This window comes from Arthrobacter sp. ISL-48 (assembly GCF_018613805.1).
In the GTDB taxonomy this organism is placed as follows: Bacteria; Actinomycetota; Actinomycetes; order Actinomycetales; family Micrococcaceae; genus Arthrobacter.
Map to the genome: position 1 here is coordinate 57672 of NZ_JAGGPL010000009.1, position 46281 is coordinate 103952.

At 65.1% G+C, this 46281-nt stretch carries 47 protein-coding genes and 1 riboswitch (1 of these 48 cut by a window edge); of the genes, 21 read left to right on the forward strand and 26 right to left on the reverse strand.

Features of this window, described 5'->3' with window-relative positions:
- The 3 genes in view from J7E83_RS10865 to J7E83_RS10875 are tightly spaced (each overlapping or abutting the next) and all read left to right on the forward strand, a layout consistent with a single transcriptional unit that may run on beyond the window.
- Positions 1-27, forward strand: the end of a protein-coding gene (locus J7E83_RS10865) for an ECF transporter S component (protein ID WP_214961924.1). It extends 624 nt beyond the left edge of the window; 27 of the gene's 651 nt are visible here — the last part of the coding sequence; its start codon lies off the left edge, out of view; the stop codon is at positions 25-27.
- The gene (locus tag J7E83_RS10870) at positions 27-1598 is read left to right on the forward strand and encodes an ABC transporter ATP-binding protein (RefSeq protein ID WP_214961926.1); all 1572 of its coding nucleotides are present in this window, start codon (positions 27-29) and stop codon (positions 1596-1598) included. The genes J7E83_RS10865 and J7E83_RS10870 overlap by 1 nt, the downstream gene beginning before the upstream one ends.
- The gene (locus J7E83_RS10875; protein ID WP_214961928.1) at positions 1595-2389 is read left to right on the forward strand and encodes an energy-coupling factor transporter transmembrane protein EcfT; all 795 of its coding nucleotides are present in this window, start codon (positions 1595-1597) and stop codon (positions 2387-2389) included. The genes J7E83_RS10870 and J7E83_RS10875 overlap by 4 nt, the downstream gene beginning before the upstream one ends.
- A 42-nt stretch (positions 2390-2431) precedes the next feature.
- Here the strand turns inward: J7E83_RS10875 and J7E83_RS10880 are convergent, their stop codons facing one another.
- Positions 2432-3262 (reverse strand): hypothetical protein, encoded by an 831-nt coding sequence (locus tag J7E83_RS10880; protein ID WP_214961929.1) that lies wholly within the window; start codon positions 3260-3262, stop codon positions 2432-2434.
- Positions 3263-3441: 179 nt separating this feature from the next.
- Between J7E83_RS10880 and J7E83_RS10885 the strand changes: the two genes are divergently transcribed.
- Positions 3442-4965, forward strand: a complete 1524-nt coding sequence (locus tag J7E83_RS10885) for a UDP-N-acetylglucosamine 1-carboxyvinyltransferase (protein ID WP_214961932.1) — start codon at positions 3442-3444, stop codon at positions 4963-4965.
- A gap of 140 nt (positions 4966-5105) precedes the next feature.
- Positions 5106-6332, forward strand: coding sequence for a glutamate--cysteine ligase (locus J7E83_RS10890; RefSeq protein ID WP_214961934.1), 1227 nt, complete (start codon positions 5106-5108; stop codon positions 6330-6332).
- Here the strand turns inward: J7E83_RS10890 and J7E83_RS10895 are convergent.
- From J7E83_RS10895 to J7E83_RS10910, 4 genes are all read right to left on the reverse strand, one after another.
- Positions 6329-6958, reverse strand: coding sequence for a hypothetical protein (locus J7E83_RS10895; protein ID WP_214961936.1), 630 nt, complete (start codon positions 6956-6958; stop codon positions 6329-6331). The two genes, J7E83_RS10890 and J7E83_RS10895, sit on opposite strands and share 4 nt — an antisense overlap.
- 184 nt (positions 6959-7142) lie before the next feature.
- Positions 7143-8351 carry an O-succinylhomoserine sulfhydrylase gene (locus J7E83_RS10900; RefSeq protein ID WP_214961938.1) on the reverse strand — a complete coding sequence of 403 codons (1209 nt, stop codon included), beginning with the start codon at positions 8349-8351 and terminating at the stop codon, positions 7143-7145.
- Positions 8352-8762, reverse strand: coding sequence for a rhodanese-like domain-containing protein (locus J7E83_RS10905; protein ID WP_214961940.1), 411 nt, complete (start codon positions 8760-8762; stop codon positions 8352-8354).
- Positions 8759-9016 (reverse strand): DUF1737 domain-containing protein, encoded by a 258-nt coding sequence (locus J7E83_RS10910; protein WP_214961942.1) that lies wholly within the window; start codon positions 9014-9016, stop codon positions 8759-8761. The genes J7E83_RS10905 and J7E83_RS10910 overlap by 4 nt, the downstream gene beginning before the upstream one ends.
- 13 nt (positions 9017-9029) lie before the next feature.
- A riboswitch (SAM riboswitch) is annotated at positions 9030-9145 on the reverse strand.
- A gap of 175 nt (positions 9146-9320) precedes the next feature.
- Here J7E83_RS10910 and opgC point away from each other — a divergent pair.
- Positions 9321-11825 (forward strand): OpgC domain-containing protein, encoded by a 2505-nt coding sequence (gene opgC / locus J7E83_RS10915; RefSeq protein ID WP_251043750.1) that lies wholly within the window; start codon positions 9321-9323, stop codon positions 11823-11825.
- Between the two features lie 32 nt (positions 11826-11857).
- On the opposite strand, the gene J7E83_RS10920 is transcribed toward opgC, so the two are convergent.
- The 3 genes from J7E83_RS10920 to J7E83_RS10930 form a co-directional block, all read right to left on the reverse strand.
- On the reverse strand, positions 11858-13054 hold the full coding sequence (locus J7E83_RS10920; RefSeq protein ID WP_214961944.1) for an acetyl-CoA C-acyltransferase: 1197 nt from the start codon (positions 13052-13054) through the stop codon (positions 11858-11860).
- A gap of 25 nt (positions 13055-13079) precedes the next feature.
- Positions 13080-13700, reverse strand: a complete 621-nt coding sequence (locus tag J7E83_RS10925; protein ID WP_251043751.1) for a GNAT family N-acetyltransferase — start codon at positions 13698-13700, stop codon at positions 13080-13082.
- 138 nt (positions 13701-13838) lie between these two features.
- On the reverse strand, positions 13839-14093 hold the full coding sequence (locus J7E83_RS10930; RefSeq protein ID WP_214961946.1) for a hypothetical protein: 255 nt from the start codon (positions 14091-14093) through the stop codon (positions 13839-13841).
- A 305-nt stretch (positions 14094-14398) separates the two neighbouring features.
- On the opposite strand from J7E83_RS10930, the gene J7E83_RS10935 reads away from it, so the two are divergent.
- A complete protein-coding gene (locus tag J7E83_RS10935) occupies positions 14399-15121 on the forward strand; it encodes a TetR/AcrR family transcriptional regulator C-terminal domain-containing protein (protein WP_214961948.1) in 723 nt (240 codons plus the stop codon).
- 75 nt (positions 15122-15196) lie between these two features.
- Here the strand turns inward: J7E83_RS10935 and J7E83_RS10940 are convergent, their stop codons facing one another.
- Positions 15197-16240, reverse strand: coding sequence for an NAD(P)-dependent alcohol dehydrogenase (locus J7E83_RS10940; protein ID WP_214961950.1), 1044 nt, complete (start codon positions 16238-16240; stop codon positions 15197-15199).
- 161 nt (positions 16241-16401) lie between these two features.
- Positions 16402-17343, reverse strand: a complete 942-nt coding sequence (locus tag J7E83_RS10945) for an aminodeoxychorismate lyase (RefSeq protein WP_214961951.1) — start codon at positions 17341-17343, stop codon at positions 16402-16404.
- Between the two features lie 95 nt (positions 17344-17438).
- On the opposite strand from J7E83_RS10945, the gene cls reads away from it, so the two are divergent.
- Positions 17439-18911: a cardiolipin synthase gene (gene cls, locus J7E83_RS10950; RefSeq protein WP_214962246.1), complete on the forward strand. Its 1473-nt coding sequence runs from the start codon at positions 17439-17441 to the stop codon at positions 18909-18911.
- A gap of 3 nt (positions 18912-18914) precedes the next feature.
- Here cls and J7E83_RS10955 read toward each other — a convergent pair whose 3' ends face one another.
- The 5 genes from J7E83_RS10955 to J7E83_RS10975 all read right to left on the reverse strand — a co-directional run bounded on the left by J7E83_RS10955 (position 18915) and on the right by J7E83_RS10975 (position 24330).
- Positions 18915-21014 carry a chorismate-binding protein gene (locus J7E83_RS10955; RefSeq protein ID WP_214961953.1) on the reverse strand — a complete coding sequence of 700 codons (2100 nt, stop codon included), beginning with the start codon at positions 21012-21014 and terminating at the stop codon, positions 18915-18917.
- Positions 21015-21055: 41 nt separating this feature from the next.
- Positions 21056-21595, reverse strand: coding sequence for a low molecular weight protein-tyrosine-phosphatase (locus J7E83_RS10960; protein ID WP_214961955.1), 540 nt, complete (start codon positions 21593-21595; stop codon positions 21056-21058).
- A 116-nt stretch (positions 21596-21711) separates the two neighbouring features.
- On the reverse strand, positions 21712-22335 hold the full coding sequence (locus J7E83_RS10965; RefSeq protein ID WP_214961957.1) for a LysE family transporter: 624 nt from the start codon (positions 22333-22335) through the stop codon (positions 21712-21714).
- Positions 22336-22377: 42 nt separating this feature from the next.
- Positions 22378-23196, reverse strand: coding sequence for a methyltransferase domain-containing protein (locus tag J7E83_RS10970; protein ID WP_214961959.1), 819 nt, complete (start codon positions 23194-23196; stop codon positions 22378-22380).
- 204 nt (positions 23197-23400) lie between these two features.
- Positions 23401-24330, reverse strand: a complete 930-nt coding sequence (locus J7E83_RS10975; protein WP_214961961.1) for an NAD-dependent epimerase/dehydratase family protein — start codon at positions 24328-24330, stop codon at positions 23401-23403.
- Between the two features lie 149 nt (positions 24331-24479).
- On the opposite strand from J7E83_RS10975, the gene J7E83_RS10980 reads away from it, so the two are divergent.
- The 10 genes from J7E83_RS10980 (at position 24480) to J7E83_RS11025 (ending at position 34104) form a co-directional block, all read left to right on the forward strand.
- Positions 24480-25184, forward strand: coding sequence for a TetR/AcrR family transcriptional regulator (locus J7E83_RS10980; RefSeq protein WP_214961963.1), 705 nt, complete (start codon positions 24480-24482; stop codon positions 25182-25184).
- Positions 25185-25365: 181 nt separating this feature from the next.
- Positions 25366-26697: an extracellular solute-binding protein gene (locus J7E83_RS10985; RefSeq protein WP_214961965.1), complete on the forward strand. Its 1332-nt coding sequence runs from the start codon at positions 25366-25368 to the stop codon at positions 26695-26697.
- Between the two features lie 32 nt (positions 26698-26729).
- Entirely contained in the window at positions 26730-27701 is a 972-nt protein-coding gene (locus tag J7E83_RS10990) for a carbohydrate ABC transporter permease (protein ID WP_214961967.1), read from the forward strand.
- A gap of 2 nt (positions 27702-27703) precedes the next feature.
- Positions 27704-28603, forward strand: coding sequence for a carbohydrate ABC transporter permease (locus tag J7E83_RS10995; RefSeq protein ID WP_214961969.1), 900 nt, complete (start codon positions 27704-27706; stop codon positions 28601-28603).
- A gap of 137 nt (positions 28604-28740) precedes the next feature.
- Positions 28741-28983, forward strand: a complete 243-nt coding sequence (locus tag J7E83_RS11000) for a hypothetical protein (protein WP_214961970.1) — start codon at positions 28741-28743, stop codon at positions 28981-28983.
- 222 nt (positions 28984-29205) lie between these two features.
- On the forward strand, positions 29206-31086 hold the full coding sequence (dnaK, locus tag J7E83_RS11005) for a molecular chaperone DnaK (protein ID WP_214961971.1): 1881 nt from the start codon (positions 29206-29208) through the stop codon (positions 31084-31086).
- A gap of 2 nt (positions 31087-31088) precedes the next feature.
- On the forward strand, positions 31089-31826 hold the full coding sequence (locus J7E83_RS11010) for a nucleotide exchange factor GrpE (RefSeq protein WP_214961972.1): 738 nt from the start codon (positions 31089-31091) through the stop codon (positions 31824-31826).
- Between the two features lie 274 nt (positions 31827-32100).
- Positions 32101-33072, forward strand: coding sequence for a DnaJ C-terminal domain-containing protein (locus J7E83_RS11015; RefSeq protein WP_214961973.1), 972 nt, complete (start codon positions 32101-32103; stop codon positions 33070-33072).
- A gap of 14 nt (positions 33073-33086) precedes the next feature.
- Positions 33087-33512 carry a heat shock protein transcriptional repressor HspR gene (locus J7E83_RS11020; protein ID WP_214961974.1) on the forward strand — a complete coding sequence of 142 codons (426 nt, stop codon included), beginning with the start codon at positions 33087-33089 and terminating at the stop codon, positions 33510-33512.
- Positions 33513-33705: 193 nt separating this feature from the next.
- Complete coding sequence (locus J7E83_RS11025; protein WP_214961976.1) at positions 33706-34104, forward strand: hypothetical protein; 399 nt, start codon at positions 33706-33708, stop codon at positions 34102-34104.
- Here the strand turns inward: J7E83_RS11025 and J7E83_RS11030 are convergent.
- From J7E83_RS11030 to J7E83_RS11055, 6 genes are read right to left on the reverse strand one after another with little or no spacing between them, the layout of a single operon-like run.
- Complete coding sequence (locus J7E83_RS11030) at positions 34101-34922, reverse strand: HpcH/HpaI aldolase/citrate lyase family protein (protein WP_214961978.1); 822 nt, start codon at positions 34920-34922, stop codon at positions 34101-34103. The two genes, J7E83_RS11025 and J7E83_RS11030, sit on opposite strands and share 4 nt — an antisense overlap.
- Positions 34907-35692, reverse strand: a complete 786-nt coding sequence (gene hpaH / locus J7E83_RS11035) for a 2-oxo-hept-4-ene-1,7-dioate hydratase (RefSeq protein ID WP_214961980.1) — start codon at positions 35690-35692, stop codon at positions 34907-34909. Before hpaH ends, J7E83_RS11030 begins: the two co-directional genes overlap by 16 nt.
- A 2-nt stretch (positions 35693-35694) precedes the next feature.
- Positions 35695-36789 carry a 3,4-dihydroxyphenylacetate 2,3-dioxygenase gene (hpaD, locus tag J7E83_RS11040; RefSeq protein ID WP_214961981.1) on the reverse strand — a complete coding sequence of 365 codons (1095 nt, stop codon included), beginning with the start codon at positions 36787-36789 and terminating at the stop codon, positions 35695-35697.
- Between the two features lie 40 nt (positions 36790-36829).
- Positions 36830-38356 carry a 5-carboxymethyl-2-hydroxymuconate semialdehyde dehydrogenase gene (hpaE, locus tag J7E83_RS11045; protein ID WP_214961983.1) on the reverse strand — a complete coding sequence of 509 codons (1527 nt, stop codon included), beginning with the start codon at positions 38354-38356 and terminating at the stop codon, positions 36830-36832.
- Between the two features lie 10 nt (positions 38357-38366).
- A complete protein-coding gene (locus J7E83_RS11050) occupies positions 38367-39056 on the reverse strand; it encodes a GntR family transcriptional regulator (RefSeq protein WP_214961985.1) in 690 nt (229 codons plus the stop codon).
- A complete protein-coding gene (locus J7E83_RS11055; protein WP_214961987.1) occupies positions 39049-40515 on the reverse strand; it encodes a fumarylacetoacetate hydrolase family protein in 1467 nt (488 codons plus the stop codon). The genes J7E83_RS11050 and J7E83_RS11055 overlap by 8 nt, the downstream gene beginning before the upstream one ends.
- A 184-nt stretch (positions 40516-40699) precedes the next feature.
- Here J7E83_RS11055 and J7E83_RS11060 point away from each other — a divergent pair, with 184 nt between their 5' ends.
- Together J7E83_RS11060 and J7E83_RS11065 are read left to right on the forward strand one after the other, a co-directional pair.
- The gene (locus J7E83_RS11060; protein WP_214961989.1) at positions 40700-41125 is read left to right on the forward strand and encodes a VOC family protein; all 426 of its coding nucleotides are present in this window, start codon (positions 40700-40702) and stop codon (positions 41123-41125) included.
- Positions 41126-41677, forward strand: coding sequence for a YdeI family protein (locus tag J7E83_RS11065; protein ID WP_214961991.1), 552 nt, complete (start codon positions 41126-41128; stop codon positions 41675-41677).
- A gap of 25 nt (positions 41678-41702) precedes the next feature.
- On the opposite strand, the gene J7E83_RS11070 is transcribed toward J7E83_RS11065, so the two are convergent.
- From J7E83_RS11070 to J7E83_RS11085, 4 genes are all read right to left on the reverse strand, one after another.
- Positions 41703-42167: a MarR family winged helix-turn-helix transcriptional regulator gene (locus tag J7E83_RS11070; RefSeq protein ID WP_214961993.1), complete on the reverse strand. Its 465-nt coding sequence runs from the start codon at positions 42165-42167 to the stop codon at positions 41703-41705.
- 11 nt (positions 42168-42178) lie between these two features.
- Positions 42179-42583, reverse strand: a complete 405-nt coding sequence (locus J7E83_RS11075; protein WP_214962001.1) for an EVE domain-containing protein — start codon at positions 42581-42583, stop codon at positions 42179-42181.
- The gene (locus J7E83_RS11080) at positions 42580-42999 is read right to left on the reverse strand and encodes an SRPBCC family protein (protein ID WP_214962002.1); all 420 of its coding nucleotides are present in this window, start codon (positions 42997-42999) and stop codon (positions 42580-42582) included. Before J7E83_RS11080 ends, J7E83_RS11075 begins: the two co-directional genes overlap by 4 nt.
- Before the next feature lie 219 nt (positions 43000-43218).
- The gene (locus J7E83_RS11085; protein ID WP_214962005.1) at positions 43219-43689 is read right to left on the reverse strand and encodes a sensor histidine kinase; all 471 of its coding nucleotides are present in this window, start codon (positions 43687-43689) and stop codon (positions 43219-43221) included.
- A 379-nt stretch (positions 43690-44068) separates the two neighbouring features.
- Between J7E83_RS11085 and J7E83_RS11090 the strand changes: the two genes are divergently transcribed.
- Positions 44069-45358, forward strand: a complete 1290-nt coding sequence (locus J7E83_RS11090) for an ammonium transporter (protein ID WP_214962007.1) — start codon at positions 44069-44071, stop codon at positions 45356-45358.
- A gap of 259 nt (positions 45359-45617) precedes the next feature.
- On the opposite strand, the gene J7E83_RS11095 is transcribed toward J7E83_RS11090, so the two are convergent.
- Positions 45618-46281, reverse strand: a 664-nt coding sequence (locus tag J7E83_RS11095; protein ID WP_214962009.1) for an HNH endonuclease signature motif containing protein, incomplete at its 5' end; no start/stop codon positions are given.

Sequence of the window (46281 nt, forward strand, 5' to 3'; positions counted from 1 at the left end):
GCCGCCTCGGAGCCCGTCTTCAACTGATGGCTGCTGCCCACGCCGGCGCCGCCGTTGCGGTGCGTCCCGCCGCGGTTTCCGCCCGCGGCTGGGGCTGGCGGCACTCCGGACGGTCCGCGCCCGCCATCCGGGGACTGGACCTGGAGATCTGCCCCGGTGAGAGGGTGCTGCTCCTGGGCGCCTCCGGCGCGGGCAAGTCCACGCTGCTGCATGCCCTCGCGGGCGTGCTGGGGGACGAAGGGGACGACGCCGATGAATCGGGGTCGCTGCTGATCGACGGCGTTGCCCCGCGCGAACAGCGCGGACGGTCCGGACTCATGCAGCAGGACCCGGAAACGCAGGTGGTGCTCTCGCGGCTCGGTGACGACGTCGCCTTTGGTGCCGAGAACCTGGCGGTGCCCCGGGAGGAGATCTGGAGCCGCGTCCACGAGGCGCTCGACGACGTCGGACTGCGGCCCGCCGGCGGAGGCGGGGCCGGCCAGCTGGCGCTGGACCACCCGACGTCGGCCCTCTCCGGCGGGCAGAAGCAGCGCCTCGCGCTGGCGGGCATCCTGGCGATGCGGCCCGGGCTGATCCTGCTGGATGAACCCACAGCAAACCTTGATCCGGCCGGCGTCCTGGAGGTGCGTGACGCCGTGGGCAGGTGCCTGGACAAGACGGGCGCCACGCTGGTGGTGGTGGAGCACCGGGTGTCCGTGTGGAAAGACCTGGTGGACCGGATCGTGGTGCTGCAGCCGGGTTCGGCTGCGGCGCCCGCGGTGCTCCTGGACGGCCCGCCTGACCAGGTTCTCGCGGACGCACGGAGCGTGCTGATCGCGGCGGGGGTCTGGGTGCCCGGATACGTCCCGGCCACGCGGGCCCGCAGCACCGCTGGTTCCGGGGCGCTCCTGCTCGCCGCTGAGGAACTCGCCGTATCCCGCGAACGGCCGCGCCGCCGCGGCTTCAAATCCGTCCCCCCGTTGCCGGTCCAGGAGGGTATTTCGGCGCAGGTCCGCGAGGGCCAGGCCTTGACAGTGGCCGGCCCCAACGGCGCCGGGAAATCCACTTTCGCGCTGACACTGGCCGGGTTGCTGGCTCCCGTTGGCGGCAAGATCTCGGCAACGGTGGAACTGAGCCGTGGGGCCGGCATCGATCCGTTCAGATGGAAAGCTGACCAACTGATTTCCCGGATCGGAACGGTGTTTCAGGAACCGGAGCACCAGTTCGTCACCGGGCGCGTGCTGGATGAGCTGATGTTCGGTCCGCGTCATCTGGGCCACGGTGAGGAACGGGTTGACGAGCTCCTGCAACGGCTGCGCCTGACGCACCTGGTGGACGCTAATCCTTTCACCCTGTCCGGCGGCGAAAAGCGCCGGCTATCGGTGGCCACAGTACTCGCGGCCCACCCCAATGTCCTGGTGCTGGATGAACCCACGTTCGGCCAGGACGCCAACACCTGGGCAGAGCTGGCCTCCTTCCTCTCCGAACTGCTGGACGCCGGGACTGCCGTGGTGTCCGTAACCCACGACCAGGAGTTCAGCGCCGTCCTGGGCGGCACGGAACTGCGCCTTGACCCTGCCTTTGGGAGCGGCGCGCCGCTGGAAGCGGGTGCGGCATGAGGGTGGCACTGAACCTGCGTGGCAACCATGCGCTCCTGACCCGGGCAAACCCCCTGGCGAAGTTCGCGGCCGTTTTCCTCATCACCCTGGTGCTGGCCCTCTCCATCGATTGGGTGTCCGCCACCACTGCCCTGGTCATGGAGCTGGCAATCTTCCCGTTGGCCGGACTCACGCTTCCCCTCCTGTGGCAGCGCGCGTGGCCCCTGATTCTCGCCGCAGCCCTGGGCGGCTGGAGCACCGCGATTGTCGCGGCGGACAGCGGCGCTGTAATGCTCGACGTCGGGATCTGGTCCATCAGTGAGGGTTCGCTTCAGCTGGGGCTGGGTTTCATGCTGCGCGGAATGGCGATTGCCCTGCCGGCGATCCTCCTTATGACCTGCACGGACCCCACTGACCTCGCGGATGCGTTGGCCCAGAAGGCCAGGCTGCCGCACCGCTTTGTCCTTGGCACTCTTGCGGCGATGCGGCTGGTGGGGCTCATGGCGGAAGAATGGCAGACCATTGGCATGGCCCGGCGGGCCCGCGGTGTCGGCTCCCAGGGGAGCCCGCTTCAGCGGTTGCGCGCCATGCTTGGCCAGAGCTTCGGGCTTCTGGTCCAGGCGATCCGCCGTGCGTCGCGCCTGGCCGTCACCATGGAGGCCCGCGGCTTTGGCGGTTCGCAGAGGACCTGGGCCCGTGAATCCACGTACTCGCTGCTGGACATCTGGGTGCTGCTGGGCGGCCTGCTGATTGCAGTGGCGGCGGTCTTCGCGGCCGTAGGCCTTGGCACGTGGAGCTTCGTCTGGCGCTAGGCAGGTGACGCGAAGTGGGCCGCTGCCCGTCCAGGCACGGACTCAGGCGCAGGAGTGGTCGTAATCGAATCCCCTGGACACAAACTGAGCCAGAGTGACCTTTCCTCCGCCGGTGAGTGGGGCGTTGGAGCAGTTGGTTTTGGCTCCCGAAGCCGTGCGGGCACCGGCGAGCCAGCTGGGCAGCGAGTACAGGCTGCTGGAACTGCCGACCGTGCCCACTATCTGGCCCCACTGGTAGCTGGTGGAGTAGATTCCCACGTCCGCCTGGATGCTGTGGAAGAAGTCAGTCATGCCTTCCAGGACAGCCCGGTTGGCGTTCCGGTTAGTGGACCAGCTGTTGCCGGTCTCCACGTCGAGCCACCACAGGTACTCCGAGGGGGTGCTGATGCCGCGGATGTACGCGTCGTCATATGCCTTCGCATAGCCGTACATGTAGGAGCAGGCCTCGCCGACGTCGGGGGACTTGCAGGTGCCGTAGGGGTTGTGGACGCTTGTGCCTGCAGGATACTCGTTGCTGGTGGGCCACCAGGTGCCCGCCGTTCCCGGATTGGCGGTGTTGACGTAAAGGGCCACTTTTGGCTGGCTTGCCACCGCCCCTGACGAAGTGCCCGCCCACTCTAGCTGCCGCGCCAGGCAGGGGTTGGTGGTGTTGGCCAGGCCGTTGTTCACGCCCACGATGGCGAAGGCCTGGCCGCTGGGGAGGGTCTTATTGCACTGCGGCCAGGACACGTCGTTGCCCAGCAGCGACTGCGTACCCTCTCCCGGCGACGGGGCGGCGCTGGCCGGCGTGGCCAGGACCAAGCCGAGTACGGTGATGAGCAGGCCCAGCAGACGGGTCGAAGCGTGCCCTGTTCCGATCAGTCTTCTGGGCATGGTGGCCTCCCTTGTCCGGCCCGGCGGGACCGGTATTTCAGTGTCCCGCGAGGTGGGCGGCGCGGTCAAGGACCCCGATGGCGCATGCAACTATCGCACCAGGCGGGTAGGGTGTGAGCTTGAACGCCATAACTATGAAAATTGCTGCCGGAATAGCTCATTTGTGATATTTTTTTGTCATGACTCAGGAAACTGCCGAATACATCGCCGCCACGCTCCGCGATGCCCGGAACGAGAAAGGCTGGACCCAGGGCCAGCTGGCTGCTGAGCTTGGAACAAGCCAAAGCGCCATCGCCCGGATGGAGCAGGGCAAGCAGAACCTGAGCCTCAAGATGATCCAGCGCCTCGAAACCATCTTTGGCCGCAGCATCGTCAACGTGGGCAAACCCCTGATGACTCACCTGCGGGTTGAAGGGGGCCGGACCCTCTCAGGAGCCGTGGACGTCAACAGCAGCAAGAACGCCGGTGTGGCCCTGCTGTGCGCCAGCCTGATCAATCGGGGCACCACCGTACTGCGCCGGCTCGCCAGGATTGAGGAAGTCAACAGGATCGTCGAGGTGCTCAGCAGCATCGGCGTCGAATGCACGTGGCTCAATGACACAGACCTCCAGCTCCGCCGCCCGGCGGTCCTCAACCTTGAAGCAATGGATGTGGAGGCTGCCCGCCGCACCCGGAGCGTCATCATGCTCCTCGGTCCACTCCTGGACCAGTCCGCCGAATACCGCCTTCCCTATGCCGGTGGATGCGATCTGGGGACCAGGACGGTGGAACCCCATATGCAGGCGCTGCGGCAGTTCGGGCTCGCGGTGGAGGCAACGGCCGGCTTCTACACTGTGCAGGCACCCGCCGAAGATGACCAGAACCGGTCCTTCGTGCTTACCGAGCGCGGGGATACCGTCACAGAAAACGCCATCATGGCTGCGGCGCACCGGCGCGGAACCACCGTCATCCGCAACGCAAGCCCCAACTACATGGTCCAGGACCTGTGCTTCTACCTTCAGATGCTGGGTGTCGGCATCGACGGCGTGGGCACCACCACGCTGAAGATCAGCGGGAAGCCGCTCATCGACGTCGACATTGAATATTTCCCTTCCGAGGACCCCATCGAGGCGATGAGCCTCATCACCGCCGGTATCGTCACCGACTCCGAAGTGACCATCCGCCGGGTCCCCATCGAGTTCATGGAGATCGAACTGGCAACGCTGGAGCAGATGGGCCAGCAGCTCGAGATTTCCGGCGAGTACATGGCGCGAAACGGCCGCACCCGGCTGGTGGACGTGACCACCAAGCCCTCAGAGCTGCGCGCCCCGGAGGACAAGATCCATCCCATGCCGTTCCCCGGCCTGAACATCGACAACTTGCCGTTCTTCGCCGTGATCGCCGCCAATGCGGAGGGCCAGACCATGATCCACGACTGGGTCTACGAGAACCGGGCCATCTACCTGACTGAACTGAACAGGCTCGGTGCCCAGGTGCAGCTGCTGGATCCACACCGGATCTACGTCAACGGTCCCACCAAGTGGCGCGCCGCCGAGGTGGGATGCCCCCCGGCCCTCCGCCCGGCCGCCTGCCTGCTGCTGGCCATGCTCGCTGCTCGCGGTGTGTCCGAGCTGCGCAACATCTACGTGATCGAGCGGGGCTACGAGGACCTGGCCGAACGGCTCAACACCATCGGCGCCAAAATCGAGTACTTCCAGGACTGATTCTTCGAAGGCTGACCCGGCGCGAACTGGCAGGTAATTACCCTTCCGAGCGGATTTGAGGGCGTTATCTGCCCGTTCGCGCTTCGTCATGATCAGCCGTGCCCCGGCATATCCCTGCCCGCTTGAAGCACAATATAAGCATGCGAACATTCGGCGTGGAGGAAGAACTCCTGATCGTTGATCCGGAGTCGGGGGAACCGCTTGCGCTTGCGGACGCCCTGCTCTCCGGACGGCGCCTTGCGGCCGATGATTCCCCCGAAGATCCGCACACGCTGGAGACCCAGGATAAATCCGCGTTCGACGACGAGATGGGCTTGAGTGCCGAGCTGAAGCTTGAGCAGATTGAGACCCAGACCCGCCCTTGCCTGGATTACGGCGAGCTGCTGCGGCAGATCCGGGCTGGCCGCCTGCTCGCCGACCAGGCCGCCCGCAGGAATGGCGCCAGGGTGGCCGCACTCGCCACCTCACCGCTCGCCTCCACGACCCACACCACACCTGACCCGCGGTATGCCCGCATGCTGGAGCGCTTCGGCCTGACCGCGCAGGAGCAGCTGACCTGCGGATTCCATGTACACACCAACGTCGAGTCGGCTGACGAGGGCGTGGCCGTGCTGGACAGGATCCGCGACAAGCTCGCAGTCCTCACCGCGCTCAGCGCCAACTCACCCTTCTGGAACGGGATGGAGACAGGCTTCGAAAGTTACCGGACGCAGGCCTGGAACAGGTGGCCGACGTCGGGCCCGTCCGGTGTCTTCGGGACGTATTCGGCGTACAGGCGTGTGGTGACGCGGCTGCTGGACAGCGGTGTGATGCTGGACGAAGGCATGATCTACTTCGACGCCCGCCTGTCCAGGAACCACCCGACAGTCGAGGTCAGGGTGGCCGACGTCTGTCTCCGGGCGGAGGACGCGGCCCTGATTGCTGTGCTGGTACGGGCAATGGTGGAATCTGCAAGCCGGGAATGGCACGACGGCGTGGAGCCAGCCCCGGTGCCAACGGTGCTCCTGCGGATGGCCGCGTGGCAGGCCAGCAGCAGCGGAATGGGCGGTGAGCTGCTGGACTTCGGAACTTTCCGGCCCGCGCCCGCTGCCGACGTGGTGCGTTCGCTCGTTGACTACCTGGAGCCGGTACTCGAGGAGCAGGGTGAACTGGGCCTGGCCCGGGACGGCGTTGAGGAGATCATTGCCCGCGGCACCGGCTCTGCGGAACAGCGCCGCGTCCGCGAGACAGTTGCGGAGAAAACCGCGCCCGACGACGCCGGGCTGGGTTCCGTCGTCGGCCATGCAATCGAGGCGACCATGAGGGGGGCGTCGGGGCTTCCCAAAGTGGACGCCGTGCCGGAACTGCTACGGGTGCGCCAGTCCTAAACTGAAAGCGCCCCCTGCCCATCGTCGGATTCCACAGCTGCCGCCGCCGGTTCCTCGTAGCGCATCAGCTGGAGGCCCACAGCAGTTTCCACCAGATAAAAGACGAACGGCGGGAGGTCCTTGGTGGCAACAAGGATCCCGCCGAGTATGGGAGCACTTATGGCAGCTGTTATGCCCGTCCACGGTTTCAGAGGGGAGAGCAGCAGCCCTCCACCCAGCGCGGCCAGGCCGCCGATCTGAAGGCCTGTATAGCTGAGGAACCGCCAGCCCGACCCCCTGCGGTAGGCGAACTTCTCCAGATCTGCAGCACGGTCTGCCACCATGGCCACGAAGAGGGGCGCCCCCGCGAGCATGGCTCCGGCGGCGCAGGCAGCCAAGGTCTTCGCGGGCCCTGACCGGACCGCGAGGGCGAATCGGACGAAACCGACGGGCGCTCCCACGGTGCCTGCCGCCGCCAGGAACTGCCCGGCGATCCAGAGCCTGCGCCAGCGTTGGAGCATTGCCAGCCTGGCCGCCGCGTCCTGGGTGGCATGCACCTGCCCGACAAACGAAATCCCGAGTCCCCAGCAGCAGCTCGCCGCGACGATCACTGTTCCTGCCCTGCGGTATGGCCTGGTTCCGTTCATTGCCTGTTTCCTTGCATGGCTGGCTCCTGGTCCGGAGGATGCGTTGGCCCAGCAGCATCGCGTTGGTGACCATGAAGCTACGCCGCAGCGGAGCTGCGGTCAACAGCCTGCGCGGTAAACGCCGTTGCCGGAGCAGCAGTGCCTGGGCAGCTCGACATCCAGCGGGGGGACGAAGCGCAGCTGGTCAGACCTGCTTGAGCGCCTGTTCCAGGTCCCTGATCAGATCGTCAGCGTCCTCAAGGCCCACGGACAGCCGCACCACGCCGTCCGTCAGCCCGATGGCCGCGCGGCCTTCCGGTCCCATGGCGCGGTGGGTGGTGGTGGCAGGATGGGTGATGAGGGACTTCGCGTCGCCGAGGTTGTTCGAGATGTCGATGATGCGCAGGGCATCCAGCAACGCGAAGGCGGCGTCCTTGCCGGAGCGGCTGCCCGTCGTCGCAAGTTCCAAGGTGAGCACTGTGCCACCGGCCTTCATCTGCTTCGCCGCGAGGTCATACTGTGGGTGCGATTTCAGCAGTGGGTACCTGACCCAGCTCACGGCGGGCTGTTGTTCCAGCCATTCTGCAAGCCGCAGCGCAGTGGCGGAGGAGTGGTTGACGCGCAGGGCCATGGTTTCCAGGCCCTTGGTCAGCACCCAGGCGTTGAATGCGGACAGGGACGGTCCGGTGTGCCGCATGAGCTGCTTGACCGGACCGTCAATGAATTCCTTGGTGCCCAAAATGGCACCGCCCATAACCCGGCCCTGGCCGTCGATGTGCTTCGTACCGGAGTAGACAATGACGTCGGCGCCTAACTGGCCGCAGCGCTGCAGCAGGGGGGTGGCAAAAACGTTGTCGACGACGACGGTCGCACCGGCGGCGTGCGCCAGCTCACTGACAGCGGCGATGTCCACGATTTCCTGCATCGGGTTGGACGGAGATTCGAAGAAGACCGCCGTGGTGGGCTCCGCCAGGGCGGAACGCCACTGCTCCAGGTCCGGTCCGTCAACAAACACGGTCTCCACGCCCCAGCGTGGAAGGATCTCGTTCAGGATCACAAAGCAGGAGCCGAAGAGCGAGCGTGCGGCCACCACCCGGTCCCCGGCTGCCAGCAGGGCTCCCAGGGCGGTGAAGACGGCGGACATTCCGGACGCCGTCGCAAAGCACGCTTCGGTTCCCTCGAGCAGCCGGAGCCGCTCCTGGAAGGTGGCCACCGAGGGGTTGCCGTAGCGGGAGTAGACAAACCGCTCGTCCTCGCCGGTGAAGGCCCGCTCAGCTGCGGCAGCGGATTCGTAGACGAATCCGGAGTTCAGGAAGACGGGCTCGGTTGTCTCCTGGAAGTTGGTTCGGTCCAGGCCGCCACGGACTGCCTGCGTGTCGGGGCTCCAGCCGGCGGCATCTTCGTTGAAGGTCACTTAGTTCTTCCCCAGGTTGGTAGGCAGGCCGCGGTTCTTCCAGCCGTTGACGGTGCGCTCGCCATATCGGTCCGGCTCGCCCTCGAAGCCCTCCAGGACGTTGTAGGACGTGAACCCGGCCTGCGTGGCTGCAATGGCGGCGGCCACGGATCGGGCTCCGGAACGGCAGAGGAACACCAGTTCGGTGCTGGAGTCTTCCGGCGCCTGCTGCGTCAAGTCGGAAATGAATTGGGGGTTGGGGATGCCGCCCGGAAACGTCCACTGGATGAAGAGGGGATCGTTGTCCGTGGCCTTGGTGTCCGGGATGCCGATGTGCGCCCACTCACCTTCCGTGCGGACGTCCACCAGGATGGCACCCTCCTGGAGCTTGGTCCAGGCTTCGTGCGGGGTGAGGTCTCCGGCGTAGCTCATGCGTGGCCCTCGCCGTCGAACTCAAGGTCTTCCACAGCGGTGGCGACGGCGGCATCCGCACTGGCGACGGCCGCCGGGAGGATCAGGGCCTGCGCCACGATGACGCTGCTGCCGTTGAAGGTTGCGGCCGGGCTGCCGTGCAGCACATAGCCTTCGCCAAGGGCGCTCGAGATCCTCTCACAGAAGGCGCGGTCATCGGGCCCTGTGATCAGTCGGTACGACAGCTTTTCTTCGGGGGCAGGTGCCTCAGACACGGGGGATCTCCTTCTTTCACGCTTGCAGCTCGAATGGTTCGATATGCCGAGTATTCACCTGAGGCACCCCGCCGCGAAAGGGAGGGTTGCCGACCGGCCAGTCAGGGCTTGGCGCCGGTTCTCATTACTGCTCAAAAACGTAACACTTGGCACGCCGCCCCGCACCGCCGTCGTCGTCATGTTCCGTAACCAACCGTCATGGCTGCAACCAGGGTGATGTGCGGGGCTACAGGGACCCAGGGAGATATGGTCGTGGCAGGGGCACCGTCCCGTCGCCAGCGCATTGCCATCTTTGGGGGTCCTCATGAGCATGCCATCACCGGCGCCGCCGCCGAACCGTGCGCAGTCCACTTTTCAGGCACGCCCGGTCCAGACGGACCCGGCCGGCTTACGCCGACTCGCTTGCTCGCTTGTGCTCACCTTGTTCCTTGCCGTTCTGGCGGTACTGCTGCCTGCGGGTTCCGCCCGCGCCGCCGAGAACCTCACGGAGGATGGAGAGCCTCTTCTGGGCGCCGTCCTGGATTGGGGCGAGGATTCGGCGGCAGGGTTCGCCGAGCGGCTCGGAGCCCCGCCGGCTGTGTTCGGCCATGAGATCTCCATCCCCTTCCGTGCCTCCGAAGAGCCGAACGTCCGGCAGTTCCTGGGGCAGGCAGCAGCCCAGGGATCCCACGCCCTGCTGACGGTGACGCCTACCGACCCGCTCGAGCAAATCGACGCCGCGGCGGCCAGTGAATTTACTGCCGCGGTCACCAGGATTTCCGCAGGATTCCGCGGCAAGCTATTGATCCGTTTCGCCCCTGACATGAACGCGAGCTGGGTTGACTGGGGGCAGCAGCCTGCCGCCTACCGCTCGGCCTTCCGAGCCGTGGCAGCTGAATTCAGGCAGTCTGACGACGATGGGACGGTGATGGTCTGGGAGCCATACCTTGGGCGGGACTACCCTTTTGAACGAAGCCGCAGGGCGCCCGCCCCCGGAAGCGACGGTTTTGCGCTGCTGGACACCAACGGCGACGGTAACTGGGACCGGTCCGACGGCGCGTACGCCCCGTACTACCCGGGGGACGACGCCGTCGAATGGGTGGGCCTGACGGCAGTTCACGATGACACAGCCGGCAAAGCCGCGGTCAACACTGTGCCGGCGGCCGGGGAACTGCCCGGAATGTTGACGGCTTCGGGCAATGAGGACTTTTACGCGGACTACGTGCAACAACGGGACAAGCCACTCTTGTTGCAGACGGCGGCCTTCTATAGCCCGTCCGCAGGCGGCGTAGCGGAGACAGAGATCAAGGGCGCATGGTGGGAGCAGGTTCTCGAAACGGCAACGTCCGCGCGCTTTGAAAAGACCGCCGCGGTGGTGTGGGACGAGCGGACCAGCACCATGGACGCGGGCGTGGCCAGTATCGACTGGACCATCACCGGGACGCCGGACGTGGCGGCTATCCGTGCCCGGCTGGAAGCGTCCGCGCTGGTGACGGCGCCGGTGACGCCTGTGGACGCCGCACGCCCTTACAACCAGCCCAACACGCTGACCGGCGCCGCGGTCTGGAGCGTCGGGGCAGCCCTGCTGATAGTCCTTGCTCTGCTGTGGCAGGTTCCCCGCAAGGTGCCGGCCGTTGCCTCATGGGGATACCGGGACGAGTCAGCCAGGGACTCAAGGGTGGATTTCCTCCGCGGCCTCGCCATCGTATTTGTCGTGGTGAACCATCTGGGTATGACATCCCTCTTTCAGCTCCTGACCCAGGAAACGATCGGATTTGTCTCCGGCGCGGAACTGTTTGTCCTCTTTTCCGGCCTGGTGGTGGGCATGGTCTACGGTCCAAGAGTGGCCGATGACTTCGGCACGGTGGTGGACCTGACGTCACGGCGGGCCGCGAAGCTTTACATGGTCGCGCTGGTGGTGCTGCTGGGGGTTTTCCTGGTCTCCCTCCTGCCGATCGTCCATGTTGACGCACTCACCACCTATTTGGACCAGGGCACCGGCGAAGCGGGACACGGCAGCGCCGGGCGAACCTACAATTTGTACGCCGGCATGGAATCGCTGTTCCAGTTCCCGGTGCCGGCCCAGGTCGTTCCCGGCATCTTCCTGCTGCAGTTCGGACCCTGGCAGTTCAACGTCATGGGCCTCTACGTGATCCTGCTGCTGCTCAGTCCCCTTGTCCTTGCGGCGCTGAACCGAGGCAAGACCTTGTGGGTCCTCGCGGCAACACTGATGCTCTACGCCGTGGGCACTGTGACAAGGGCGCGGCTCCTGCCGTCACAGTTCGAGGATTCGTTTCCGCTGCTGGTGTGGCAAGTGCTCTTCGTGATCGGGCTTGTGGCAGGCTTCCATCAGCGAAGCGTTGTGGCATGGTTCTCGCAGCACACCCGGGTGGTGGCCGCATGCACGCTGGCCACTGTGGCTTTCGCGTTTCTTTCCTGGGGAAACCCCTATCTGACCAACGGGTTCGATGCCCGGCTCGCCATCATCCCCGATACCCTTTACCGGACCTTGTACGACGGCTACTTTGCCCGCACCTACCTGGCACCGGGGCGCCTGGTGAACGTGTTGGTGCTGGTGGTCGGCTACTATGCGTTCCTGACGGCGTACTGGAGGCCGGTGAAAAGTGCGCTGGGCTGGTTCTTCATCCCGCTGGGCAGGGCGACGCTGTACGTCTTCATCCTCCATGTGGTCCTGATCGCCGTCGTGGCGAACGTCCCTGCGCTGCGCCAGGGCAACGTGCTCCTCAATAGCGCCGCGTGCGTGGTTGTCCTGTGCCTGTTGTGGGTGATGGTGAGGATGCGTTTCCTTTTCCGCATCATCCCAAGGTGACCGCCGAAGGGGGGCCGGTGCCCACGGAAGGATCAGGCCTTGAGGATGAGGGCTTCGCCTTGCCCGCCGCCGCCACAGAGGGCTACAACGCCGGTGCCGCCGCCGCGCCGCTTGAGCGCCAGCGCCTGATGCAGCACCAGCCGTGCCCCGGAAGCGCCCACCGGGTGGCCCAGGGCAATGGCGCCGCCCTCCGCGTTGATCCTGTCGGCGGAGATTCCGAGGTCTTTGGCTGACTGGATGATCACGGAGGCGAAGGCTTCGTTGATCTCGATCAGGTCCAGGTCCGCCACCGCAATTCCCTCCGCCGCCAGGGCCCGTTCGATGGCCCGTGACGGCTGGGAGTGCAGCGAACCGTCCGGCCCCGCCGTCTGGGCGTGGCTGCGGACCTCGGCAATCCAGCTGAGTCCGGCCAGCTGGGCTGCCGCCTTGCTGGCAACGACGACGGCGGCCGCGCCGTCGGAGAGCGGTGAGGCCGAACCTGCGGTGATGGTGGCTGACTCCGCCGCGGAGAAGGCAGGCTTGAGCGCTGCCAGTGCTTCCGCCGTCGTGCCCGTCCTGATGCCCTCATCCGAATTCACCAGCAGCGCCTGGCCACGCCGCTGCGGTATCTCAACGGGCGCTATCTCGTCCGCCAACAACCCGGCGGACCGCGCCGCTTCGGCGCGCTGGTGGGACCGTGCGGCAACCTCGTCCTGGGCTGCACGGCTGATCCCGCGCTCGGCGTTGCCCGCATCGGTTGCGGCGCCCTGCAGAACGCCTGAAACGGGGTCCCGGAGGGCATCCCAATTCAGGGAATCCAGCAGAGGGGCATCGCCGATGGTCACACCGCTGCGCAGCCGCTGGAGCAGATGCGGCGCGTTGCTCATGGATTCCTGGCCCGCGGCGACGATGAAATCCGCTTCACCCGCGAGGATCATCCGGGCAGCGTCGATCACGGCCGTGAGCCCGGAGAGACAGAGCTTGTTGATAGTGACGGCAGGAACGTCCCAGCCGATGCCCGCGGCGAGGCTTGCCTGGCGTGCCGGGCCCTGACCGGCACCTGCCTGGATGACCTGGCCTACGATTACCGCCTGGACCTGTTCTGCGGCCACACCCGTGCGTTCCAGCGCGCTGCGGATGGCATGGGCGCCCAGTTCGGTGGAGGACAACTGGGCGAGGCTGCCGCGGAAGCGCCCGAAAGGAGTGCGGGCGCCGCCGAGGATGACGGCGGTGCGGGCGTCGTTGCCCATGGTGTGTGCCTTTCCGTGGATGGGTTCAGGTGGCAGGGGCAGGTGCCCCGTGGAGGATGAGCTGGTGGAGTAGGTGATCCTGCCAGCTGCCCGCGATTTTCAGGTAGTACGGGGCAATACCGATTTCCTGGAACCCGGCTCGCTGGAGGATTTTTCTCGACGCCCTGTTGCGGATCAGGGTGGCCGCCTGGATCCGGTGAAGGCCCAGTTCCGCGCGGGCATGGTCAACGGCGAATTTCACCGCTGCCGAACCGATTCCCTGGCCGGTGAAGTCCCGGTCCACCCAGTACCCCAGATTGGCGCTGAGGAAGGGGCCGCGGACAATGCCGGTCAGCGTGATGGCGCCGATGATGCGGTCCGCGGCCAGCAGGATCCAGGGCATCTCCTGCCCGACCGCATGCTGGGCGAGCTTGCTGTGGATGATGTTCAGCTGGTGCCAGGGCGTGAAGAATTTCTCGTCCCTGGACGGCTCCCACGGAGCCAGATGTTCCCGGTTCCGGACATACGCCTCGCTCAAGCGGGCGGCATCGTCCCGGTGGAGCAGCCGCACGTGCGTGCCGTTGGCCAGGAGCGAGGGCTGTTTGTCGAGCATCGACTTAGGGGTACTCGCGCCGGTACTCCAGGGCTGACCGGTGGATTGAGTCATGGTTCACAGCCTATCGAGGCTGATTGCTCCATGGGACAAATCTGCTGCACTGGGTGCGGCGAAGGGCGGGCACAAGCCCGCCCTTCGTCGGACGCCCAGCCTGCAGTCACTGCTTTTCAGCGATGCAGGACCTGCACGCTAGACCAGGCCGGGGTAGCTGGCAAGGATGTAGTCGGCAGCGGCAGGGCCTCTCATGCGAAGCCCGTTCTGGCCGGGATCGATGCGCTTCTGCATGGCAGCCCAGAAAGTGGTTTCCGTGCGGGGTGCCCGCTGGTTCAGCAGACACCAGCTGGTGTAGAGGCCGTACAGGGGGTCGCGGTCCAGCGTGAAATCAGACTCGCGGTCACAGTGGGTTGCTTCTTTAAGGAACGTGTCGAACTGCGAATGTGCCATGGGAGGCTCACTTTCGCCGGGTGCGTTTTGGGCCGCCGTTCGGCTACAGCAGCTGATCCTGAACGCCATGCACGGGGCGTCCAAGGGGGTTGTCCGGGACCGTTCAAGCACATTCGATCCCGTTGGGATGGTGGTACGGCTGGTGGATCCCCGGCCGGCAACTCGGTCCCTCTTCTGAAACCCGTGTCAACACCTTCTCTACACTGTAGACTTTACGCGTAGACTACGTGATAGGCAAGCTCTCCCTATCGTCCTGGGGATCTTCCCCAAACGCAGAGGCGCCCTACAACACAGGATGGATTCATATGCCCTCCCCGAAGAATTCGGATGCCGAAGCCGCCGCTGAAAAGACACGTCTCAGCAGGCAGGTTGTGCTGGCCGCCGCACTGGAGCTAGTGGACGCCGAAGGCCTTGACGCCCTTACTATGAGGCGCCTCGGGCAGCAACTGAACCGGGACCCCATGAGCCTGTACCGCTATGCCGCCAACCGGGCCGCGCTGCTGGACGGAGTATCGGAACTGGTTTTCGACGAACTCTCCATCCATCCCAAAGATCCGGACTGGCAGGCCCAGCTTCGCTACATTGCACACGACCTGCGCCTGCTGGCGCTGCGGCACCCCAACGTGGTGCCTCTGCTCGTCACCAGGCCTCTGTCCACGCCGCTGGGCTTGCGCCCCCTGGGTACGCTGCGGCCCCTTGAGCAGATCCTGTCGCTCCTGATTGACGCCGGGTTTGCACCAGCGGACGCGCTCCACATGTACCGGGCCTACTACGGATTCCTGTATGGGCACATCCTGAACGAACTCCAGGAGTTCATCGTGGATCCGGACGAAAACGAAGCGCTTCTCCGTCTCGGCCTTCACCGTCTCCCGCCAAAAGACTTTCCGCAGTTACGCGCGCTGGGTCCCGTCCTTGCAGACTACGACGGTGCAGCCGAACTGGACCAGGGAATTGACATCCTGCTCTCAGGCTTGGCGGCCCACCTCTCGCGGGTGCCGGAATCAACCCGCGAGCCAGCACAAGGCTGAGCCAACGCCCCCACTCCTTTTGCTGCCCTGCAGCTGAAGGTCCCTGAGACCTCCGCGTGCAGGGCAGCTAAGTGCTCAGTTCAGCGTGGACGCGTCAATCACGAACCGGTAGCGGACATCCGATGCCAGGACCCGCTCGTAGGCATCGTTGATCTTGCTGGCCGGGATGACCTCGATCTCGGAGCCGATGTTGTGCTCGGCGCAGAAGTCCAGCATCTCCTGGGTTTCACGAATGCCGCCGATGGCGGAGCCTGCGAAGGACCGGCGTCCGCCGATGAGCGCGAACGCGTTGACGGGGAGCGGCTCGGCCGGGGCGCCCACGTTCACCAGGGAGCCGTCGAGGCTCAGCAGCTGCAGGTACGAGCTGATGTCGATGGAGGCGCTGACGGTGTTGATGATCAGGTCGAAGCTGCCGGCCAGGGTCTCGAAAGTGCCGGCGTCGCTCGTGGCGTAGTAGTGGTCGGCGCCGAGGCGCAGGCCATCTTCCTGCTTCTTGAGTGACTGGGACAGGACAGTGACCTCGGCACCCATGGCGTGCGCGAGCTTGACGGCCATGTGGCCCAGTCCGCCGAGGCCGACGACGGCGACCTTCTTGCCGGGGCCCGCTCCCCAATGACGCAGCGGGGAGTAAGTGGTGATGCCGGCGCACAGGAGGGGAGCGGCGACGTCGAGGTCCACGCCGTCCGGGATCCGCACGACGAAGTCTTCGGTTACGACGACATGGGTGGAATAGCCGCCCTGGGTGATGGTGCCGTCGCGGTCCACGGCGCCGTACGTGCCGGTCATTCCGTTGAGGCAGTACTGTTCTTCGCCTTTGAGGCAGTTGGCGCATTCCCGGCATGAGTTGACCATGCAGCCGACTCCGACCCGGTCACCCACGGCGTGCCGGGTGACTTCGGAACCGACCTCGGCGACGATACCGGCGATTTCGTGTCCGGGTGCGAGCGGGTACTGTTGCGGGCCCCAGTCGCCACGGACGGTGTGGATGTCCGAGTGGCAGATGCCGGCGAACCTGATCTCGATCAGTACGTCATGCGGGCCGACGTCGCGGCGCTCGATGGTTGTGGGGACGAGGTCCCCGGTGGCGGACGGTGCAGCGTAAGCGTTGGCGGTGAACATACTTCTCCCGTGGTTGATGACTGCGGTACCTCTCAAGACAACCGCGTTCTGTAATCGCGTGGAAGGCCCTCCTGGTACAGGTACTGGCAGGGCCTCCCAAAGGAGCCTAGTGCGTTTTAGGATGCCGCGCCGGACCAGTTCATGCGGTAAGAAGCAGTGGGCTACTGAATCCCGGCGAACAGTTCGCTCAGTTCGGCGGTGAGCTGTTTCTGGATGGCGGGTGTGCCGATTTCCTTGCCGTCGATGTGGTTGACCGGCGCCAGCAGCCGGATGCTCGAAATCAGCCACACGGCGTCGGCTTCCAGCAGGTCCTGCGGTTCCAGCGGACCGTAGCCGAGTTCCCAGCCCGCCGTCTTTGCGGCAGCGAAGAGCGCACCCTGGGATGTTCCGGGGAGGATTCCGCTGTCCAGCCGGGGCGTGACAAGCCGCCGGGTCGTGCGGACGCCGCCAGCGCCGTCGTCGGACTTTTCCACGTGGGCAAGCAGCACCGTCGAGGTGGGGCCCTCGAGGACGCGGCCGTCGGATGAAGTGAAAATGACATCGTCAGCGCCCTGCTTGTGTGCGTAGCGCAGGGCGGCCATGTTCACTGCATAGGACAGCGTCTTGGCGCCCATCAGCAGCCAGGGGGCCCGCTCAGCCACACCGCTGTCATGGCCGCGGTCCAGGAGGATGACGTCGATGCCTGTCTCGCGCTGCCGCCGTCCGACAGCACCTACCGGGGACACCTGAACCCAGCACGTGGGGGAGCCTGCGCCCTCCACACCGCGGGTGACCACCAGCTTCACCACCAGTTCGTCATCGGCGGGGGAAGGAGCGGGGTGCTGCGACCGGTGTTCCGCGACACCCGTTTCGATGGACCGGCGCCACAGGTCCTCTCCCGGGATGTCCAGATCGAGGGCCTGCGCGGAGCTGACCAGTCGGTCCAGGTGCGCCTGGAGCTTCCGGACCGCCCCGCCCACCGCGAGCATGGATTCGAAGACTCCGTCGCCCCTTGTCGCGCCCTGGTCCGTGGCCATCAGCTGGGGCTTGGAGGCATCGGCCACCCGGCCGTTCTGGAACGCTGGGTCAAGGAAAACGAGCACCACGGGGGCAGCAGAAGTCATGGCTCCAGCTTAGTGCGGCTGCCCGCCGATAAGCTGTGGTCATTGCCCTGGCTGGAAACCGTCTGCAGGGCGCTCAATCCGGGGGTTGTCGAGTGTTGTGGCCATTTTCCCTTGCGGGGACGTCGCCGGCGTGGCTTGTGGTGCTGCTGAGCATCGCAGACTTCGTCATCAGGGTCCTGGCCGTGGGCATCATTCCCGGCAACAGGCGCCCCACAACTGCCATGGCGTGGTTGCTGGGCATTTTCTTCGTGCCGTTCCTTGGCTTGGTCCTCTTCCTGTTGTTCGGCAACTTCAAACTGTCCAGCCGCCGCCGCCAGCAGCAGGAGCAGGTCAACGAAAGGGTGCGTGCGGGCATCTCCTCGCTTTCCGACGTCGAAAGTGGATACCCGGGCCCTGAATGGGTGACGTCCGCAGCGGAGCTGAACCGCCGGCTCGGTTCACTTCCGATGGTGGATGGCAACTCCGTGGACCTCATCCCGGGGTACCCGGACTCCCTCGTGGCCATGACGCAGGCTGTGCGCAAGGCCAAGAAGTTCGTCAACGCCGAGTTCTACATCATGAGCACGGACCACATCACTGACGATCTGCTCACGGCCATGGAGGAGGCGGCGGAACGCGGCGTGGAAGTCAGGGTCCTCTTCGACCACATCGGCACGCTCCGGGTCAGGGGTTACCGCAATCTCCTCAAGCGATTGCGAGCCGGCAAGATCCAGTGGAAGCGCATGCTCCCGCTGCTCCCCATCCACGGCCAGTGGCGGCGTCCCGACCTGCGCAACCACCGCAAGATCATGGTGATCGACGGCGAACTCGCCTTCACCGGCTCCCAGAACCTGATTGAGCCGTCCTACAACAACCCCAAGCACCGCAAGGCAGGCCGCGAATGGGTGGAGCTCATGGCATGCCTGCGAGGGCCGATCGTCACCACGCTGAACGTGGTCTTCGCCACCGACTGGCTCAGCGAGACCGACGAATCCCTTGAGCACCAGCTGCAGCTGCCCTCCAACCCGGAACCCGGCACGGTGACCGCCCAAGTGGTGCCAAGCGGCCCCGGGTTCATCACCGAAAACAACCTGCGGCTGTTCAATACGCTGATCTACTCCGCCCAGCACCGCGTCTCCATCTGCAGCCCATACTTCGTACCCGACGACTCCCTGCTCTATGCCATCACTACCGCTGCCCAGCGCGGGGTGGACGTGGAACTGTTTGTCTCCGAGAAGGGCGACCAGTTCCTGGTTCACCACGCCCAGCGCTCCTACTACGAGGCCCTGCTGGAGGCCGGAGTCCGGATCTACCTCTACAAAGCACCGTTCGTGCTGCACGCCAAGCACTTCACCATCGACGACGAAGTGGCGGTCCTCGGCTCCAGCAACATGGACATGCGATCCTTCTCATTGAACATGGAAGTCTCCGTGATGCTCCTTGGTGCTGACATCGTGAACAACATGCGCGCCGTGGAAAACACGTACCGGGACATCTCGCACGAGCTCAGGCTCGAGGACTGGCTCAAGCGGCCGCTCGGGGCCAGGTACGTAGACAACGTGGCGCGGCTGACGGCAACAGTCCAGTAAGCCTCAGACCCCGGGGAACTCCGCACCCAATGCGGAGAGGACACCGAAGGCCTTGATCCGGATCTCCTCGTACTCCTCGTCCGGCACGGAGTCGGAGGTGATGGCGCCGCCGACGCCGAGAGTCAGTTCCGCCATCGCCCCGCCGCTGCTGCCGTCCCCGGCGTCCGCCGTGATCACCAGCGTCCGGATAGCCACGGCCAGGTCCGTTGCCCCGTTCAGTGAAAAGTAGCCGATCGCCCCGGAATAGATCCCCCGGGGAGCACCTTCCAGCCGGTCCAGGATGGCCATGGTGCTGATCTTGGGCGCGCCGGTCATTGACCCCGCGGGGAAGCACGCCGCCACTGCCTCTGCCCGCGGCGACCCCGGAAGCAGCCGGGCATCGATGGTGCTCACCAGTTGGTGCACGGTGGCGTAGCTTTCGATCTCGCACAGCCGGCTCACAGTGACTGATCCCGGCACCGCAAAATGGCTAAGGTCGTTCCGCAGCAGGTCAACGATCATGATGTTCTCGGCGCGGTCTTTAAGCGACGTTGCCAGGTCGTGCCGGAGCTGCGCGTCACGGACCGGATCGGCAGCACGGCGGCGGGTGCCCTTGATCGGCTCGGCCCGCATGCCGCCGTCGGACGTTATCTTGAGGAAGCGCTCCGGCGACGTGCTGGCCACTGTGAGCCCCCCGAACCGCAGGTAGCTGGCGAACGGGGCAGGATTCCTCCGCCGCAGCGCCAGGTACGTCCCCCAGGGCGGTGCCGCCGCGGCCGGCAGCCGGGCGGAGAGCGTGGTGGTGAGGCAGATTTCGTACGAGTTCCCCTCGCCGATTTCGTGCTGTGCCGCGGCGATTTTCGCTTTGTAGGCCTGCTCGGTATCGCGGCTGCTGAACGCCATCTGGCCCGGAAGGACGACGGCGGTGCTGCCGCCGGCTTGGGGAGCCCGCTCGTCGGGGGCTGCCTCTGCGCTGAAGGTCGGTGCTGCTGCCACCGCCTCGCGGGACGAGGAGAGCCAGTTTTCCGCGTCGGGGGAATCCAGCGCCAGGAGCCAGACGGTCCCCTCCGCGTGGTCCAGAACCACCGCCCGTCCGGCGAAGATCAGGGCGGCATCAGGAGTAGGCGCGGAAACGTCGGTCCCGCCGGTTTCCCGCTTGAGCTCGTAGCCCAGGGTGCCGAGCCAGCCCAAGGTGAAATCACCGGGATAGCCCTCGGGGGTGCGGACTGCCTTGCGGCCCCAGACAGTGTCCAGCCAGCGGAAGAAGGGGCCGGTCACCTTGGCCGTGGCCGAGCCGGCAGCGATGATGCTTTCGCCCGAACGGTGGGTGACCGCCTGGCCGAACATGCCGCCGTCGTCCGCGAGGATGCTAAAGCGGCTGCGTTCCGTGGAGGGCGACTCCCCGGCAGGAGGCGAGGCGGCGTTGGAGGAGTCAAGCCAGACGGCATTGGCTGAACTGCCGTAAAGCCTCTCGAACAGGCGGGCGGCATCAGGCCGCACCTCCAGCCGCTCGGCCCGGAGGTTGAGGCCACGCCGGGCGGAAAGTTCCGGGGCCAGGGCCGGTGCCAGCACGGGCAGGTAGGGGAGCAGTTGGAGGACATCGGCCGGGGCGGAACCGTCCGCGCGGTTCAGAACCCGGATGTCTGCCCGGCGTGGCACATCATCCCCGGCGAGCCACGCGTCTTCCTGCTCGGCCCACTGGTCCCAGAACGGCTCATAGGTGCCGCCGTCGCGGTTCAGTGCCCGGGTCCGGCGTATGTCCTCCGGCGAGTCGGCCCAGACTACGGCGCTCAGCAGCGGCTGGGCTTCCGCCGCGGCGGCACCCACGCCTTCGACGATCACAATCTCCGCGGGCATCGTGACCCGGGTGTCGCCGTCGTAGTGTTTCTCCCAATCCCAGCTGGTCCAGATCGCCTGCTCGCCGCGGCTCAGGGGCTTGAGCACGGTGGAAACGTAACGCTCGATGCCCGCCGTGAGCCCGTTCCAGCCCGGGTAGATGTCCTCGAGGTGGAAAAGCGAGACCTTGTGATGGCCCCGCAGGCGGGCGGCCAGCTCGATGGCCAGAGTGGTTTTTCCTGCGCCGGACCGCCCGTCGATGGCGATGATCACAGGTGCGGGGGTCATGAATTAGAGCGTACCTGCTGCTGGTTCTGCCGCTGGTTTTGCTACTGAGTCTGCCGCTGGCGCGGCACCGCCTGCGGGAGGGCGGACCGGACGTGCTTGATGATGCCTGGCAGGGCGCCGTGGATCTGCTGCCAGACGGCGTCGAAATCTGCCTGGCCGCCGTACCACGGGTCCTCGATGCCCTGGTCCAGGGGGTCAAAACCCGCAACCTCCGGATCAAAGCTCCGGAGCATGCGTACCTTGTCCATGGATTGCTGGTCAGGGGCGGCTTCGCGCAGCCAGGCGTAGTGGTCCACGTCCAGGGCGAGGATGAGATTGCGCTCGCGGAACCAGCTGGCATGCCATTCCCTGGCGACGTGCCGGTCTGAACCGATTTTTGTGGTACCGAGCCGGCGTGCGGCCCTTGGATCGATGGGCCGTCCCGCTTCGTAGCCGGTGGTACCAGCGGAGTCCACTGTCACCTCTCCGTCCAGCCCTTCCGCCTCAAGCGCCGCTGCCAACATCAACGCTGCCATGGGGGAGCGGCAGATGTTTCCGGTGCATACGGCGATGATCCGGTATGGGCTCGACGATGAGTTCATGGGCTAAGCATGCGCGACTGCGGACCGGCTTGGCTAGCTGCATTTCATGAACTATTGGTGATTCGTAAAATGTCTTGTGGAATCCGTTCTATGGCGCTTTATGGGGGCGCGCTTCCTCAGTGGATCAGGGCCAGCAGGATGCCCACCGCGACGAACAGCACCCCGAAAATCCGGCTGAGGACCTTCTGCCCCCGGGCGTTGCGGGTGAAGCGCTGGAAGGACTTGGCGGCCAGGGCGATGAAGAACCACATAACCACCACGTCGATCACCACCACCGTGGCCGTCAGCACCACGTACTGGGGAAGGAGCGCCTGCTCCGGGCGGATGAACTGCGGCATGAACGCCAGGAAGAACACAATCGCCTTGGGATTGAGCAGGTTGACCCAAAAGCCTCGCCGGAACATGGCTCCGGCGGGTTCGTTGCGGAGGGCCGCGTCCCTCTCTTGGTCTACGTCAGGCTTGCTCAGGAACTGCCGGATGCCCAGGTACACCAGGTAGGCCGCACCGGCATAGCGGATCCCGTTGAAGGCCACGGGGGAGCTCGACACCAGCACGCCCACTCCCAGCGCCACGATCATCACGTGGATGACGAGGGCCGCCTGTTGGCCCAGGATGCCCCATATGGAGCGCCGGAAACCTGTGGTCAGCGAGTTGCTCATCGTGTTGATGGCGCCCGCACCCGGGGTGAAGCTGACCAGGACGCCGGCGCCCGCCAGGGCCAGCCATAGGGAGAATTGCACTCGCCAAGTTTAGTGCGGGTTCACCACAGCGTTGCCACTGGCTCACGCGCGGGCGATGATCTCCCCGTTGGGGATCAGGAACCAGCCGTCGTCGGTGGATCCCCAGCGGTGCCAGCCGGCCGAGATGCGGGTGAGGTCGGCGGGGTTGGCGAAGCCGTACTCCAGGGCCTGCTCCGCGAAGGCCGAGTGCAGCACCCGTTCACCCCAGACCCGGGCCTGCCAGCGACGCTGCTGGCCTGTGGCGTAGAGCCAGTTGCTGCTGGTGGGGGCGACGTCGGTGAACCCTGCGGCCTGGGCCCAGGACACCAGGCGGCGGCCGGCATCGGGTTCGGCCCCGTTGCGCCGGGCGATCCGCTGGTACAGCTCCATCCACTCGTCCAGTTCGGGAATGGCCGGATACCAGGTCATGCCGTGGAAATCGGCGTCGCGCACGGCCACAATCCCGCCAGCCTTGGCCACGCGGCGCATTTCGCGCAACGCCTCCACCGGGTCCGTCAGGTGCTGGAGCACCTGGTGCGCATGGACGACGTCGAAGGTTTCATCCTCGAAATCGAGGTCGTAGATGTTGCCCGCCAGGAACTCCGCGTTGGCCACACCCCGCTCGGCGGCGAGGGCTGTGGCCTGGGCGATGATGTCCGGCGACCGGTCCAGCCCCGTCACCTTTCCCGGCGCCACGAGTCCGGCGAAATCGCACGTGATGCTGCCCGGCCCGCAGCCGACGTCGAGCACTACCGCCCCCGGTGCGAGGTACGGAATCACAAAAGCCGCGGAGTTCTCGGCCGTCCTGGACGCATGGGCGCGGACCACTGATTCGTGGTGGCCGTGCGTATACACGTCGTCTCCAGGCTGCTGCGCACTCATAACCAAACGCTACCGCCCTGGTGCCCCTAATGGGAGGAAGCTCGGCCGGGCCGTAGCGGCCGCCAGGCCGCATAAGCGGCGTCATGCCTCACGGTGTCACACCGGGCATGCTTTTGGGCGGGGTTGAAGGGTTTGCCCGCGGGTTTCCGGGGTCGCGCCCCATCTGCGCGTCCATAACTCTGCTCTGCGTGACGCTCCGCGGCGTCATGCCTGGGCGCGCCACCACCCAACCGTGGCTGCTGCGGCCTCGGGAAGGGGCGTCGGCCTCAGGCCCAGGGCCGATTCACTGGCAGCGGAGTCCATGATGAACGGCTTCTCGAACTGGTACAGCATCTCGGCCAGTTCCCGGACGTCCGTGGAGAACAGCCCGGTGGCCCGGAGTGCCCAGCCTGGTATGGCCCTCACCGACGGTGTGCTTACGCCAGCGGCTTCGGCGAAAGCACCCGAGAGCCCGTGTTGGGTGATCGCCGGTCCGGTGGGGGCGTGCCAGACCTTGTTCCACAGTTCCGGTGTCCGCGCCGCCCTGATCATGGCGGCAGCCAGGTCAGGCACATAGGTGAAGGAGTGCGGCTGCTGTGTGCTGCCGATTACGCTCAGCTTGCTGCCGCGAAGGATGGCAGGGACCATGCGTTCGCCGGCATGTGATGTCCGCACCCGGGGTCCAAAGAAATCGCCGGCCACCACGCTGACTGTATCCGTTTCCGACTCCTCCCGGGCGTGGAGCAGCAGGGTCCGGACACCGCGCTTGCCGCCGCGGGCGGTCCGCGGGGAGTCCTCGGTCATCACCTTGTCCGGGTCGCTATACGAATAGAGGCTTTCGGGAAAGACGACGACGGCGCCCGCCTTGCCCGCCGCTCTCAGTACCATCTGCTCCGCCTCCGGCAACTCCGCCTGCCAGGCCGAGGCGCGGTAGGCGGAGCCGTGGATGCAGTGGTAGACGGCGCTAGCGCCTGACAAGAGCCGTCCCATCCGGGCCGAGTTCCGGGCGTCCGCCGCAACCCGTTCGATGAGCGGATGCTCCGGCCCGCTGCCGGAGCGGGTGAGGACTCGGACACGATGTCCCTGTTCCGCGAGTTGTTCCGACACCGTCCAACCGACTGGTCCAGCTCCGGTTATTACGTGCAGTTCTGGCATCGTGTGCTCCTTGAAATTTCATTTGGGCGGGACTGGGTTCGATAGCGAGAGCGGTGCTCTCTGTTTTCAGAATGGACCGCTTCAAAGCGGCTGTCAAGAGCATTGCTCTCAAAAGTTGACACCGCTCTGCTTTCTGGCAGGGTGGAAGCATGAACCCACAGACGCCCCGCGAGCGCGCCAGGGCCCAGACGATCGCGGACATCATCCGGCTGGGGCGCCAACAATTGGTAAACCATGGGGCCGCGGCTCTCTCGCTTCGGGCTGTTGCCCGCGACCTCGGTGTGGTCTCGTCAGCCGTCTACCGGTACGTGGCAAACCGAGACGAGCTGCTGACGCTCCTGCTCGTCGATGCCTATGACGAGTTGGGCGATGAGGTGGATGCCGCCGTCGTATCTGTGCCTGAGGATGACCATGCCGGCCGCTTTGCCGCCCTGGCCCGGGCCGTTAGGAGGTGGGCCCTGCGTGAACCGGCGCGCTATTCGCTGCTGTTCGGCAGTCCGGTGCCTGGTTATCAGGCCCCTGCCGAGCGGACCACGGAGCCTGGCACCCGCGTGATCTACGCCATCACGGGGATCCTCGATGCCAGCTACCGCGCAGGCGCGATGGCCGCCGGGCCGGAGGCTGCCGTGCCTCTTCCTTCGGCCCTCTCCGCTGATCTGGAGGCGATCCGGAGTGAGCTGGGGCTGGCCATCCCCAATGGACTGCTGGCCCGGGGTGCACTGGTGTGGACTTCACTCTTCGGTGCCGTCAGCTTTGAGGTTTTTGGGCAGTATGGTGCGGACACTTTTGCAGCGCGGGATGAACTGTACGAGCACCACCTGCAGGTCCTGCAGGCTCTGGCTGGACTGGTCTGAGCACTTGCGAAGTCGCGCCCCGCTCGTGTGACAATGCTTGTGAACGCTAACAAATACTCCTTGCTCTTGGATTTACAACGATGTACAGTCGGGTGCAGCCAAGGGTTGCGCTGACCGGCTTCCGGTCATTTCCGGCCCTGGCGGCTGACGTTTTTGTCTCGCTACGTCCAAAGGAGTGACGGTGAAGCAACAGGATTCCGGCAGTACCAACTTGAACCGAAGGCAATTGCTGCTAGGCGGCGGAGCTCTGTTTGGCGGGCTGGCCTTGGGAGCGGGGCTGACCGGATGCGGAGGGGCAGCGCAGGCGGCCGCCAATGACATCCGCTTCTGGCACCTGCTCTCCGGCGGCGACGGCATCAAGATGCAGTCCATGATCGACAGGGTCAATGCCGAACAGGCGGCGTTTAAGGTCAAGCCCACTGTGCTCGCATGGGGTGCACCGTATTACACCAAACTGGCCATGGCCTCGGCCGGCGGACGGCCGCCCGAGGTGGCCATAATGCACGCCGCCAGGGTGCCAGGCTACGCTCCCGGCGGGCTCCTGGATGCCTGGGACTTGAACCTGCTGGCGGAGTTCGGCGTGCGTCCGGAGGACTTCAGCCCGAGGATCTGGGAGAAGAGTCAGTTCAACGGTCAGGTGTATTCGCTGGCGCTGGACTCGCACCCCTTCGTGATGCTTTACAACACCGAGGTGGCCGGTAAAGCCGGCGTGCTCAGAACGGATGGACGGCTGACGGATATCAACTCGCCGGCCCAGTTCCTGGAAGTCAGCCGGGAACTGCAGCGCGTCACTGGCAAGCACGGCCTCTCCTACGGATACCTTGGCGACGGGGCCCAGATGTGGAGGCTCTTCTATACCCTGTACCGCCAGCACGGGGCCGATTTCGTCCTGGATCCCGGCAAGCCCGCCCAGGTGGAGCGGGACGTGGCCATTGACTGCCTCGAGTTCATCAAATCGCTGCTGGACAACACCATCGCCACGAAAAGCGGCGACGGCGGCACCGCCGTTGCGGAGTTCGCCAGCCAGGGCTCGGGAATCCTTTTTACGGGGGTGTGGGAGCTGCCGACCATGAAGACGGCGGGTATTCCGCTCGGAGCGGCCACCATCCCCACACTGTTCGGGACCCCGGCCGCGTTCGCCGATTCGCATTCGTTCGTGCTGCCGCATCAGGCCGCGGCGGACGAGACCAAGCGCCGCGGGGTGTACGAGTTCGTGGCCTCGATGCTCAAGGGTTCCCTCAGCTGGGCCGAGGCCGGCCACATCCCGGCGTTCCAGCCGGTGGTCCGATCCAGTGAGTACGCCGCCCTGAAACCGCAGGCCGACTACGCCCACGCCGCAGACATCATCAATTACGACCCAGAGGCCTGGTTTACCGGTTCGGGGTCCGATTTTCAGAGCTACTTTGCCGAGAACGTCCAGAACGTCTTCCTCGGCCGGGACAAGGCCACGGCCGGTTGGGATGCCTTTATTTCACGCATCAACACCGTCCTCGCCATGCCGAACCCCGTCTGACCGCCGAACACGACTGTGACAAAGGAGTCCCTATGAGCACCGTACGCATTCCTGCGCCGACCGGAGAACCAGCCCCTGCAGCACCGCCCGCGAAAACATCGCCGGGCAAAAGGTCCACCGCCAGGCTGGCCCGGCCGCGAAGCCGGCGCGACAACATCCACGGCTGGGCGTTCTCGGCCCCGTTCCTGGCCTTCTTCCTGATGTTCCTGGTCTGGCCGATGATTTCCGGCGCCTATATGAGCCTGACCGGAAAATCCCTGACCGGCGCCAACAGTGGGTTCATCGGCCTGGCCAACTACGCTGAGGCGTTCGGCGACTCCGACATGTGGCGGTCGCTGGGCAATACCCTCTATTTCACCCTGATCAGCACCGTGCCGCTGGTGGTGATCGCCCTGGCGCTGGCAGCCCTCGTGAACATGGGGCTGCCTGCGCAGTGGCTCTGGCGTCTGTCCTTCTTCTCGCCGTTCCTGCTCGCCTCCACGGTGGTCTCGCTCTTCTTTGCCTGGATGTACAACCCGGAGCTCGGACTGTTCAACGATGTCCTCGTGAAACTGGGGATCCCGCCGGTGGCGTGGCTGAACGATCCGGCGGTGGCGATGTGGGCCGTCGTGATTGCGACGGTCTGGTGGACGGTGGGATTCAACTTCCTGTTGTACCTGGCCGCGCTGCAGAACATCCCGCAGCAGCACTATGAGGCGGCCTCGCTCGACGGCGCCGGGGGCTGGCGTCAGTTCTTCTCCATCAGCCTGCCCCAGCTTGGTCCCACTACGGTCATGATCGTTATCCTGCAGATTCTCGCGTCCCTGAAGGTCTTCGACCAGATCTACCAGATAACCGCAGGCGGTCCGGGGGGTGCCACCCGGTCCATCGTGCAGTACATCTTCGAGGCCGGATTCACGGGCTATCGGCTGGGCTATTCTGCGGCCATCTCCTATATCTTCTTCGGCCTGATCCTGTTCATCGCCCTGGTCCAGGTATTCATCACACGGAAACGGAGCGCCTAGCCATGGCCACCAACACACTTTCCCGGCCCGCTCTGCGGCTCAAAGGTTCCGTCGCCGATATCCCCGCCCGCCGGAAGCGGGCGCCGCTTTCCCGCATCCTCGCCACCGTCATTGTCGCGGTCCTTGCCGTCGCATGGCTCATACCTTTCGCCTGGGCAACGCTCACCGCTCTCAAGAGTGAAACTGAAGCCGCGTCCACCCCCATCAGCTGGATCCCGGCGTCGGGCTTTACCCTGGATGCCTTCACCAAAGTGTTGGGGAGCGGAAACATCCCTACCTGGACGCTCAATTCCCTCTTCACCTCGGCGGCTATTACGGCCATTACGCTGGTGATCTCGGCGTCGGTTGCGTATGCCATTTCGCGGATCGATTTCCGCGGCAAGGATCTGCTGATGGGCGTCATTATTGCCTCGATCATTGTCCCGCCGCCGGTGCTCATCATCCCGTTGTTCCAGCAGATGCAGTCGCTGAACCTGATCGACACCTACTGGGCGCTAATTCTGCCGCAGGTAATCCATTCCCCGATGGTTTTTGTGCTCAAGAAGTTCTTTGACCAGATTCCGCGGGAACTTGAGGAAGCAGCACTGATGGACGGAGCCAGCCGGCTACGTATTTTCACCACTATTGTGCTGCCGCTGTCCCGTCCGATCCTCGCCGCCGTGGCGATCTTCGTCTTCATCGGGGCCTGGAACAACTTCCTGTGGCCATTCATCGCCACCAACGACAGCTCGCTGCTCACCCTTCCGGTCGGGCTGCAGACCATCAAAAGCGCCTACGGCATTCAGTACGCCCAGAACATGGCCTCCGCCCTGCTGGCCGCGCTGCCACTGATCCTGGTCTTCCTGTTCTTCCAACGGCAGATCATCAAGGGCGTGGCCACCACCGGACTGGCCGGAACCTGATACCGCGCCGGACCCAAATACCGGCGCAGGCTGGCATGCGTTTCGACGGCGGGCGGCACCCTTTTGCCGCCCGCCGCTTCTGAGTAGACTTCCATCGCGCCCAGCATGGACGCGATACCTCAAAGGAGAGATCAGCCATGAGCGAAAACCTCGAGAACATCGAATCCGCAGCCGAAAACGAACGCCGCAAGGCCAGCACCGAGCCGGGCCTCGCCGGCGAAGGCGGGCAGTACGTTGAAGGCGACTATGGCGACGCCGGTGTCGTGGGAACCGAGGCAGAAGAGCCCGTCGAGGGCGATTATCCCGAAGGTGACTACGGCGACGCCGGCACCGTAGGGACTGCCCGCGAGGCCGAGACCGATGAGGAGAGGAACTCCTAGCGCCCGTTCACGCAGGGCGAACTAGTGGGCCCAGGTACCTTGAATAAGGGCCTGGGCCCAGCAATTCCGCGGATCTTTACTGCTTCCCGCAGCGAAAAAGCGAAAGTTGAGCGGAGTGGGCTCAAGTTTGGATTGACATCACCGGCGCCCTGAGTAAAGTTGAGTGCAGAACGCTCAATGAGTGGGCGCCAGCAAGTTTCCAAGGAAAGAAGGAAGCAACACATGTCACGTGCAGTAGGTATTGACCTCGGAACCACCAACTCCGTCGTCTCCGTTCTCGAAGGTGGCGAGCCCACCGTTATTGCCAACGCTGAGGGCGGCCGCACCACGCCGTCGGTCGTTGCGTTTTCCAAGTCCGGCGAAGTCCTGGTCGGCGAGATCGCCAAGCGCCAGGCCGTCAACAACATTGACCGCACCATCGCCTCCGTCAAGCGCCACATGGGCACCGACTGGAGCGTCGCCCTTGACGACAAGAAGTACACGGCGCAGGAAATCTCCGCCCGTATCCTGATGAAGCTTAAGAACGACGCCGAGTCGTACCTGGGTGAAAAAGTTACCGACGCCGTGGTCACCGTGCCGGCGTACTTCAACGACGCCCAGCGTCAGGCCACCAAGGAGGCCGGCGAAATCGCGGGCCTGAACGTCCTGCGCATCGTCAACGAGCCCACCGCAGCGGCCCTGGCCTACGGACTGGACAAGGGCAAGGAAGACGAGCTCATCCTCGTCTTCGACCTCGGCGGCGGAACCTTTGACGTCTCCCTGCTGGAAGTCGGCAAGGATGAGGACAACTTCTCCACCATCCAGGTGCGCTCCACCGCCGGTGACAACCACCTCGGCGGCGACGACTGGGACCAGCGCGTCGTTGACTACTTGCTGAACCAGCTGAAGGTCAAGGGCATCGACCTGTCCAAGGACAAGATCGCCCTGCAGCGCCTGCGTGAGGCATCCGAGCAGGCCAAGAAGGAACTCTCGTCCTCCACCAGCACAAACGTTTCCCTCCAGTACCTTTCCGTCACCCCGGACGGCCCGGTCCACCTGGACGAGCAGCTGACCCGCGCCAAGTTCCAGGACCTCACCAAGGACCTGCTTGACCGCACCAAGAAGCCGTTCCAGGACGTCATCAAGGAAGCCGGCATCAAGCTCTCGGAGATCGACCACATCGTGCTCGTGGGTGGTTCCACCCGTATGCCGGCCGTCTACGAACTGGTCAAGGAACTGGCTGGCGGCAAGGAGCCGAACAAGGGTGTCAACCCGGATGAGGTCGTCGCTGTGGGCGCCGCACTGCAGGCCGGTGTCCTGAAGGGCGAGCGCAAGGACGTACTGCTGATTGACGTCACCCCGCTTTCCCTTGGCATCGAGACCAAGGGCGGCGTCATGACTCACCTGATCGAGCGCAACACGGCCATCCCCACGAAGCGCTCCGAGACCTTCACCACGGCTGATGATAACCAGCCTTCCGTGGCCATCCAGGTCTTCCAGGGCGAGCGCGAGTTCACCCGCGACAACAAGCCGTTGGGCACCTTCGAGCTGACCGGCATCGCTCCGGCTCCGCGCGGCGTCCCGCAGGTCGAGGTCACCTTCGACATCGACGCCAACGGCATTGTCCACGTGTCCGCCAAGGACAAGGGCACCGGCAAGGAACAGTCGATGACCATCACGGGCGGTACTGCGCTCTCGAAGGAAGACATTGACCGCATGGTCAAGGACGCCGAGGAGCACGCAGCCGAGGACAAAGCCCGCCGTGAGGCCACGGACACCCGCAACACTGCAGAGCAGCTCGCGTACTCCGTGGACAAGCTCATCGCCGACAACGCCGACAAGCTGCCGGAGGAGGTCAAGACCGAGGTCCAGGCCGACGTCGACGAGCTCAAGAAGGCGCTCGAAGGCACGGATGACGCCGCCGTGAAGACCGCGTTCGAGAAGTTGCAGGCTTCCCAGGGCAAGCTGGGCGAGGCTATCTACGCCCATGCGGGTTCCCCTGACGGTGCCACCGGTGCCGCAGGTGCCGAAGGTGCCCCGGGTGCAGCGGGTGGCACGACGGGTTCTTCAGATGAGGACATCGTTGACGCCGAGATCATCGACGAAGACGAAGCGAAGAAGTAGCCATGCCGCACCACGGTAACGAGGAAGAGCACGCCTCTTCTCCAGGCAATGATCGTCAGGTGAGCAAGGAAGGTCAGGAGGGCCAGCAGGGCAACGGCCCCCAGGAACCGGTCATCCGGGACAATCGCAAGGTTGACCCGGTAACCGGCGAGGCCCGCCATCCGCAGGGTGAGCAGCAGGCTGCGGCGTCAGCGGGCGCTGGAGCCGCCCCGTCAGAAGCTGCATCGACCGCAGATTCCGACGGCGACGCCCTGGCCCAGGCCGAGGAGATCCTCAACGGCATCGAAGTTCCTGCCGAGGAGTCCGTGGCCCAGGGTGCCGGCAACGCCGAGGCCACCGAGCTCAAGAACGACCTTCTGCGCCTGCAGGCCGAGTACGTCAACTACCGCAAGCGCGTTGAACGTGACCGTGCCGTGGCAGGGGAGATGGCCGTCATCGGCGTCCTGAACTCGCTCCTCCCGGTGCTGGACGACGTTGACGCCGCCCGTCAGCACGGCGACCTGGCCGACGGCCCGTTCGCAGCCATTGCCGCCAAGCTGGAGAATGCGCTGAAGACGTACGGCTTGGTCCGCATCGATGAGACAGGCGTGGAGTTCGATCCCACGATCCACGAGGCCCTCATCCAGCAGCCCGGCGAGGATATCGACGTTGACACTGTCAGCCAGGTGCTCCGCTCGGGCTACAAGTCAGGCGAACGGGTCCTCCGTGCGGCACAGGTGATCGTCGCGGTTCCGGCTTAGTCGGGGTACTTCCGGCGCTACGCCGGATAGGGGGCGGTGCCCGCTCCGCGGTGCCCTCCACACCGCCGCCCCCTATCCGGCCTCCGCTCCGGGGGTCATCTCGCCTAAGGTGAGGTAACCACAAAGCTCGCAGCGGTACAGGGGCCCCCGGAGTGGCATCGGGCCTGCCGGAGCGTGGCGGCTGGGGTCCGCAAGGACCCAGCCGCCACGCGAAGGGGCGGGGGGCCCTGTACCGCGGAGAGCTGTTAGTTAGAAGATTTGAAAGGAAACGCCATTGGCTAGCCAGGATTGGGTGGACAAGGACTTTTACGCGATCCTTGGTATCGCCAAGGACGCTTCCGACGCCGACATTAAGAAGGCGTACCGGAAGCTCGCACGCCAGCATCACCCGGATACCAACTCGGGGAACTCAGCGTCCGAGAAGAAGTTCAAGGACATCTCCGAGGCGTATTCGGTGTTGTCCGATCCCGACGAGCGCCAGCAGTATGACGCCATCCGTGCCATGGGCGGCGGAGCGCGCTTCGCTCCCGGCGGTGGCGGCGCAACCAACGGCGGCTTCGAGGACATGTTTGGGGGGCTGTTCACTGGCGGTGCCGGGCGCCAACCGGGAGGGTTCAGCACGCCCGGCGGGATCCCGCCTGAGTTCGCTGACCTGTTCGGTGGCGGTTTCGGAGCCCAGCCCGGCTTCCAGCGCGCACCGCAGAAAGGCGCGGACCGTACCGCATCCACCAGCATTTCGTTCGCCGGATCCATCCGCGGCACGACCATCGGCCTGCGCGAGCCCAACGGCGAGGTCATTGATGTCCGCGTACCTGCCGGCATCAAGGACGGCCAGAAAGTCCGCGTCCGAGGCAGGGGCCAGCCCGGCCCCGCAGGCAACGGCGACCTGATGGTTGCCGTTTCGGTCAAACCCCACGATTTCTACACGCGCGACGGCGACAACCTCCGCGTCCATGTACCTGTCACTTTCCCGGAAGCTGCTTTAGGCGCTGACATTGAGGTCCCCACCATTGACGGTGAGAAGGTCCGGGTCCGTGTCCCCGCCGGCACGCCCTCCGGGCGTACGCTCCGGGTCAAGGGCCATGGCGTGAAGACACCCAAGGGCGCAGGGGACCTGCTGGTGACCATCGACGTCGCGGTTCCGAAGAACCTGAACAAGGAGGCGGAGGCGGCCGTGAAAGCGTTCGCCGAAGCCACCGCCGACGCCGACGTCCGCCAGGGTTTGGCCGCCAAGGCCCAGCTCTAGCAGCGGAGCAAACCGTGGACATCAGCGCCGAACAGCCGATCTTCGTGATATCCGTGGCGGCAGAACTTGCTGACATGCACCCGCAGACACTGCGGCAGTACGACCGGCTGGGCATTGTCTCGCCCAGCCGGGCGCCCGGGAAGTCCCGCCGCTACTCGCAGCGGGACATCAACATGCTGCGGGAAGTGCAGCGGCTGTCCCATGAGGGCGTTTCGCTCGAAGGCATTAAACGGATCCTGGACCTGGAGAACCAGGTGGCTGCACTGCAGCGCAGGGTGGGAGAACTGACCGAGGAGCTGGGCCGCCGTCGTAATCCCCTCGACTCGCGGATCTTTGCCGCCGGTGCTGCCGGCGATGTCGTGAGCCTGGCACGGGGCCAGCGCCCGCGTGCACGGTCGCAGGCCGTGGTGGTCTGGCGTCCCAGGGCGCTGGGTGAGTAGTGATGCGTAGCCACGCCACCCGGAGAGGCCCGGACTAGAGTACCGGCTACTCGTGACGCGGCGCGCGCCGGTGTCTTGAATGGAGCTACGGCTGGTTCCACAGCATGGTCTTAGGTCACTGGGGGTTTCGCGTGTTTGGTTCTTGTCATAGTCCGGTGTCCCTTCCCCGCACGGCTGAACAGGGATGTGTCCGATGAGCGAGGGGACGGCGGGCGTTGCCATGTTCGCAGGCTCAGTGCCGGGGCAGGCCCTGTTGGCGTTGGCGCAGACCCTCGTGGTGGTTTGCATGTGCTTTGACATGGTCCGCGCATTGTCCGTGCCGAGATCACACCGCCGGTACGTCGCAAGCACGGTGTTCAGGACGCTGGCGATCCCGTCGGTGGTTGCGATGGGCGTGAGTGTCCTGGTGGACGCCGTCTTCTGGTCCTGGATGGACGTTGCGATGGGCGTCTTCGTGATGGTTGCCATCGTCTTTCGGCTGCATCATGACAAGGACGAGGATAACTTCTGGAAGGGCAAGGGCAAGAAGCTGGCCCGCTGGGCGCGCCGCCAGTTCAGTTCGTCGCCCGCCCCAGCGCCAGCGATGGGTTAATAGCCTGCCGGCTCGTCGCCGTCGGCGGCCTTGATGTATTCGGTGGCGAGTGCTTCGGAGCCTCGGGCCAAGATTGCGACGTCGGCGCCCACCAGGATGAAGTTCGCGCCGAGGGCCAGGTAGTGCTTGGCCGTGCCCGGGTTGAAGGCGTTGACGCCCGCGGGTTTCCTTGCGGTCGTGGCAGCTTTGAGGCAGCGTTCGACGGCGGCGCGGACGTCCGGGTGTTCCTGCTGTCCCAGCACCCCCATCGAGGCGGCGAGGTCGGACGGGCCCAGGAAGATGGCGTCCACACCGTCCACGGCCAGGATCTCCGCGACGGCGTCGACTGCCGCTGTGGATTCGATCTGGACGGTGACGCTGACGGTTTCCGAGGCCCGGGCCAGATAGTCCGGGATCCGGTTCCAGCGGGCGGCGCGGGCCAGGGCGGACCCCACCCCGCGCACGCCCTGCGGCGGATAACGGGTGGCGGCCACGGCGGCCTCCGCCTCCGCCACGGAATTGACCATGGGGACCAGCAGGTTCTGCACGCCGAGGTCCAGGTATTGCTTGATCAGCACGGTATCGTTCACCGGCGGCCTGACTACGGTGTGGACTGGATAGCCGTGGACGGCCTGTAGCTGGGCCAGGATGGATTCGAGCCCGTTGGGGCTGTGCTCGGCATCCACCAGGAGCCAGTCCAGGCCGGACCCGGCGCAGAGTTCGGCGATCAGCGGGCTGCCGGAGCAGACCCACATCCCGGCGAGCGGACGGCCGGCCTCGCCGTGTTGATTGCGCAGGGCGTCGCGGAACGTGGCGTCCGGTTCTACTCGAAGCGGCATGTGATGCTCCCCAATGGTCCGTAGTCGGCGTGGACAGTGTCCCCTTTGTACACCCAGAGCGGCCGAGTGAAGGATCCGGCGAGGATGATGTCGCCGGCCTTCATTCCGTCCCCGTGGGCGGCGATTTTGTTGGCGAGCCAGTGGACGCCGTTGGCCGGGTGGTCCAGGACTCCGGCGGCCACGCCGGTTTCTTCCACTGTCTGGTTCTTGTAGAGGATGGCGGAGACCCAGCGCAGGTCCATGGCATCCGGCCTCACCGGGTTGCCGCCGATGACCATTGCGCCCATCGCGGCGTTATCCGCGATGGTGTCCACGATGGTCCGGCCCTCCATTTCGATCCTGGAGTCCAGGATCTCAAGGGCGGGGACTACGTAGTCGGTGGCGTTGAGGACATCGAAGATGGTGCAGCCGGGGCCTTTGAGACCGTCCTTCAGTACGAACGCCAGTTCAACCTCCACCCTCGGGTGGGTGTACTGCTCCCATTGGACGGAGCAGCCGGTTTCCAGCAACATGTCGTCGAAGATGGCGCCATAGTCGGGTTCGGTGATGCCGGTGGCTGCCTGCATGGCCTTGGATGTGAGGCCGATCTTGCGGCCCACCAGGGTCCGGCCGGCTTCCTCGTTGCGGCGGCGCCACAACTGCTGCACCGCGTAGGAATCCTCCACTGTCATGTCCGGGTAGCGGGCTGTCAGGCGCGGGACCGGCTTCCGGCTGCGGCCTGCCTCCAGCAGTTCGTCGGCGATGGCCTCGATCGTCGTTGCATCCATCATGGCTACAGCTGCGCTCCCAGTTTGAAGCCCGTTTTTTCTCCGGAGTCCGCTCCTTCACCGTCCTGCTTGCGCGTGTAGGAGAAGCCGTCCGCGCCCACGGTGACCGCCATTTCACTCTTTTCCTCCCGCACGATGACGGGTTGGGGGTTGCCGTCCAGGTCCAGGACCAGGGATGCCTCCGTGTACCAGGACGGGACGACGGGGTTGCCCCACCAGTCGCGGCGCTGGTTGTCGTGGACGTCCCAGGTGATGGTGGGGTTGTCCGGGTCGCCGGTGTAGTAGTCCTGGGTATAGATCTCGATGCGGTGCCCGTCCGGGTCCAGGATGTAGAGGTAGAACGCGTTGGACACGCCGTGCCGGCCGGGGCCGCGTTCGATCCGGTCGCTGATGCGCAGGGCGCCCATCTTGTCGCAGATCTGGATGATGTTGTGCTTCTCATGCGTGGCGAACGCGACGTGGTGCATGCGCGGGCCGTTGCCGCCGGTCAGGGCAGTGTCGTGGACCGTCTGCTTGCGGTGCATCCACGCAGCATACGTGACGCCGTCGGCATCCTGGATGTCTTCCGAGACCCGGAAGCCGAGGTCTTCCAGGTAGGCGCGGCCGCGGGGAACGTCCGGGGTGACCTGGTTGAAGTGGTCCAGGCGCACCAGTTCACCGGCGGAGTAGAGGTCATAGCGCTGGGTGAGGCGCTCCACGTGCTCCACGTCGTAGAAGAACTCGTACGGGAAGCCCAAGGGATCCTCCACACGGACAGAATCGCCCACGCCCTTGGTGAAGCCTTCCCTGCGGCGCTCGGTGCGGCAGCCAAGTTCCTTGTAGTAGGCCTCGGCGGCGTCGACCTCCGCGGGGGACTTCACCCGGTAGGCGAAGGCTGCGACGGCGGCGATGGGACCCTTGCGGAGCACCAGGTTGTGGTGAATGAACTCCTCCAGGGAGCGGAGGTAGATCGCGTTCTCGTCTTCCTCGGTGACGTGCAGGCCCAGGAGGTCCACATAGAACTCACGCGACTTGGCGAGGTCAGTCACCACGATCTCCATGTAGGCGCAGCGGACGATGTCCGGAGCCGGAACCGCGGGGGTGGGAACCAAGTTGGTCATGATGCGCTCTCTTCTTTGAAAGGGGCTCTGGGGTGGCGGCTCAGGCGCCGAATTTAGGAGTATGAACGCTGCCGAGCGTGATGTGCACGGCCTGCTGGTCGGTGTAGAAATCGATGGAGCGGTAGCCGCCCTCGTGTCCCAGGCCCGAGGCTTTGACGCCGCCGAAGGGGGTGCGCAGATCGCGGACGTTGTGGCTGTTCAGCCACACCATTCCGGCTTCGACGTTCTGGGAGAAGTTATGGGCGCGGGTCAGGTTCTGGGTCCAGATGTAAGCGGCCAGGCCGTAACGGGTGTTGTTCGCCAGAGCCAGCGCCTCGTCGTCGTTCTCGAACGGGGTGATGGCCACGACCGGGCCGAAGATCTCCTCCTGGAAAATCCGCGCGTCCGGGGCGACGTCGGCAAACACCGTGGGTGCGATGTAGTTGCTGTTGTTGAGCCCTGCGGGCAGGCCTTCCGGCCGTCCGCCGCCGGCCAGCAGCCGGCCCTCAGACTTGCCGATCTCCACGTAGGAAGCCACTTTCTCGTAGTGTTCCGGATGGACCAGGGCGCCCACTTCGGTTTTGGGATCGTGAGGATCTCCGACGACGATGTTCTTGGCGCGGGCGGCGTACTTTTCGCAGAACTCGTCGTAGATGGCCCGTTCCACCAGGATGCGTGAGCCGGCCGTGCAGCGTTCGCCGTTGAGCGAGAAGACCCCGAACAGGGCGGAATCGATCGCGGCGTCCAGGTCGGCATCGGCGAACACCACACACGGGGACTTGCCGCCGAGCTCCATGGACAGGCCCTTGAGGTTTGCCGCGGCGTTGCGGAAGATCGTCTGGCCCGTGGTGGTCTCGCCGGTAAAGGAGATCAGCGGCACGTCCGGGTGCTTGACCAGGGCGTCGCCGGCTTCCTCGCCCAGGCCGTTCACCAGGTTGAACACACCGTCAGGCAAGCCGGCGTCCTTGAAGATAGTGGCCCACAGCGAGGCAGAGAGGGGGGTGAATTCGGCGGGCTTGAGGACCACGGTGTTTCCGGTGGCCAGGGCCGGGGCAAGCTTCCAGGACTCCAGCATGAACGGGGTGTTCCAGGGCGTGATGAGCCCGGCGACGCCGATCGGCTTGCGGTTCACGTAGTTGATCTGCGAGCCCGGGACCTTCATGGCATCATCAAACTGTGCCACGATCAGGTCCGCGAAGAAGCGGAAGTTTTCCGCCGCGCGCAGGGCCTGGCCCTTGGCCTGCGTGATAGGCAGGCCGGTGTCGAAGGTCTCCAGCTCGGCGAGGCGTGCTTCCTGGGCCTCCACGGCGTCAGCGATCCTGTTAAGGACGCGGGCCCGCTCGCGGGGCTTCATCTTCGGCCACGGGCCATTGACGAAGGCCTCGCGGGCCGCGGCCACGGCGAGGTCGATGTCCTCTTTCTGGCCGGCGGCGGCCGTGGCGTAGTTCCGGTTGGAGACCGGGTCCAGGACGTCGAAGGTCTTGCCACCCACCGAATCAACGAACTCGCCGTTGATGTAGTGCTGGATGTGGGTGGGCAGGTCCTGGGGGATATAGTGGCTCGCCTCGGTTGTGATAGGGGCAGTCATCGTTGAAGTCCTAACTGTGTTCTTGGTGGTTGGCCTGCTGGAGGTAGGCGTCCAGCGTGGCGCTGCGATGGCGTCGGGCGGCCTGCTCGATGGCGTCAGCACCGGCCCCTGACTCGATGAGCTGGAGCAGGGCCTCATGTTCGTTCACGGAGTCGTGTGCGCGGCCGGGGACAAAGCGGAACGTTGAGGACCGAAGAGAGGCCAGCCGGTTCCAGCCCCGGTGGACCAGGTCCAGGAGGTGCGGATTGGGGCACTGCTCAAACAAGACACTGTGGAAGTCCTGGTTGAGCCGCGTGAAACGCACCGGGTCGAAGTGCTGGAGGCAGTCCCGCATCTCCGCGTTCACTGCCCGGGCCCTGGCGATGTCCGGCGCGCTGATCAGCGGCGCTGACAGGGCGGTGGCCGCACCCTCGACGATACTCAGGGTCTGCATCGTGTACAGGTACTCGGTGGGGTCGATGCCCGAAACGGTGGCGCCGATATTCCGCTCGAATGTCACCAGGCCTTCGGCTTCCAGGCGGCGGATCGCTTCACGTACCGGGACCACGCTCACGCCGAGGTCTTCGGCGATCTTGGCCAGGACCAGCCGGTACCCGGGAGTGTAGGTGCCCTCCACGATCCTGGCCTTGACGGCCGTGTAGGCCTGCTCGGATTTGCTGCCTGCGGTTTTGCTTGGGACGGTGGTGGCTGTCTCAGTCATCGGCTTTGCCCGCCTCCCATTCCTCGTACTTAGTCCGCCATTCCGCGTTCAGGGGATACAGGCCGTCCACGCTGTGGCCTTGTTCCACCATCTGGGCGATGAAGGTTTCCTCGCGTTCCTGGATGATGGAATCCGCCGCCACTTCCTCGGCCAGCGCCGGCGGGATGACCAGGATGCCGTCTGAGTCGGCCACGATGATGTCGCCGGGCTGCACGGTGGTGCCGCCGCAGGCGATGGTGATGTCCGTGTCCCAGGGGATGTGGCGGCGGCCCAGGACCGCGGGATGCGGATTGGAATAGTAGGTGGGCATATCCATGGCGGCCACTGCGGAGAAGTCGCGGACGCCGCCGTCGGTGATGATGGCTGCCGCGCCACGGACCTGGGCCCGGAGCGCCAGGATGTCCCCGATGGTGCCCGTGCCCTTTTCGCCGCGGGCCTCCATCACCAGGATCTCGCCCTCGTTGACTGAGTCAATGGCCCGTTTCTGGGCGTTGAAACCGCCGCCGTGGGTCTTGAACAAGTCCTCGCGGTTGGGCACATAGCGTAGGGTCCTGGCCAGACCGACGACGCGCCTGTCCGGGCGCGTGGCGGTGAGGCCGTCAATGCTGACGTTGTTCAGGCCACGCTTTCGCAACTGTGAAGACAGAGTGGCCGTGCAGACGCTTTCAAGCTTGGCTTTCAACTCCGGAGTCAGGGCCGTCCCGACGGCGGCGAGGCCGGCCGCCTCCCGCGAACCGTACGCCTCCGCCCGCTGCAGGTCATCAACCTTGGGCAACGCACCAAAGTCCGCGAACGCCGTCGTACCTGCCTCCACAGTGGTGGTCAGGCGGCCGGTGGTCCGGCCGCCGTCGGCCGCCTCTACCTCCACCTCCAGCACGTCTCCAGGCCTGGCCACCGAGGCGCCGGCGGGTGTACCGGTGAGGATGAAGTCGCCTTCTTCGAGGGTGAGCAGTTGCGACAGGTCCGCCACCAGCCGGGCGAACGGGAAGAGCAGGTCCTCAGTGGTGTCGTCCTGGACTACTTCGCCGTTGTGCCAGGTGCGGATGCGGAGCTTTGCGGGGTCGACGGTGTCTGCCGGGATAAGGGCGGGGCCCACCGGGGTGAAGCCGTCACCACCCTTGGAGCGAAGGTTGGAGCCCTTGTCCGCGTAGCGGAGGTCGTACACGCCGAGGTCGTTGCTGGCGGTGACCCATTCCACGTGGCTCCAGGCGTCCTCGATGCTGACACGGCGCGCGGGCTTTCCGATGATCAGGGCGATCTCGCCTTCATAGCCGAGCAGTTCGCAGCCCGCGGGGCGTTCCACGGCGGAACCGCTCAGGGAAAGCGAGGACGAGGGTTTGAGGAAGTATGAGGGCTGGGCGGGCGTGCGTCCGCGCTGGGCAGCGCGGCTTGGGTAGTTGATGTGCACGGCGATGACCTTCCTCGCCGCCGCCAGGACGTCGTCATTGACCTGGTCCACAGTCGTCTCCTCATCAAGTACGAAATAATATACGATTATTGTCCCTTGGGTGTGGGAGTTCCGTCAACCCCTTTGTGCCCTGTCGCCTGGGAGCCCGACTGGATAGACTCTGGCCACCGCTAGTCACAGTATTGCCCAGTACAGGATTTGCGTTCGTGGATTGAATCGACGAAAGGGAAGGCCATTGAGCCTGCGAGGATTCAGCACCATTAACTTCTGGGCTGAGGATGTTGCAGCAGCAGCAGCCTGGTACACCGAGTTCCTGGGCATGGAGGCCTATTTTCAACGGCCCGGGCCTGAGGGAGGCCTGGCGTACGCGGAGTTCCGGATCGGCGATTACCAGAACGAGCTGGGAATCATTGACCGCCGCTACCGGCCGCCCGCAGCAGCCGCCGAGCCCGGTGGTGCCGTGATGCACTGGCACGTCGACGACCTCAATGTGACGGTAGAGCGGCTGCTGTCCATGGGTGCAACGGAGTACCAGCCGATCACGGCACACGGGGACTCGGGCTTCATCACCGCCGCGGTGGTAGACCCGTTCGGCGACGTGCTGGGCGTCATGAATAATCCCCACTACCTCGAGATCCTCGCGTCATTCCGGCAGCGCTGAGTGGAGCCGCTTGAGTTCCGCCACTCCGCTGCCTGGGAATCGTGGCTGGACGCGCACCAGGACGAACAGTCCGAGGCCTGGCTGCTGATTGGCAAGCGGCACTCGGGTGCTCCTCTCATCAGCATTGAGGATGCCTTGGACGTGGCCCTGTGCCACGGCTGGATTGACGGCCAGCGCAAGTCCCATGACGACGTTTCCTTCCTCCAGCGCTACTCACGACGCCGGGCGAGGAGCTCCTGGTCCAGCGTCAACGTTGCCAAGGCCGAGGCACTTATCGCCTCGGGCCGCATGCGGGTGTCCGGGCTTGTGGAGATAGAGGCCGCCAGGGCCGACGGACGATGGGAGGCAGCATACGAGTCCCAGCGCACCGCTGAGGTCCCTCCCGACCTGGCGGCCGGATTGGCGGCTGACCCGTTGGCTGATGCGGCTTTTGTACGCCTCGGGAGATCCGGCCGCTACGCCGTGATCCTGCAGCTGCTCAAGGCCCGCACCCCGGAGGTCCGGGCCAAGGTCCTGGCTCGGGAGGTTTCGAAACTGGCGGGCAGGGACTAACCCCGCTCCGCCGTCGTACTTCTCACTAAACGGACAGTACAAGGGCGTCTTCGCTCAGGGTGCGGAGCCGCTTCACAAAATCAGTCTGGTGTGGTCCGAGGGGACCGAAGAACTCCCGGTCCGCCGCTTCGACGGCGACGTTGGCCCTGTTGGCGAGTGCCGCACCATCGGGAGTGACAGCAAGGGCACGCGCCCGCGCGTCCGTGGGATGGGGAAGGCGGCGGAGGAGTCCTTTGGCCTCAAGGGCGCGGAGTACCTGGGACGTCATCATCGGGTCGGTGCGGGCGTGGGTTGCCAGGTCCCGCTGAGTGACCGGGTTGTCCGAGTGGAGCCAGGCAAGGGTGGCAAGGAGGACGAACTGCACGTGGGTAAGGTCGAATGGTTGCAGGGTCGCGCGCATGACGGCTTGCCACGTGTTCGTTACCCGCCACAACATCAGGCCCGGGCTGTCGTCGGCGTCCTCGAACGCACTCTCCAGGTTCTTTGCCATCCCGTCAGCGCTCAGGTCATCCGGGATCTGAGGATCTGGACATCCGCTTCCTCCAGCGGAATGAGGCCACGACGGAGTTGATAGCCCCAGTTGGGTGAGTCGGTGAGGCGCAGGAGGCTTTTGACGCTGTCGACGTCGACCGGCGTGGCGTCCTCGTAGCGGACACGTCGACGGAACGGCTTGAAATCGCCCTCATCGGCCTGCCAGATCTCGTCGTCTTCTATGGTGCCCAGCGCGGTGAACCGCCGGAGAGGCGTTCCATCGCCGAGGCGTTCGACGGGTGAGTAGTAAACCAGGGTGTCGCCGGCTTTCATCCGGGCAAGCCCCGCCCTCTTGCCGTGGCCGATCTGCGCTATTCCAAGGCTGACGCCCCGCCGTACATGCTCGGCGGATACCACTCCGAGCCAGGCGTTCACAGTTCTTCCACGATCCGCACGAGCCTGTCGAGGTCGGCTTGGGCGGAGTCCCTGAAGCCTTCGCCCAGGATCTTTGCCCAGATGAAGGCGAGCGGACCACTGATCCCGACACTGACACCCAGCACGGTCTGCCCTTCCGTTGCTCGCGCCGTGTGCTGGAAGACGAGCCGTGCGCCGGGAAGCCGTGTTGTGTCCGTGTATTCCCTGTCCGGCTCGAGTGTGGTCACGATGAAATTCAGCTTCGGGCCACCCTTGGGCTTCATGGTCCCGCGGGATCCGACCTCAACAGGATGCTCGGCGCGGACCCAGTCTGTATCAGGTGGCCAGGACGCCCACGTGTCGTGCTGGATCCAGCGGGCGTAGAAGTCCGCCGGGGAGGCGGTCGAGGTGGCGTGTCCCTGCGCGAGTTGCAACATGAAACTAGTATGCGCGCTTACTATGTTCGAGGCAAGCTCCTTGTCGCCAAGCGTGCTCGTCAGCCGGAAGTGCCGGGTGTGTTGATGGGGCCGGTGGTCTGCGAGTTTCCGTAGTCCACTGTCGGCCCCAGCTTTTAGGCCGCTACTTCTGTAGGCGCCTGTCTGTTGAGTGTCTGTCCGATAAGTGTCAGTCCGTTTAGCGTCAGTCCACGTTTAGCGTCAGTCCAGGGGGATGGTGATGGCCACCTGGGTGCCCTTATCGGGTGCGGAATCAATGGAGATGGTGCCGGCGGCTTCCTGCACGGCCATGGTCATCAGGCATACACCGTACCCGTGCTTCCTACCCATGGATTGGGTCCTGCAGTTGAAGCCCACGCCGTTATCGGTGACAGTCAGGCGGACACCGTGGTAAACGGCTGCCAGCCGGACGGTCAACTCTGTCGCGTGGGAGTGCCTGAGTGCGTTATTGAGTGTCTCCTCCGCGGCATGGTAGAGAAGGGTGGCGCAGGCGGCCGGAATTTCGACGCCGTGGTGCGGGGTCTCCCACCGCACGCAGACACCTTGTTGTCTGAGCGGAACGGTGAGCTTGTCTATGCAGCCGGCAAGTCCTAGGGCGTGGAAGTCAGCGGTGAGTTTGTCTTTAGTGACTGCCCCCGCGGTACTCGGGTCCAGAGCTGTTGTTTGGCTCATGATTTTCCCCTCTTCCTTACATCCCGTACTTATACTTTGTATTCGCCCACCCGGTCCGGTTGGATTGGTGTGCCCTTGGACTAATAGTGGCTTTGAGGCATCAAGGATTCCGGCAGTTATCCGCAGCTTGGGGGAAAGTTTCGGGCAGTGTTCGGCAAGGTCGGTCAAACTGCTCCTGCGGGGCTAGTGAAACTCACATGCCTGTGACTGAAACTTTGATTTAACTCGCCGGAAACCCACATTTGTACAGTGACCATACAGTTGGATCCAGACGGTGATGGCTGCCCTCCGATGAACGTGGTCATGACTCCGCGTCCTTGTCCGGAGCGGCTCTCCGGGCCTTTTCCGTTCTCTCTTCGCATCACGAAAGGGGTTTCCCATGGATTCGGGAAATGTCGCTTGGATTCTCGCCAGCTCCGCGCTGGTCTGCATGATGATTCCCGCCCTGGCTTTGTTCTATGGGGGTATGGTGGGGTCGCGCCGCATTCTGAACATGATGATGATGTGCTTCGGCGGCGCCAGCCTGGTCGCCGTCCTCTGGGCACTGTTCGGCTATTCGATGGCTTTTGGGAATTCGGTCGGCGGGCTTGGCCTGATAGGTGATATCACTGAATTCCCCGGCATGGGGCAGATGCTCGCCAAGGACGATTCCGCGTCCATTCCACTCATTCTCTTTGCGGCATTCCAGCTGTTCTTCGCATGTGTCACAACGGCCCTGGTTGCGGGAGCGGCAGCCGGACGGATGAAGTTCGGCGCGTGGATGCTGTTCGCCGGGATCTGGGCCACCGTTGTCTACTTCCCGATCGCACACTGGGTGTTCGCGTTTACTTCGGCTGACGGCAGCGTCATCGGCGGCTGGATCGCCAGCGGCATCAAGGCCATAGACTTCGCTGGCGGAACAGCGGTGCACATGAACGCCGGCGCCGCGGCACTTGCCCTGGCACTCGTTCTGGGCAAAAGCTCGGGTTGGCCCAAGATGGAACACACCAAACCGCACAGCAGGCCGCTTGTCCTCGTGGGGGCAGGGTTGCTCTGGATCGGTTGGTTCGGCTTCAACGCCGGCTCTGCACTGTCGGCCGGCCAGTCCGCAGCCGTGGTCTTCCTGAACACCGCTGTGGCCGCCTCGGCAGGACTCCTCGCCTGGGCCCTCGTGGAGCGGATGCGTCATGGGGCCGCCACCAGCATGGGTGCAGCTTCCGGCCTCATTGCGGCCCTGGTCGCCATCACCCCGGCCTGCGGTGCGGTGAGCCCGCTGGGCGCGGTGGCCATCGGTGCCATTGCCGGTGCGGTCTGCTCACTGGCTATTGAATGGAAGTTCCGGCTGGGCTTTGACGACTCGCTGGATGTAGTGGGCGTGCACCTGGTGGGCGGCATTATCGGCACGCTGCTGATCGGGTTCTTCGCGACGGACGCTGCCCCGAACGGCGTGAACGGGCTGTTCTACGGCGGTGGCTTTACGCAGCTGGGTATCCAGGCTTTGGCCACGATCAGTGTCCTGGTCTACTCCTTCGGCATTACGTGGATCCTGGCCAAGATCCTGGACCGGACGATCGGCCTGCGAATCAAGCCCGAAGACGAACTTCGCGGCATCGACATCGCAGCGCACTCCGAGCTCGCCTACCTCACAGACGAAGACCCCGTGGAGCTTGGTTCCCCGCAGCGGGCTTAACAGATTTGGCAGAGGGCCGAACCGCGGACCGGTGCCAGCAGCAGCTGGCTTATAGTTCCGAGGTTCGGCCCTCTGACGTCGCGTGGCGTTTTGTTCCGCACGGTGGTTTCGGGCGGCTACGTCCGAGGCAGCGGCATGGCTAGCCCGCGTCCATAGCTCGGCGACCAGACGCAGCACGGCGGCATTGGTGTGCCCTTGCGTCCCGTCCCTGAGGCAGCTGTCAGCCATTTGGAGGGGTACCGCTGAGGAATGTCCTGACTCATCCGTGCTGCGCGTGTCGGGCTACCCGCTCTGGAAAGCCGCCCTGTCCCGGGACGAGGTTTTGGGTTAGCCCGGGATCTTCGGGTGGCTCGGCGTCATGGATCTGGGTTTCGTCCGGCAACTCGGGTGGCTCCCAGTCCTGTTGTTCGTGTTGGAATTCGCGTCCGGTGAATGAGAGCCAGTCCGGTGGCTCCCAGTCTTGGTGTTCGCTTTGGTAGTGGCGGCCGCTGGGTGATACCCACCCGGGCGGCTTATTTTGGGTGGCCGGGGTGGGTTTCCACGCGCTGGTGTGTTTGAGTCTGTGGTGTTTGTGGCAGGGCTGGCCGAGGTTGGTGATGCCGGTGGTGCCGCCATCGGCCCAGGCGAGGAGGTGGTCGGCTTCGTTGTCCAGGGAGTGGTTGTTGCAGCCGGGGAACGGGCATTTCCCGTCCCGGATCCGGAGCCATTGCCGCATCGCTGTGGGAACCCGGTAGCTGGTGCGGCCGATTTCCAAGGGTGCGCCGTCGCGGGGGTCGGTCAGGACCCGGTGGAAGGACTCGGCGCCGTCGGCGACGAGTTGCCGTGCCATGGAGGCCGGGATGGGCCCGTACCCGTCAAGGGTGGCCGGTTCCTCACCGGCACCGATCAGGGAGAGCACCGGGACGGTGAGCAGGACCTGCGCC

Coding starts and splice junctions, on each gene's coding strand:
- J7E83_RS10885 (WP_214961932.1), top strand. CDS start 3,442: ATGACTCAGGAAACTGCCGAATACATCGCCGCCACGCTCCGCGATGCC.
- J7E83_RS10870 (WP_214961926.1), top strand. CDS start 27: ATGGCTGCTGCCCACGCCGGCGCCGCCGTTGCGGTGCGTCCCGCCGCG.
- J7E83_RS10940 (WP_214961950.1), bottom strand. CDS start 16,240: ATGTTCACCGCCAACGCTTACGCTGCACCGTCCGCCACCGGGGACCTC.
- J7E83_RS11010 (WP_214961972.1), top strand. CDS start 31,089: ATGCCGCACCACGGTAACGAGGAAGAGCACGCCTCTTCTCCAGGCAAT.
- J7E83_RS11050 (WP_214961985.1), bottom strand. CDS start 39,056: ATGACTGAGACAGCCACCACCGTCCCAAGCAAAACCGCAGGCAGCAAA.
- J7E83_RS10960 (WP_214961955.1), bottom strand. CDS start 21,595: ATGAACTCATCGTCGAGCCCATACCGGATCATCGCCGTATGCACCGGA.
- hpaH (WP_214961980.1), bottom strand. CDS start 35,692: ATGATGGATGCAACGACGATCGAGGCCATCGCCGACGAACTGCTGGAG.
- J7E83_RS10935 (WP_214961948.1), top strand. CDS start 14,399: ATGCCCTCCCCGAAGAATTCGGATGCCGAAGCCGCCGCTGAAAAGACA.
- J7E83_RS10880 (WP_214961929.1), bottom strand. CDS start 3,262: ATGCCCAGAAGACTGATCGGAACAGGGCACGCTTCGACCCGTCTGCTG.
- J7E83_RS10990 (WP_214961967.1), top strand. CDS start 26,730: ATGAGCACCGTACGCATTCCTGCGCCGACCGGAGAACCAGCCCCTGCA.
- J7E83_RS10905 (WP_214961940.1), bottom strand. CDS start 8,762: ATGAGCTACGCCGGAGACCTCACCCCGCACGAAGCCTGGACCAAGCTC.
- J7E83_RS11030 (WP_214961978.1), bottom strand. CDS start 34,922: ATGCCGCTTCGAGTAGAACCGGACGCCACGTTCCGCGACGCCCTGCGC.
- J7E83_RS10890 (WP_214961934.1), top strand. CDS start 5,106: ATGCGAACATTCGGCGTGGAGGAAGAACTCCTGATCGTTGATCCGGAG.
- J7E83_RS10980 (WP_214961963.1), top strand. CDS start 24,480: ATGAACCCACAGACGCCCCGCGAGCGCGCCAGGGCCCAGACGATCGCG.
- J7E83_RS11080 (WP_214962002.1), bottom strand. CDS start 42,999: ATGTTGCAACTCGCGCAGGGACACGCCACCTCGACCGCCTCCCCGGCG.
- J7E83_RS10920 (WP_214961944.1), bottom strand. CDS start 13,054: ATGGGCAACGACGCCCGCACCGCCGTCATCCTCGGCGGCGCCCGCACT.
- J7E83_RS10955 (WP_214961953.1), bottom strand. CDS start 21,014: ATGACCCCCGCACCTGTGATCATCGCCATCGACGGGCGGTCCGGCGCA.
- J7E83_RS11025 (WP_214961976.1), top strand. CDS start 33,706: ATGAGCGAGGGGACGGCGGGCGTTGCCATGTTCGCAGGCTCAGTGCCG.
- J7E83_RS10975 (WP_214961961.1), bottom strand. CDS start 24,330: ATGCCAGAACTGCACGTAATAACCGGAGCTGGACCAGTCGGTTGGACG.
- J7E83_RS10930 (WP_214961946.1), bottom strand. CDS start 14,093: ATGGCACATTCGCAGTTCGACACGTTCCTTAAAGAAGCAACCCACTGT.
- J7E83_RS10970 (WP_214961959.1), bottom strand. CDS start 23,196: ATGAGTGCGCAGCAGCCTGGAGACGACGTGTATACGCACGGCCACCAC.
- J7E83_RS11090 (WP_214962007.1), top strand. CDS start 44,069: ATGGATTCGGGAAATGTCGCTTGGATTCTCGCCAGCTCCGCGCTGGTC.
- dnaK (WP_214961971.1), top strand. CDS start 29,206: ATGTCACGTGCAGTAGGTATTGACCTCGGAACCACCAACTCCGTCGTC.
- J7E83_RS10875 (WP_214961928.1), top strand. CDS start 1,595: ATGAGGGTGGCACTGAACCTGCGTGGCAACCATGCGCTCCTGACCCGG.
- J7E83_RS10945 (WP_214961951.1), bottom strand. CDS start 17,343: ATGACTTCTGCTGCCCCCGTGGTGCTCGTTTTCCTTGACCCAGCGTTC.
- J7E83_RS11085 (WP_214962005.1), bottom strand. CDS start 43,689: ATGAGCCAAACAACAGCTCTGGACCCGAGTACCGCGGGGGCAGTCACT.
- J7E83_RS10995 (WP_214961969.1), top strand. CDS start 27,704: ATGGCCACCAACACACTTTCCCGGCCCGCTCTGCGGCTCAAAGGTTCC.
- hpaD (WP_214961981.1), bottom strand. CDS start 36,789: ATGACCAACTTGGTTCCCACCCCCGCGGTTCCGGCTCCGGACATCGTC.
- J7E83_RS10925 (WP_251043751.1), bottom strand. CDS start 13,700: ATGACTCAATCCACCGGTCAGCCCTGGAGTACCGGCGCGAGTACCCCT.
- opgC (WP_251043750.1), top strand. CDS start 9,321: ATGAGCATGCCATCACCGGCGCCGCCGCCGAACCGTGCGCAGTCCACT.
- hpaE (WP_214961983.1), bottom strand. CDS start 38,356: ATGACTGCCCCTATCACAACCGAGGCGAGCCACTATATCCCCCAGGAC.
- J7E83_RS11000 (WP_214961970.1), top strand. CDS start 28,741: ATGAGCGAAAACCTCGAGAACATCGAATCCGCAGCCGAAAACGAACGC.
- J7E83_RS11070 (WP_214961993.1), bottom strand. CDS start 42,167: ATGGCAAAGAACCTGGAGAGTGCGTTCGAGGACGCCGACGACAGCCCG.
- J7E83_RS10895 (WP_214961936.1), bottom strand. CDS start 6,958: ATGAACGGAACCAGGCCATACCGCAGGGCAGGAACAGTGATCGTCGCG.